This window comes from Ignavibacteria bacterium (assembly GCA_017303675.1).
Taxonomy (GTDB): domain Bacteria; phylum Bacteroidota; class Ignavibacteria; order Tepidaquicellales; family OLB5; genus OLB5.
Window position 1 is genome coordinate 1,038,089 of record JAFLBX010000001.1, and the last position, 57,671, is coordinate 1,095,759.

The following is a 57,671-nucleotide window of genomic DNA, read 5'->3' on the forward strand; positions in this document are numbered from 1 at the left end:
AGCATTGATACTTCCTTCCCGCTAATATCATAAATTATCAGTTTGGTGAATGATTGCTGCGGAATATCAAACTTTATTTTTGTTACAGGATTGAACGGGTTCGGATAATTATTATACAATTTGTAAACAGAAGGTATTTCATTTCCTGTTTGGTTAATTCCAACCAAACCTGTACGGAAATTCCATACAACTGACCAGGGACCTTGACCTCCTATGTTCAAAGCAGTAACTCTCCAGTAATAAAGTACATTATTGTTTAAAAATCCCGGAGGTACCTGCAGCTGAGTTACTGAAACCGTATCATAATCAAGTACTGTAGAATTAAAAACATCTATAGAAACCTGAACCCGGTAATTTACTGCATTTGGAACAGAATTCCATTGCAGTAAAGGAGTTATACTTTGACCCGTAGAGTTATTGGGAGGTGAAGTTAATGTAGGTGCCTGTGCAGGCGGAGTGACACCGCTTCCGTTTGTTGTTTTAAGTATATGTCCTGATGATCCGCAAATCCAGCCTGTATTATAATTTATAAAAGATACCTCATAAATTGAAACACCTGATATACCAATGTTTTGATTTACCCAAGTTGAGCATCCATCAGTAGTTTTTAATAATCCGTCTGATTTACCCAGCCAACCCCATTGCGGGTCGTGCATAAAAAGTGAATTTCTGCCTCCTGATTGATTATTTAATATAACCCAGTTTTCTCCCATATTGGTTGTTTTATAAGTTCTGTTTGAAACATGAAAACCGATATTCCCGAAAAACTTAAAATCTCCACCTCCTTCATAGCCATTTGTGTTGCTTGCCATATTTGTTGTCCAGGTAAAACCACGATCAGTTGTTCTCAATAGTCTGTGAAGATAAGTCCAGCTGGTTCCGCCGTTAACAAAACCAGTTTGTTGATTAACAAAATACATACTACCCAAAGAGTTTATCGTAAATCCGGATACACTTGATGAATACCAGTTTGAACCTGAATTTGTAGTATACAAAAAGCTCTGTGAATTATCTATGAAATATATATTATTAGTATCGTTTAAATACTGCATATCATTCGGTACGCCCGGTAATATATAAGGGGTCCAGTTAAACCCTCCGTCTGTGGTTTTAAATTTTTGATTCCAGTTAGTGAACCAAAGATTCCCGACATTAGGCTGATCCCATTGCCAATTCTTAAAAGTTCTGCTGGGCGGGGCTGTAAAAACAATATTCCAGTTTGTTCCGCCATTGGTAGTTTTTAGAACTTGAGTACCGGTTAACGCGTATACCAGGTTAGTATCAAAAGCCTGTATTGCAATAATATTTCCTGTACCCGGATTTGACTGCACCATCCAGGATTGAGAAAACAATCCAGAACTCATTAAAAGTAAAACAATAAAACATTTCAGAATTTTCATAATGTATTCCATTAATTTTTTGAATATTTAAATTGGTTAGTATTGTTTTTTTTCAGAAAATATGCGCATAGTGCCGTAAGAGTATCATCATAATCGGTTTTTAATATTTTTTGAACTTTAGTTATCATTTTATGGGTTTCAGGCCTTAGCCTGTATCCTTTTGAAATTTTTTTATCTTTTTTAAGTCTCATATCAATCTGTGCACTTGAGTGCATTAAAGTGCACTGTTTATATTTTGGTACAAAGTTATCCCCATATGTTTAAGCATTCAAAGAAAAGTTTCTTTTGTTGTTAAGGTAATTTTAGTATTAGTATTTCCTGTTAGAATATGTTTCAACTCTATAAAATAGTGATAATAATGAACTTAGAATTTGATTTGCAATTGAATATATGTTAAGGTATTTTCGGGAAAATTCAGAAGATATGAAAGAATTAAAGCTGATTTCTGTACTAAAAACGTTTACTAAAGAGGAAATTAAAGAGTTTGAGAAGTTTATAAACTCTCCCTTTCACAATAACGGCAGAAACTATAAATCACTTTACAGTTACCTGAAAAAACTTCACCCTGAATTTCCGCCGCAGAAAATTACCGAGGATAAGATCTTTAAAAAATTATATCCCCATAAAAAATACGATCCCAAAGCTTCATCACTTAGCATAAGGGTAATATTAAGCCAGTTAACTAAGCTGACTGAAGAATACCTTATGATCAGGTATTTCAGGACCAGTAATGAATTTAAATTTGTAAGCTTAATCAAAGAATATAGCGGCAGAAAACTATTTAAATTGTGTGATAGCTATATTAAAATGATCTCAAAGGATGAAGATAAAAATTCAGACGACAGCTCCTACTTTCTGCAGCAGCATATGATAAAACGAGCCTTGTTCAATTTGATATACGAAAAAAAATCGAACAATTTGAAAAAGTATAATGATGCAAGAATTGAGCTTACAGAATCCGCGTTATACCTTTTTTTATTCGAGCTTATTAATCATAAAGAAGATGTAGAGATGCTGTATTCTGAAGATTTCAGGGAATCAGATTTAATTATGGATGTAATGGGCAAGATAGATATAAATAACCTTCTTGGAAAAGCTATTGAAGGCAATAAAATGCCGGCTTTAAAGATCATGCTTTTATATTATTTTAACCGAATTGTAACCGATTTTACCGATGAAAAAGCATTTCTTTCCCTGAAAAAAATACTGCTGGATAATTTAGATGTATTATCATTTGATTCGAAAAAAAGTTATTTGGCCGGGTTATGTAATTTCTGCCTGTATGAAAAGCTTAATAAAAGAGTTCATTATCTAACAGAATTCAAAAAGCTTTATACTTTGCTGTTAAATGAATCAATAAAAGAAGGCAATTATGAACAGTTTGATGTAAGGCAGTACAGGAATATTATCAGAATGTATGCTCATGAAAGAAAATTCTTTGAGATCACCGAATACAATGAGAAATATTTAAAGTATCACAACGAAGTTCACCGAGAAGATTGTTTTAATTACAGCCGGGCAATAACAGCTTTTCAGCAAAACAGATTTGAAGAATGCCTGCGTATGATAAGTAAAAGCAGATTTTCTATACCAATGATGATAAGAGACCTTAAGTATATTAAGATACAATGTTTAATAGAGCTGGAACATTATGATTTGTTTTATTCAGAAATGGACAGTTTTCAACATTTCTTAAGAAATTCTTCGGAAATACCAAAAGAATTTATTGAAACAGATAAAGTTGTATTAAAACATTTTTTAAATTTCATGAGATATAAAGAAAAGAATTTAAGCACATCAAAAGATCATTTATACAATATTATAAGTTCTTTAAACTCTGAAAATATTTATTTAAAATGGCTTCTGGGTAAATTAATATAATTGTATTATGCCGGCAAGAGAGATAAAGCTGTTAACAATACTTAAAACATTTTCAAAAGAAGAATTGAAAGAATTTGAAAAATTCATCATATCTCCGTTCCACAATAAAGGAAGAAACTTTAAACCGTTGCTGGGTTTACTTAAAAAATTATACCCTGATTTTCCTGCAGATAAACTGACTTCTGAAAAGATCTATAAAAAACTGTATCCCGGAAAGATTTATGACAGGTCAAGGTCATCCTTAACCATTAGGGTTCTTTTTTCACAGTTAACGCAATTGGCTGAAGATTTTATGCTGATAAAGGAATTATATAATGATGAAAATACATTGGTCAGGAATAATCTGAAGTTTAAAGTGAACTTTACAAATAAATCTCTTAATATATTTGCAGAAAAACCCCTTATAGATAACCTGAAACTTCTGGAAGACTATATAGAAACATTTAAAGAAAGCAACCTGCATGTTTTAACAAATGAAAATTTGGTTCAGCTTAAGGTTATGAATGCCGACTATGAAACAGTACTTGATTTAAGAGAGCAGAATATACTGTATGCGCTTAATTCAGCATTTGATCAGATCTATTTTACAGTTGCCAGTAACCTTGTACTTATCCAGCGGATAAACAGGGGACTCAATGGAGTAAATTTTTATAAACATATTCTTAACAATATTGACCCCGAGTTACTTGAAAATTTTGTTTATAATGACAAAAAGGGGACCAAAAATATAATAATTTTTAATTATTACGTAAGCAGGTTCATTCTAAATAATGATTTTGAAGATTTAAAATTGATCGATAAGATAATTGATTTTTACAAAGAAATATTCCCTTCTCTTTCTTTCGAAAACAAACATTCATTATTTGTACGTTTAAGCAATATATTGATAATGGGCTCTCATATTGATACGGAATTATTCGGCTATAAAATACATATATTAAGCGAATATATACTTAAGTATAATTGCTACAGCGAAAAAGAAGATGAAATGATGAGCGGAATGAGCTATATGAATATTTTTGTGAATAAAGAGTATTTTTTGAATGCGGAAGAAATTAAACAGTTTATTTCAGACAATATAAAATATGTTCATAAAAGAGACAGGGAGTATACAGAGAAGATTTCAGAAATTTGTTATTGTATTAAATCAGGGAAATATGAAGATGGTTTAAAAATGCTTAGCAGAATAAATACCAATGAAACACTTTATAAAATCATAATATACCGTTATAAGCTTATGCTGCTGTATGAAATGAAAATGTTTGAAGAATTGATATCAAATATTGATTCATTTGAACATTTTCTGAGGAATAACAGGCTAATAAATAATTTTATGAGCAGCATGTATTTGACGTTATGTAAAGCTTTAAAACTTTTGATAAAAATTAATCTTAACCCGGAAAATATTATTACGAATGAGCTCGAAACATCAGTTGAAAACTGTAAAAACAAAGTGTTCTATAGGTGGGTTAAACAAAAGGCAGATGAAATAGTTAGAAAATAAATTGATTTAAAGGTAATTGAATGGAAATATGAAATCTAAATATAAAATATAAATTGGATATTTAAAACTCTTCCTCGTCAAAATCCTCATCAATTTCATCAATATCAGCAATAGGATCATCTTCCAGAGCTTTTTCCAGCTCCGCTATATCCACTTCTTCTTTATAAGCTTCGTCTTCGTGGTTTTCGGGTTTATCCAGCAGTTCAGGGCTGCATACGGGACACTCGCTGCAATCTACATATTCAGGTATGTTACCTTCAAAATACTTTGATGCTGCTCCTTCAAATTCATGTACTTCGCCGCATGCGCATTCAGTTTTTATTTTTGCCATTGGTAAAAATACAAATTTACATTAAAAAAATAAATGAATTCCGTTTTACTGTTTGTTATTTTTTTAATTTTAATTAATATTATCTTAATAAAAAAAGGGGATAGTACCCCTTTAATTTTTTTTATTTATGTTATAATTTTATTTCCAGTTCCTTATTTTTACATCACCATATGGATAGTCAACTTTAAAATCCAGGTAGCCCTGGTTAAGGCTCACATTTTCCATTGTAAGCCTGAAGTATTCATTTTGCTTGGGTCTGCGTATTTCAACTTTACGCGCGTAAGTGCTGGTACCTGAATATGAAAAATTAGAGAACTCAAACGAGATCAGGGTCTGACCCGTTTTGCTTATGTACATATATTTATATACAAAGTAATTATCTTTATCTACCCAGTATTTGCGTGTAATTGTTCCTCGCTTTAAAGAAAGTACGTATTGTCCGCCTTCTTCAGTCATAGCCAGCTCATCTTTTTTTCCTTTTGATATTCTGACGGTCCCTGAAAATGAATTCAGCATATCGTCAAATGTACATCTTATCTTTGTAAGTGTGCCTATGTTAAGTATTGTTGTTGAGCCTGTTGTCACAACATCGTTCAGGTCATCAAAAAAAGTAAACCTGTCCCGGTTAAAATGTGCAACTGCCGCGTCAATTCCAAGGGGACCTTCTATTTTGAACCATAGGTCATCTTTTTTCTTTACGTGAATTTCTATATCTCCCGTTTCATCAATTTTCGGGGTCTTGATTTTAATTTCACCCGTTGAAATGATATTATCTATTTCTTTTGAGCGGGAGTTAACTTCTTTGATTATCCGTGATATTTCAATTTTTACCGGATCTGTTTCAGTGACCTGAGTGGAGTCCTCCGTTAGAGGAACTGTTTCTTCAGGTGTTAGTGTAGAATCCTGGTTTTCCTGTGAGTTAACGCTATAAACCCAAAATATTAAAAGAATGAAAAAAACATGAGTTATTTTAAACATGTATTTATTACTTACAATTATTTTTCTATATAACTAATGATAATTAATTGTTAAATTAGCTAATATTTTGAAAGAATTCATCACTTTAATAGAGTAGATTTCCTCAAAAATTCAACAGAATTAACTACGAAACACTAATTTATTACTGAAAGGCAATAGTTTTTAAATGAAAACCGGCAAAACAAGGTCAAGAATTGAAAAAGATTCACTCGGAGAAATTGAAATTCCTTACGACGCATATTACGGAGTGCAGACTCAAAGAGCAGTACGTAATTTTCCTGTAAGCGGGTGGAAAGCTCACCCCGTTATGATAGACGCTTATGTTTACATTAAAAAAGCTGCCGCTATGACTAATGCAGAGCTTGGTCTTTTAAATAAAAAAGTAGCTGCTGCAATTATTAAAGCTGCCGATGAAGTTCTAAGCGGTAAACACCGCGAGCATTTTGTAGTTGATGTTTACCAGGCTGGTGCAGGTACATCTCATAATATGAATACAAACGAAGTGCTTGCTAACCGCGGTGTGGAATTGATGGGCGGAAAGCGCGGAGACTATAAGCTGATAAATCCGAATGACCATGTCAACATGGCGCAGTCAACCAATGATACTTTCCCTACAGCTATGAGGCTTGCATCACTCATAATGGCTCAAAGGCTTATGCCGGTAATAAAACATTTTCAGAAAACCCTTGAGAAAAAAGCCAAACAATTTTCAAAAGTCATAAAATCAGGCAGAACACACCTGCAGGATGCAGCGCCTATCACACTTGGGCAGGAATTTGAAGGCTATGCTGAAATTGTTTCAAGACATTATGACCTCATACTTTCTTCACAGAAACATCTCGCAGATCTTGGCATTGGCGGAACTGCAGTAGGTACCGGATTAAACACACATGCTAAATACCGCAGCCTGATGGCTAAGAATTTATCAAAAGTATCAGGTTTAAAGCTGCGGCCTACTAAAAATTATTTTGAATCCATGCAAAGCATGATGCCGTTTATGGAGCTTTCAAGCGCTATAAATAATTTCGCGATTGATATGACCAAGATCACAAACGATCTCCGTTTGCTGGCATCAGGTCCCACAACAGGATTTGCAGAAATTATTATGCCTGCAGTGCAGCCCGGTTCTTCAATAATGCCGGGTAAGGTAAATCCTTCAATGGCAGAAATGATGAACCAGGTTCTTTACCAGGTTATGGGCAATAACCATACTGTAATGATGTGCTCACAGGCGGGTCAATTGGAATTGAACGTAATGATGCCTGTTATGATATTTAATATAGTATGGATGATCGAGATACTTAAAAACGCTCTCAAGGCTTTTGATGATAAATGTGTTGCCGGTCTTATAGCAGATGAAAAGAAATGCCGTGACTATGCCGAAAAATCCATAAGCATAGTTACAGCCCTGAACCCGATTATCGGGTATGCCAGAGCCGCTGAAATTGCCAAAGAATCAGTTAAGACACACCGCTCTATAATGGATGTTATACGTTCAAAAAATATTATGCCTGAAAAAGAATTGAATAAGGTTTTAGACCTGATGAAATTAACCAAACCCGGACTGTAAAATATTGAATCCTACCCGGGCTGAAATAGATTTCTCAAAGCTTGCTTTTAATGTTGAGCAGATAAGGCGGCACATTCACGGTGAATATCCGAAACGGAAGATCAAAATTTGCGGTGTTGTTAAGGCTAATGCTTACGGGCATGGTATTGAAGAAATAAGCAAAAAGCTGGTTGATCTCGGAATTGACTTCCTTGGCGTGGCAAATTATGATGAAGCTATCAGGCTGAGAAAGCTTATACCTGATACTCCTATACTTGTTTTCGGTACGCTAATACATTCAAAGCTTGAACCGGCAAAGTATGTTTCTATATTGCATAAGCATGATCTTACAGCTACTGTTGCTTCTTATGATACGGCGAAATTTCTTAATGATTACAGCAGGAAATTTAAAAGTAAGTTCAAGATCCATATCGAAGTTGATACCGGGATGAGGCGTATAGGGCTTGATTATAAAAGCGCTTTAAAAACCATTCAGCAGATATCCGCCTTAAAGTATATTGAGCTTGAAGGGATATTTACACATTTTGCCTCATCTGAAGAGAAAAATAAATCATTTTCAAAGTTGCAGCTTAAAAGGTTCAACAGGCTGCTTGGTGAGCTTAAAAAGTCAGGTATAGAAATTCCGATAATTCATTCAGCTAACAGCGGTGCTGTTCTTGATCTGAAAGAATCATATTTTAATATGGTCAGGCCGGGATTACTGTTATACGGGTACTACCCGGGCAATGGAGTTAGGAATAAGATTAAGCTTAAGCCAATAATGAATTTAAAGTCAAAAGTAACTTTCATAAAAAAGATAAGCGAAGGCGAAAGTGTATCTTACGGAAGAAAATATTTTGCCAGGCAAAATGAGTTTATCGGATCTATACCGATTGGTTATGGTGACGGGTACCAGCGTCTGTTAACCAATAAAGCAAAGGTTCTTATCAACAAAAAGCTTTACAGGCAGGCCGGTGCAGTTACTATGGACTGGATTATGGTAGAGCTTGGCAAACGATATAATATCAAAATTGGTGACGATGTGCTTTTAATGGGTGAAGAAAACGGCATAAATATCGGAGCGGATAAACTGGCAAAGATATGCGGAAAAATTCCGTATGAAATGATTTGCGCTGTTGCAGACAGGGTCGAAAGAGTATATCTAAACGGATAATAAATGACATTTAAAAAAGATTATATAAATTACCTTCTTTATACTGTGGTTCATTCACCATCAGGTGAATTTAAAGAAAATTACAGGTTAAGTAAGCTGGTAGACAGCATTATTGCCGTTGATGATGTAATGAAGGTTACCTTTATTATCGGTAAAACTGCCGGGCTGGATATGCTTTTTAAATATTTGCTCTATATATCCGATAAAATAGATAAGTCTCAGGTTACAATTTTTAATCTTAAGGATAATTTTGAGTACGATAAACAGAATATAACGAAGATATGTTCAAAAATTGATCTTTATAAAAGTGAAAATGTTCAGGAAGCAATAAAAGAAATTACAAGCGATTCTTCTGAGGCGGCAAAAAATGAAGTTGAAGAAATCCAAACAGAAAATAAGGAAAAAATAGTATTTAATATTGATGAAGATAGTAATATTGCACAGATAGAAGAAACGGAAGAAATGGAAACCGTTGAAACTCAAAGCGATGAAGAGGATGGCTTAACTCTGATTGAAAATGCCGGTTCCAACAATACAGAAACCGAAGTATTTGAGCTTGAAAGTATCAGCGAATCGGTTGAAAATAGTGATAAGGAAAACGAAAGTAATATAAAAATATACGAAAGCTTAAATTCAGAAAATGAACCTGAACAGGAAGAATTGGACGAAGAAGAAGGTAATATTTCAACAGAAGAATTTGAGGAAACTGAAAGTATAATTGCTGAAATAGAATCTGAAAATGATGAAATTGATGAAATTGATGAAATTGATGAAGAAACTGTTAAAGAAGAAGATTTACCTGAAATTGAAATAGAAGTACACAAACCCAAAGGCGGCTCTCCTGAAGATGAGCATATTAAAGAAGAAGCTATAACTAATGAAGCCTATTATACATTTGAAAGCAGGTTCTTTGAAGAAGTAAAGATACTTGAAAAACTTTTGGCTTCAGTAGGCAGAGATTGTATAACAGATGATAACGGTAAACTAAGCGATAAATGCCTGCAGGCATTAACGGAAATATTGGGAATAACCAGCGAGCTATCAAATCTTTCAAGGCAGCTTTCCTTTGATCTTACTGCAGATATATTCCTAACAATGAATATTTATTTTACCAGATCCATTAGCCAGCCCGAACTGTTAACATTTGAAAGGATCAGCCTGCTGGATTCATCGCTGGCGCTTGTGAACAGCCTGATAAAAGGCGAAGATTATTTGAATTATGATTCCATTGTAGATAAAATAGAAAAGCTGAAATCAGATATTTCAGGCGATCAGCAAAAAGAGCTGAAACCCAAAGAAGAAATTACCGAAGATATTTCTGCGGCTGAAAGTATTGCTGAAGAAACAGGTGCGTCAAACCCTGAATATAAAGAGATTGACCCTGAGGATAAAATACAGGAAGAAATTATCAGACCGATACCGGTTATTGAAAAACCAGAGCTGAAAAAATCACAGCTTGAAACAGCTAATTTTAAGCTGAAATATCTTGTAAAAGAATTTGAAAAAAGTTTTACAGGTATCGGTAACTTAAAAGGAGAGTACAGCAAAATTGATGCCCTTGAAAAAATCAGTGAGCTAAATAATGCATTGAGGCTTATCGCAAAGATATCTGCTGCAATTAAGAACAGGGATGTTTTAAAGCTTGCTGAAGTTACCTATGTATTCTTAAAATATGTTAAAGATTACAGAATGGATATGCAGGAAGCAGAAGTTCAGCAGATAATAAAATATATAATTTTTACTTTTAAAATGCTTCTTACTGATAGAAAGCCGGAAGACTTTAATGTATTGGTACAGCATTTAAATAACCCGGTGAAGATCTTTGCCGATTCTTAAATATTAAAAGAACGAAATGAAATCATATGCTATAGTTATGGCCGGGGGGGTTGGAGCCAGGTTCTGGCCTTACGGAACATCAAAGCTGCCAAAACAGTTTTTGCCTATCGCTAATTCAAGCGATACTATGCTTCAGCTTACTATTAAAAGGCTGAAAGATATTGTGCCGATCGAACAGGTATTCATAATTACAAATAAACAATATATCGATCTTGTTAAAAAGCAGCTTCCCAGAATCCCGAAAGAAAACATTATTGGTGAGCCTGTCGGCAGAAACACAGCTCCTTGTATAGGGCTGGCTTCTACTATCTTAAAACAGTATGATGAAAAAGCCAAAATGTTCGTTGTTCCCGCCGATCATTTAATTGAAAACGTTGATGAATTCACGAAGGTTGTTAATACAGGACTAAAGTTTGTGGAACAGAACGATTCAATTGTAACCCTTGGCATTGTGCCTTCGCACCCTGAAACTGGTTATGGATATATCCAGTTCATTGAAGACGCATTTTATAAATCAGAAAAAAGTGATGTGAATATTTACAGGGTTAAAACATTTGCTGAAAAACCCTCGCTTGATGTTGCCAAAGTATTTCTTGAAAGCGGTGATTTTTTATGGAACAGCGGAATGTTCATTTTCAGGGCAGATACAATGCTTAAGCAAATGAGCGACCTGCTTCCTGACCTGCATCACCAGCTTTTGAAAATTGAAAAATCAATTCATACCCAGAAATATCAAAGCGTGCTCGAACAGGTCTTTGCCGAAATTAAAAGTATTTCCATTGATTACGGTATAATGGAAAAAGCTAAAAATGTATATGTGATTAAGGCAGATCTTAAATGGAGCGACCTCGGAAGCTGGGATGAAGTATCCAGGCTTAAAAATAAGGATAAAAATAATAATTCTGTTATCGGAGACAGCTTTATTAAAGATTCCCATAATAACCTTATAATGTCCCCTAAAGGTTTTGTGGGTGTTATCGGGGTTGATGACCTCATAATAATAGATACAAAAGACGGCCTGCTTGTCTGCAAAAAAGACAGGTCACAGGAAGTAAAAGAAATTGTTGATTATTTAAAAAGAAAGGGACTTAGCGATTATATATGATAAACAAGATCTCTCACCTGGGAATTGCTGTTAAAGACCTTAAAACTGCATCAGAAACTTACAAAAAGCTTCTGCAGTCTGAACCTTCTGAAATGGAATATGTAGCTGAACAGAAGGTAAATGTTGTTAAATTTACAATCGGAGAGTCAACCATAGAGCTGCTGGAAGGAACATCAGCGGATTCTCCAATTTCAAAATTCATAGAAAAACGCGGAGAAGGAATTCATCATATAGCATATGAATCTGATGATGTTAAAACAGATCTTAAAAGGCTTGATAGTGAAGGATTTGAGCTTATAAATAAAGAACCGCGAATTGGATCTGATAACATGCTGATCGCATTTGTAAATCCAAAATCAATCGGCGGTGTTTTAACAGAAGTCTGCCAGCATTAAAATTTATATTTTAATTATTGCAGGAGATCAAAAAAATACTGTTTCTGGCTGAAGGCCAGATGGGCGATTCTATTGTTTTAACTCCTGCTCTCAAAGCCGCAAAAGCTTCTTTGCCGGATGTTGAAATTACTATACTCCTTTTTCACAGGCGTAAGTATATTAATAACACCCGTGAAGGAAATCCTTACATCGAAAAAAGCAATTTTGAAGGTACCGCTGAAGTATTCAGGAATAATCCGTTTGTTGATAATGTTCTTGAGCTTGACCGAAGGGCAATGCGCGCCTTAAAAGGATTTGCAAGGCTTAAAGCCGAGTGGCAATGTGTAAAATATCTGCGCGCGTTAAAATTTGATGCAGCTGTCTCAACCTTTCCGCAGAACAGATTTGTACTTTGGTCTTTTTTTGCAGGTATAAAACGCAGGGTAGGTGAAAAAAACCAGCCTTTTGATTATCTGCTCACCGATAAACCTCCCGTAAAAAGAAGTGATTCAGGTGTTCTTAATTATTTTTGCTCTTTGCTGGAACCGCTTGGCATTACTACCGAAGATAAAAGTACATTTTTCCAGGTGCCTGCAGAATGTATTCAGGCTGCCGCGAAATTTTTTTCAGAACATGATAAAGGTAAAAAAATAATTGTAGTACATCCCGGAGCAAGCGATAAGGACAGGCAGCTGCCGCCGGAAAAGCTTAAAGAAGTGCTGATAAAAGCTGAAAAAAGCAATAAGTATAATATTGTTTTAGCTTATAGTGAATATGACGAAGAATATGTAAATGCGCTCAAAAAGATCTATACCGGCAGTATCAGTTTCGTAAAAACAAAAACTATTGGTGAGCTTGCAGGAATATTAAAGTATGCAGATGCTGCTTTAGTTCATAATTCCGGCCCCAGGCATCTTGCAGCTGCTGTTGGCGTTAAAACCATAGGCCTGCTTGAAAAATACGATGATATAATGTGGAAGATCTACGAAAACGATAATTTTCATGCAATAGTTCAAGCACGGTTCGCATGTAATTTATGCAGTGAAGGCAAATGCCGCGGGATAATTCCTGAAAATGAAGTGTTCGGAGCGAAATGTATGCATGATATAAGTACTGAAGAAATTTTTTCCTCAATAGAAACAATCATTAATAATCCGTAATTTTGCTGATAAACAGATATATGAAATACATTATATTAATAATTATTTTTAATTTACAGCTAATGGCACAGGAAAAAACTGATATGCAAAAGCTTTTGTGGATAGCGGATAGCTGGGTATCTGCTTCTGGTGAAACCACCAGTTATGAAGAATGGAAAGTTATAAATGATGATCTGTTTGAAGGCGGCTCAAAAACTATTAAAGAAGGAAAAGTTATTTTCAGTGAATCCCTGAAAATTGAAAAAACTGCCGATGGAATATATTATGTGGCTGATGTAGCCCATAACCCAGCCCCGGTAAAATTTAAATTAACTAATGTAACTGATACCAGCGCTGTGTTTGAAAACCCTGATCACGACTTTCCGAAAAAAATAACATACCTGCTTGAAGAGGGAAATCTTCATGCATTTATAGAAGGACCCGGTAAAGACGGAAATACAAAAAAAGTAGATTTTTATATGCAGAAAATGAGATAAGTATTATGCTGGATAAACAAACTATTGAAATACTTACTAAAGAAGTTATAGAATACCTCCCCAAGCTTGCTCTTGCTTTAGTGACACTTGTTATCGGGCTTTATTTGATAAAGCTGCTTATCAAATTCCTTAACAGGGTCATGCAATCCCGGAAGATAGATGAATCCCTGAGGCCTTTCTTCAGAACGCTGGTTTCTATAGTACTTAAAATTCTGCTCATTATCAGTGTGATGGGTATGATAGGTATCGAAATGACCTCCTTCATTGCGCTGCTTGGCGCGGTTGGACTTTCAATCGGTATGGCGCTTTCAGGCTCACTGCAGCATTTCGCCGGCGGCGTACTGCTGCTTATTTATAAACCGTTCAGCAAAGGTGATTTCATCGAAGCGCAGGGGCACAAAGGAACGGTCATGGAATTAAGGATTTTTAATACCGTAATAAATACACTTGATAACAAAGTGGTTTTTATTCCAAACGGGCCGCTTTCAACCGGACCCATAGTGAATTATACTCTTGAAAACACCCGAAGGATCGACTCCGTTTTTTCGATCAGCTACGCTGATGATATAGCAAAAGCTAAATCGATAATTATGAATGTGATCAATTCAAACGAAAAGATACTTAAAGATCCGGAAGTTATAATAGGCGTTAAGGAGCTTGGTGCAAGCTCAGTTAATATTGAATCCCGGGTATGGGTTAAAACAGATGACCTTGTTGAGCTGACATTTTTTATGAATGAAGCCGTAAAGAATGAGTTTGATAAAAACGGTATTTCAATACCCTTCCCGCAAATGGACGTTAACCTGAAGAAACAATAATGGAAGCCCGTCCTGCAAACCTAAGTTATATTCCTTTTTACTTTTTTATGCTTGTTGTTGTATCTGTGCCTTTGGCAATAACTATGTTTTTTGAAAACCCGGTTGATCTGGTTAAAATGAGCGCTTTTATTATTACCGGTTCATTTTTTGTTATGTTCAGCACCGCGCATTTTGCTGAAAATACTTTAAGAAGTGGGCAAAACACCCCTTTTAGTTTCAATAGTTCGCTGGATGTTCCAGTACTAATATTTATTTGCGCCGCAGTCCTTTCAACAATATTCTCACTTAATCCAAAGATCAGCGTATTTGGCCAATATCAAAGGCAAATCAGTTTAATTACATTTCTGTATCTGGCTGTTATTTATTTTTTATCCGGCGGCCTGTTAAGTGATAAAAAACGTTTTACCGGGTTATTTCTTACTGTTGAAATATTAGCTGTATTGGTTTCGGTGTATTCTTTTATACAGTTAGCCGGTTTTGATGCTTTTGGTATTCAGCAGCCGGGTTTAGATAGGCCTGTTTCTACTTTTGGGAATGCTGTTTTCTTCGGCGGATTTTTAACCCTCATCTTCCCATTTTCAATTCTGAATATTTCCTCTAAAAAAAACAATATCCTGAAAATTATTTTTCCGGCAATTATTGTCACGGGGATAGTTTTCTCAGGTACAAGATCAGCATACATTGCGTTAGCTGCAGAAACAGCATTGCTGATTGGATTGTATCTTTTTATCAAAAAGAAAAACGGTGCAGCAGGTGCAGAAAAAATAAATGAAGGCAGGTATATTAAGAATATACTTTATCTGACCGGTGGTGTAGTGCTGGTTTTTCTGTTGTATATCCTGATTGCACCCGAAAGCTTTTTGTCACGCCGCATATTAAGTTTTTTCAGTTCATCAGATAACCCCAGGCTGGTATTATGGCAGGATTCGTTTAATTTGTTTTTAAAATATCCTGTGTTCGGAACTGGTATTGCGATGTTTTCATCTGCATTTGAAGAATTTTATTCTAACAGGCTCCGCTTCCTTGAAAGAACCGGTTACTTTGATAATCCGCATAACAACTTTTTGTACATGCTGTATTCGATGGGTTTGATCGGCATGCTGGCATATATCAGCATACTAGTTCAGGCATTAAGACGTTGCCTGGAAAATATCTTCAAAGGAACAGATTCTGATAAAAAAATAATTTTTATGGCTTTTGGGGCGTTCATCGCCGGGTACAGTGTGTATGGTTTAACTAATTTTGATGATATTTCCATTCTGCTGTATTTTTTTGTTTTTCTGGGAGCATTAAAAGCTGCAGATAGTGAAAAATCAAAAGAACTGATTTTTAACCGGAAATTAATTATAATGATTGCTATTCCCGTAATATTGGTTTGTTCATACAATATATACAGCAGCATTAATGATATGAAGGCAGACAGGTTCTTTAAGCTTGGCAATCAACTGATAAAACAGGGTAAGTTTGCCGAAGCTGTGTATAACATGAATACAGCCATTGCCATGAATGACTATTACACAGATTATAAATATGCGCTTGCAAATACAGTTTACCGGCAGGTTTTTTCCAGTGAAACAATGCCCAAAGAAACTAAAATGAATCTTCTCAATCAGTCAGCAAGACAGGTTGAAGGGCTTAGAAATTCACATTACTTTATAAATGAATCGAACGCACTACTTTCTTTGATATATTACGAAATGGAAAGAGACCGGGAAGCATTGTTACTTGAAAAAGAAGTACTTGCAAAGGATTCAGTTAATATTTCTTACAGGATAAATCTGGCAAGGTACTACATTAAAAAAGGAAATCTTACTAAAGCCGATGAGCTGATGAATGTAGTAATGCAGCTGCGGCCAAAATCTCTTGATGCATATTTAACCGCGGCCTACCTGAATTTTAAGAAAGGAAATACGGAAGCTGCCCGGATGTACTGCGAACAAATACTAGCGTCAGAACCCGGAAACCAGTTTGCGCTTAAGCTGCTGAATGATATAAAATCAGATAAAAAGCCTTAGTGTTAAAACATTAAACTAATTTCAGAATCTATTTTACAAGGATCATTTTTTTTGTATCTGTAAAATTATCAGTGATGATCCGGTAGAAATATATCCCGCTTGAAATATCTAACGCAGTAAATGATGTTTCATACTTGCCGGCCCCCAGTTCACTATCCACCAAAACATTTATTTCCTTACCCGCAGAATTATAGATAATAATTTTCACGTTTGTTCGTTCGGTTATATCAAACCGTATTTTGGTCGTTGGATTGAACGGGTTTGGGTAGTTGTTATGTAGTTTGAAATCTACAGGAACTTCTGTTGAATATTGAGGAATTCCTGATAAGAATGATGGCTTTACCAGCACTTCATCAACATAAAGATTATTACCGTTCCCACCGGCTGCCTGAAAACATATTCTGTTTGTATTTAGCGGCAGATAAATGCTTTTGTTCTGCCATTGATTGCAGGTAGGTGTAAAATATGTAGATGTTGCAGGCGCAGTCATTAACGTGCCGCTGTTAAATGAACTGAACAATTGCCATGTGGTGCCTGAATTCGTTGAAATAAATATCTCAAGTGACTCAGTTACTCCCGGTTTCTGGCAATATGCCTCTGAAAATATCAGTGAATCTCTGCTTGTGGATGTTGGAATGAACACAGGCGAAATAAGTCTTGCAACCTGTCCGCTGGGTGAAATATTAAAGGGAATGAAAGCTGAACGGTATGTATTACAATAAGCCCCGCTGGAAGCTTGTGCCCAATTATATGTTCCTGTAATAATTTGTGTCGACCAGCCAAAAGGCGGAAATGCCGGCGTATTAAAACCTTCACTCAAAATTTCCAATGGATAGTCTTTATCAGAAAAATTTTCGTCTTCCAAAAAAATTTGTGAAGAAATATTACAGGTGATAAGAAGCAGGGTAAATATTATTATTTTAGACTTTTTCATAGGTATAAAGTCCTTTCGGCTTGTTATACAAAAATAGATAACAAAGGCAGAATTTGCAAGTAAATAATAAAACGGAAAGCTCATAAGCCGGATCCTGTTCCCGCCCCTTGCGGGGCATGGGCAGCCATTTATCTTGTGCAGCCTACCCTGTATCACACTGCCTTGGCAGATTCAGACGGGCAGCCCGAAAGTGATACTTTACGCGGCCTTGCACTCATGCAGGGTTTATCTTGCAGCATTCATTACTGAATGCACGGTGGTCTCTTACACCGCCTTTTCACCTTTTCCAATCGGGTTGCCCCGAATGGTAGTTTGTTTTCTGTGATACTGATCCGTTACAGCGGGTTTGCCCCGCTGCACCCGCGCTTTCACACGGTGCATTGCCCTTGAGTGTCCGGACTTTCCTCTCCCAACTGTTACATTGAAAGCGGCTGCTTGAGCTTTCCTTTTATTAGAAATATCTTAAAGCAAAAATAATGATTTTAAGTTCCATTTGAGAGGGAATATTGCTGCAGCGCTGAGATATTCTGGATATTAAAGGCTGTTTTTATTATCTATACCCATATTAGCAAGCTTATCTGCTTCTTTATTCAGTTTTCTTTCAACATGATTTATCTTGTAGGGTATCTTCAGTTCGTTTATCAATGTGTTGAATTTTTTAAAAAGCGGCTTTAAACCTTCATCCTTAACTTTGTATTCCAGCCTTAGCTGTTTAACCATCAGCTCACTATCTGCAAAGAACTCTATAAATTCTATCTGAATTGTTTCTTTTAATTCCCTTATCAGATCCAAACTTTTTATAAGCGCAAGGTATTCAGCCTGGTTGTTAGTGGTTTTGCCAATGTATTCATTCCACTTCTTAATAATGTTATCACTCTCATCATAAACTATGATCCCTATCCCGGCTTCGCCCGGGTTGCCGCGCGAAGCGCCATCTGTAAAAACTTTAAGTTTGCCCAATAAGCTACGCGGTAATAATTTCTTCGGCAATCAGTATTCTGCCGCAGGATTCACATGCGTAGAATTTATCGGCAGTACGTATTTCAATTGCTTTTTGCGGAGGTATTGAGCTGTAACATCCCAGGCATGACCCTTTTCTAACAACTGCAACAGCTTCACCATACTTAACGCTGCTTATCCTGTCGTAATATGCCAGGTCTTCGGGCTCTATACTTTTTATTATCTCTTCTCTTTGTGAATTCAGCTCGGTTTCTTCTTCACCGGTTTGTTTGGTCAGTTCTTCAAGCTCTTTTAAGTTCTGGTCCAGCTCAACGTTTACATCTTCAAGCTGACCGGCTATGAGCACAAGTTCGTTTTCAATTGCTGATTTGCGGGCTGAATTATCATCCTTTGCAGCCTTTTCGTTTTCTTTTATCTTTGTTGTAGCTTCATCAATTTCTTTGGCAAGCGCATCATATTCTTTGTTTGATTTTACCGCACCTGAACGCAGTAACTCATCGTTTTTTTCTATTTTTTCCAGCAGGTGAGTGTTTTCGTTCTGAACGTTGTTTTCAGCTTCTACAATAGTATCAAGTTCCCTGCGTAGCTCATTGGCCCGCTCATCAAGCTCTCTTTTTTCAGAGCTCAGGTCCTCTATTTTTGCCGGTATATCACCCCGTAGACTGATAAGCTCATGCAGTTCTCTGTCTATTCTGTTAAGTTTGTAAAGCTGCAGAATTCTTTCTTTCATACTCATATTACTTCAAAATTAATTATATTATTATTTTTTCTTATTACAAGTGTTTTTGTTTTTAAAGGTTTTATTTCATATTCTGTTTTACCTGTCAGGTCAATAAATGCTCTGTGAACTTTAGTGTTTAACAGTTTTACCGGCAAAGGTTCAGCCTTAAGCCTTGGACCTGCTTTTTTTATAAAATCCCCAAGCGTTACCGGCTTTTTAAAATGTAATAATGCTGTTTTTTTATTTACCTTATTATCTTTTACTATAACCGGGTAGATCTCACATGCCGGCTCTTCATACGGATGAGCTGAATAAACAGTATTTATTACATTATCCAGGTCTTTTTGTTCACATATCATTTCAAGCCTCATCTCTTCAACCATCTCAAACTTACCTTTTTTGCCTGTAAACGGTTTGGATGAAGATGATCCTTTGAAAGTGCCTATTCCTGCAGTTCTGAAAGAACACATTGAATATTTTCCTATATTACCTGCACCGGCAGAAGCCATTTTGAAAGTCAACTCATCTGCATTTTTTAACGGTACAAATACAGCTATTTTATATTTTCTTGCAAACACCGGTGAAACATATTCCAGTTTTTTTATATTTGCTGCAGGAAAGAACTTTTTCGCTGTATTTGAAGCATCAATCATAAATAAATATCTTTAAATTACGTATAAAAAAAATGTCCCGCTTTTATATAGTCGGGACATCAGATTCTGTGTTCAAATAAAATGGTTTTAAGCCTGAATAATATAAGAAATTTTGTTGAATTACTTATCATATTAATACTAAAATAGTTTTACTTACTTTTAAATTCAATGCAAAAGGGTAAGTGCGTTCAGAATGCAGGACTGTAAAATCAGAACAAAATCAGCTATAAATTTGTTTTTATAATATAATAAAATAAATAGTATGAAATTAATTGATGAAATGCTTCAAAATACCAAAACTATAGCTGTAATTGGGGCTAAAAAAGATGAGTGGGAATATGCCTATAAAGTACCTCTATATATGTTACAGCATGATTATATGGTATTTCCTGTAAACCCTAAGCTTGAAGGGACTGAACTTTTTGGGCAGCCTGTTATTGATAAAGTTAACCGCTTAATTGACCCGATTGATATGGTACTTATTTTCCGCAGGCCTGAATTTTTATATGACCATGCACTGGAAATACTGCAGATGGCACCAAAGCCAAAATATGTATGGTTTCAGCTGGGGATATATAACGACAGCGCAGCGAAGCTGCTTGAAGAAAACGGGTTTAAAGTTATACAGAACAGGTGCATTATGGTTGAGCATGCTAACCTGCAATAATTATATTTAAGAAACCCGGTTTATTTTAAATATATACTATTGCTCACCTGCAGAGCTTTTTGGCTTTACGCGTGAGATGACATCTGTTAAACTAAGCGATGTTTCTTTGAATGAAAAATAATATTCATTTGATCTGAAATCCACATATTTTTGCAGAAGAAAGTTTTTCACCTGGCCTTCTTTTTCAAGCTGTACAAGCCATGTGCTTGGTGTTACTTCAATAACCGATGCCCCGTTATAGTTTGCTCCCAGTTTAAATATCTCTGTTTCCAGAAATGAAGCAAGATCCTCGTCCTCACTATCACCAAGGAAATCAATTAATATTGAAGCTGAGAATTTTTCTTCAGGCGATAAGTTTGTATCAGCGGGTGAATCATTATCTTCCTGTGGAGTCTTTTGCTGCTGTGTATCAGGTTTATCTTCTTTTGAACATGCAATCAGCGAAACGAAAGTTAAAAGTAATATTATATATTTCATTAATTTTCTTATTTTTTAATTCTGATTTTTTAGTTTAATTTGTTTTATTAAAAAACCCACGGCATATGGCCGTGGGTAATATTTATAGAATTAATTCTATCTCAATAACAGAGCTTTATTTTATCAGTTCCAGCTCTTTCCCGATATCATTAAAAAGCTCAAGTATCCTGTCAAGATGTTCCTTTTCATGCGAAGCCATATATGATGTGCGCAGCATTGAAAGATGCGGCGGCACTCCCGGCGGTACAAAAGCATTTGTGAATACTCCTGCATCAAACAGCTTGCGCCAGAATACCAGCGTTTTATCAAACACACCAAGAATTACCGGAACGATCCCGGTCACACCTTCAATAATAGTATATCCCTGTGCTTTTAAGCCTGCGCGCATATAATCTGCATTTGCAATTAGGCGGTCAATTCTTTCAGGCTCTGCTTCAAGAATTTCCAGGGCTGCCATTGCTGCGGCAACGCTTGCCGGTGTTGGTGAAGCACTGAAAATCAGCGCAGGTGCATGATGTTTAATGTAGTTTATAACTCTTTCGCTGCCGGCAACAAAACCGCCAAGTGAGGCGAATGTTTTTGAAAATGTACCCATAGTCATATCTACCTTATCCATTAAACCGTAGTGTGACCCGGTTCCTCTTCCGCCTACACCTATAACGCCAACTGAATGCGCGTCATCAATAAGTATCCTTGCTCCGAATTTTTCAGCAAGCTCAACCATTCTTGGTAAATGAACAATTTCTCCTGTGGTTGAAAACACTCCGTCTGAAACGATAAGTATGCCCCTGTCTTTCGGGACTTTGTTCAGAACTGCCTCAAGGTCATCCATATCGTTATGCTTGTAGCGTTTGAATTCTGCAAAAGCGCCCTTTGCCATCAGGTCTGCAGCTACAATACATGCATGGTTATCTTTATCAGAAATTACATATTCACCTTTTTGAACCAGTGTTGGAATAATAGCCTGTGCTGTCTGGTAACCGGTTGAAAGCAACAGAACAGCTTCAGTACCAAAGAATTTAGCCATTCTTTTTTCAAGCTCTATATGCAGGTCCAATGTACCTGTTAAATATCTCGAACCGCTGCATCCTGTGCCGTATTTTTCAATGGCTTTAATTGCTGCTTCTTTTACTTTTGGGTGTGCTGTTAAGCCAAGGTAATTGTTGGAACCCGCCATGATCATTTTTTTACCTTCAATCTGAACCACGGGACCTTCATTTTCCTCAATTGGCCTGAAATAGGGGTAAAGCCCTGATTTTTTAACTTCATCAGCCCTTGTAAAATCAAAACACTTCTGAAATAGATCTGCCACTTAAAACGCTCCCCGGCAAAAATTATGCCTGTAAATTGAATTAACGTAATAAATTGAATTTACGTAATAAATTGAATATGTTTGAAAACAAATTTACTTCATTTCTGAAATTATAACAAGGAAAATCACGATTTATAAAAATGAACGGGGTGTACTATAAAAGAAACTTACCCCACTATCAGCCCGGAAATACAGATTATTTTGTTACATTCAGGCTGGCAAATTCATTGCCAAAAAAGGTAATTGATAACCTGTAAAATGAATATAGCATTTTGATCAATGAAACTGGAAAAATCAACGATTTATCAAAAAGAAAAAGAGCAATACTGCGAAATGGAAAACAATATTTCAGAAAATTTGACAACCTGCTTGATGGTTCGCAAACCGGTCCATTGTGGCTAAAAGAAGAGCCTATTGCAAACATTATCTGTGAAAGTATAATTTACAGAGATAAAAAACAGTATGATCTGCACTGTTTTACTATAATGCCTAATCATGTACATGTAGTATTTAGTATCGAAGATGTTAATGTAGGTCGAATCGCTGATTCGACTGCCCGAAACAGCGTTTCGGGCTACAGAGTTACAAAAATTTTACAGGACTTGAAAAAATTCACAGCTATTGAATCTAATAAAATATTAAAAAGAAGCGGACAATTTTGGCAGAATGAAAGTTATGACCATGTTATCCGGAATTCAACTGAGTACAGAAATGTAATAAATTATGTGATCAACAACCCGGTAAAAGCGGGACTTGTTGACAATGCAGAAAATTGGAAATGGACATATATTGCAGATCCAGTAAAAGAATTTTTAGCGAAATAAAGATGTAGGTCGAATCGCCGATTCAACTGCCCGAAACAGCGTTTCGGGCTACAGTTTTTAATAGAGAATTAATTATAAAATGAAGTTAAATAATACATTATAATGGCTAAAGTATTTGTAACAGGCGGCACCGGGTTCATCGGGTCACACCTTATAGATGAATTACTTAAAAAGAATTATGAAGTTAAGGCATTGATCAGGAAATCTAGCAGCACCAAATGGCTGAAAGATAAACCAATTGAATTCATCGAAGGCGATCTTTTTACCGATGATGTACTTAAAAAAGCTTTAAGTGATGTTGACTACGTTTATCACGTTGGCGGCGTTACTTTTGCTAAGAAAAAAGAGGAGTTTTACCGCGGTAATGTTGATGCGACCAAAAGCCTGCTTGAGGCCACTTTAAAATATAACCCCGGAATAAAAAAATTCGTGCATGTAAGCTCACAGGCTGCTGTGGGACCCTCGTTTGACGGCAAGCCTATTGATGAGATGCGCGATTACTTTCCACTAACAACCTACGGCAGGTCAAAGGTTGAAGCTGAAAAAGTTGTAATGAGCTTTTTTGATAAATTTAACTGTACAATTGTAAGGCCTCCGGCCGTTTACGGCCCGCGAGACTACGCGATATATGAATATTTTAAATCAATGAGCCGCGGCCTGCAGCCTATGATAGGTTTTGATAACAAGCTTGTAAGCCTTATACACGGCGTTGATCTTGTTAAGGGCTTCATTTTAGCAGGCGAAAAAGAGATATCTTCATCAAGCATTTATTTTATATCCAGTGAAGAATATTACAACTGGCGTGATGTCGGAGAAATAACAAAAAAACTGCTGGGAAGAAGAACTGTAAGGCTTACTATTCCGCATTTTGCCGTCAGAACCACAGCTTTCTTTTCCCAGGTATTTGGTTTCTTTTCACCTAAACCTGTAGTGCTGAATATCGAAAAATCCAGGGAGTTGACCCAGCGTTACTGGATCTGCTCAATAGAAAAAGCCAAGCGCGAGCTTGGCTTTAAAGAATCATTTACGCTCGAAGCCGGATTTAAAGATACTATTGACTGGTACAGAAAAGAAGGATGGATAAAGTAGAAGATTCTTAAAAGTGTGCAGTATATTGTTATAGATGAAAACACTATCTATGTTAGGAAAACAGAAATATTGTCGTGGCTAACGGTTGTTAGGGCTTGTTAGGCATTTATCGTTAAATATGTAATAATTTTTGATTTAAATTGAAAGATTATTTATTGATTTTACCCTGCTATACTGCCTTTTCAATTGACTAAAAAGCAATTTTTAGCTATTTTTGTGGTTTGTAACAATTCCGCTAAACAATTTAATAAAAAGGTTATATAATGGCTACAGTGAATTTATCTGCTCAGAAAAGAGAAGACCTGGGCAACTCAACTACTAAGAATGCAAGGAAAAAGGGTTTTATTCCCGGTGTATTTTATTTTAAGAATTCACCCGCAGTTGCAATCAGCGTAAAAGATACTGCTTTAAATCCTTTCGTTTATACATCGGAAGTTAGAATTATAAATCTTCAGATAGAAGGTTCTGAAAAAGCGCAGAACTGTATTTTAAAAGATATCCAGTTCGATCCGGTAAGCGATAAGCCGATCCATTTTGATCTCCTTGGAATTTCTGAAAATGAAACTATCAAAGTTGAAGTTCCAATAAAGCTTGTTGGCGCGCCTATTGGCGTAAGAGACGGCGGAATTATTCAGCATGTGCTGCATTCACTTGAAGTAGAATGTTTGCCCGCAAACATTCCCGCTCACATTGATGTTGAGATCGGTGCATTGGCTATAGGCGACGCAATACATATCGGTGATCTGAAAATTGAAAGCGTTGAAATTCACGGTAACCCCACTTCAACAATTGTTGCGGTTGTTCCGCCTGCAGTTGAAAAAGTTGAAGGCGCTGCTGCAGAAGGTGAAACTGCTGCTGCTGAACCGGAAGTTATTGCTAAAGGCAAGAAAGACGAAGAAGAAGGCGACAAGAAGTAATTCTTCAATGTACAATGAGCAATTAACAATGAACAATTGTTGTATTTTAGAAACGGTTTTCACTTTTGTTAATTGAAAATTGATAATTGGAAATTGAAATTTGTATTTAATAGCAGGATTAGGAAACCCGGGAGCCAGGTATCATAACACAAGGCACAATGCCGGGTTTTTTGTTATAGATAAATTAGCGGAGTTCTTTAAAATAGAATCTTTTGAGTTTGAAGACAATTACCTTTATGCAGTAACTGATCATAAAGATGCAAACGGTGAGGCCAAACAGGTTGTTTTAATGAAACCTCTTACATATATGAACCTGAGCGGACAGGCTGTAAAGAATTTTTACCAAAAGTACGAAATTTCGAAAGAAAACATCCTTATTATTTATGATGATGTTAATATTGATCTGGGTGTGTTAAGGATGCGGCCGTCAGGTTCTGACGGCGGACAAAACGGGATAAAATCCGTTATGTATGAAATGGAAACAGATGAAATACCCCGGCTAAGGTTCGGTATCAGGTCGGGAGCTGAATTTGAATCCAGGCGCTTAGAAGAAGGATTTTCGCTGGCCGATTATGTTCTTTCAGGTTTTGAGGAAAATGAGCTCGAATTGCTTGATATTTCTGTTAATGCGGCAAAAGATGCTGCTTTAAGCTTTGTTGAATCAGGTATTAAAGAAACCATGAACCGCTTCAACCGAAGCGTTACTGAGCAGAAAGGCTTACCTAACGGGAATCCCGGTAAAAACGGAACTGAAACAAAAGGAGAAAATAATACAAACTAAATAACTATATGAAGAAAAACATAATACTAAGTACTTTGTTATTTCTGTTAAGCTCGGTCACAGCCTTCGCAAGCGAAGCCGATCTTAAGATCCCCGAATTAAGTGCATCACAGAATAACCTGCTTCTTATCGGTATCGCAGTCTGCGGTATCGGTCTTCTTTTCGGAATTATGCAGTTCCTGAAAGTAAAAAAGTTAAGAGCTCATCAAAGCATGCTTGATGTTGCCCAGATCATTTACGAAACATGTAAAACATATTTAAGCCAGCAGGGTAAGTTCCTCGCTATTTTATTCGCATTTATAGCAGCATGTATAGCGTTTTATTTTGGTGTGCTTAACCATACCGGCGCCCTTGGCGTTGCTCTGATCTTAATGTGGACAGTTATCGGAATTCTTGGTTCTTACGGTGTTGCCAAGTTCGGAATCAGAATGAACACTCTTGCAAACAGCCGTATGGCGTTTGCATCACTTGAAAGAAAACCTATAAAGCTTCTTAATATTCCACTAGATGCGGGTATGAGCATTGGTGTTATGCTTATCTGCGTTGAGCTTATTATGATGCTTATCATACTTCTGTTTGTACCCCGTGAATATGCCGGCGCAAGCTTTATCGGATTTGCTATCGGTGAATCACTCGGCGCATCTGCACTCAGAATCGCCGGCGGTATCTTTACTAAGATAGCTGATATCGGTTCTGACTTAATGAAAATTGTTTTCAAGATCAAAGAAGATGATCCGCGCAACCCCGGTGTTATTGCGGATTGTACCGGTGATAATGCAGGCGATTCAGTTGGACCCACGGCAGATGGTTTTGAAACATATGGTGTAACAGGCGTTGCACTTATCAGCTTTATAGTGCTTGCTATCCCCGATGTAATGTTCCAGACAGAATTATTAACATGGATCTTTGTGATGAGAATTCTTATGATCATCACTTCTATAGGCTCATTTTATATTAACGGTATCTGGGCTAAAGCCAAATACGGCAAAGATGAAGATATAGATTTTGAAAAACCCTTAACATCACTTGTATGGATCACTTCAATTTTTTCAATCATAGTTACATTCGTTATCAGCAAAATAATGATCGGTCATTTGCCCGATAATTTATGGATGACCCTTTCAATTATTATCAGCTGCGGAACACTTGGAGCTGCGCTTATTCCTGAATTTACAAAGATATTCACATCTCCAAAAAGCAAACATGTAAACGAAGTCGTTACCGCGTCCCGCGAAGGCGGCTCATCACTCACAATATTATCCGGTTTGGTTGCGGGTAATTTTTCGGCATTCTGGACAGGAATGGTATTTTTTATACTGATGCTTATAGCATACTTTGCTTCGCTTTCAATTCCGGGGGCTATGATCCCGGCTTATGCATCAATTTTCGCGTTTGGCCTTGTAGCGTTTGGAATGCTTGGTATGGGTCCCGTTACAATTGCAGTAGATAGTTACGGTCCTGTAACGGATAATGCACAGTCAATTTATGAGCTTTCACTTATTGAATCTAAACCCGGAATTTCAGAAGAAATTCAGAGAGATTTCGGATTTAAACCGGATTTTGAGAAAGCTAAACATTACCTAGAAGCAAATGATGGCGCAGGCAATACATTTAAAGCTACAGCTAAGCCTGTGCTTATAGGTACTGCAGTAGTTGGCGCTACAACAATGATATTTTCACTTATTCTTGTGATCAAAAATACTCTTGGCATTCAGCCGGAGGCAATATTAAGTATTCTTAATCCGTATTCCATTCTTGGATTTATCTGCGGAGGCGCAATTATATACTGGTTCACCGGTGCTTCAACACAGGCAGTTACAACAGGTGCATACAGGGCTGTTGAATACATCAAAAAGAACATCAATCTTGATGAAAATGCAAGCATGAGCGCATCCACTGAAAAATCAAAAGAAGTAGTTAAAATATGTACTCAATATGCCCAGACAGGTATGTTCAATATATTTATCGCAATATTCTCATTTGCGCTTGCCTTCGCGTTCTTTTCAGCGCCGGGCAAAACAAATGAGCCGGTTTCCTTCTTCATCAGCTTCCTGATCTCAATCGCTGTATTCGGCCTGTTCCAGGCAATGTTCATGGCTAATGCCGGCGGCGCTTGGGATAATGCGAAGAAAGTTGTTGAAGTTGACCTGAAAGAAAAGAACACTCCGCTTCACGATGCTACAGTAGTAGGTGATACAGTGGGTGATCCGTTCAAAGATACATCATCAGTTGCCTTGAACCCGATCATTAAATTTACAACACTGTTCGGTCTCCTGGCTATGGAAATGGCTATTACTGAATCATTCAGAGCTACAGCTCCTTACGTTGGCGGATTATTCTTCCTCATCGCTATATACTTCGTATGGCGTTCATTCTACAAGATGAGAATCACCGCAAAGGCATAAATTTCTGCAAATAAAAATTAAAAAGGCACTCGTTTGAGTGCCTTTTTTCGTTGTAAGCTTAATTCAGATTCCTTTAACTTGCTTTCATTCCGCGTCTCATCTTTAACATAGTTAGCAGGAAATGTTTCAGCTAACCGATTATCATCTCTACATGGTGGCCTTCATCAGATTTAAAATCAAGTATCTTGCCGTCGTTTCCTGTTTCTATTGCATTTTTAAGTACCTTCAGGTCTATTTCTTTAACACCGTGAACTTTTACAGGAAGCTTTCCTGTTGCTCTCATTATTGCTTTTGCAAATTTGAGCGGGATCGAAAGATTAACTTTATTCTTTCCTTCTTTAAGAACATTTATTCTCAGGTTCTTATCTTTTGTTTCTGTTCTAACAGGTGTTCTTTCTTCCTTAACGGCATCAATCAGCGCAGATGCCTGATCAGAATTGATTTTACCATCCTCAAGCAGTTTCAGTATGCGTTTAATATCGTCACTCATATTTTTTTTGTTTATTTATTTTCATTAATTTTTTTCAAAGCCTCTTCCGGGGTAATTTCTCCGCGCTCAAGCAGGTCTATTACAGAAGGGGATTTTTCCGGCTTTTCAGCTTCAATATTATAGCCAAACGCTTTTATCAGGTCATTCAGTTTACCCTTTACTGTTGGATAAGATATCCCCATCTCTTTTTCCACATCTTTGATGCTCCCGCTGTTTTTAATAAAGATCTCTGCAAAAGCCAGTTGATCTTCACTTAGCCGGTCAAACTTAGAAAGGGAAAAATCATTTTCTATTACTGTTCCGCATGTATTGCAGCTTAACCGGGTTGCCTTCATTGCTGATGAACATACCGGGCAGCTATTTATTAACTTATATGACATTAACTATTTTTTTCAAAAATAAAACAAAGCTTCATAATAATCAAGTATATTATTAAGAATATTAATATTATTGCAATTATATGTTATAAATATTAATTATATCATTAAGAATATTTAGTTATTTTGGATATTTTAATAAAATTCTATAATAATTCCGCTTGACAAATCAATTTGTACGAAGTATATTTGTAAAGTACTTTAAAAAATAAAGTAGATATTTATTAAATTTTATTAAATATTGTAAGAATGGATACTAAACAGGCAGAACTTGAACTTACTGAGATAAAACGTATCATGGCTGATAGCCGGCGCATTATGGTTGATGATGGTATAGGTTTTATTCTATGGGGGACTTTGGTGGCTGCCGGTTTGATAGCAACATATTTATCAGTACTCGGATATATTCCCTGGAATATTACCAGTATTGCATGGTTTGCGCTTATTGGTACAGGATGGATAATTACCATATTACAGTATAGAAATGAAGATAAAAAACGTAAAGCGGTTACCTTTGCCGGTAAAGTTGCAGGTGCTATTTGGGGTTCGGCAGGGTTTACAATGACTATTATTGGATTTATAGGTTCTGCAACAGGGCTGGTTAAAGGAATGGGAATTTCACCACTAATGGCTTGTGTACTTGCTGCAGCTTTTTTTGTTAGCGGTGTAATTTATAATGATAAAACCTTCCGCTACCTTAGCTTTGGCTGGTGGGCTGGAGCCATTTTAATGTTTTTCTGGCACTCGCCGCATACTTTGCTGCTGTTTGCCCTCATGATAATATTTATGCAGGTACTACCCGGATTTATTATGTACAAAAAATGGAAGAAGGAAATAAATGCAGCCTAGTATAAATAAACAGCAGGCAGAGCTCGAGCTTTCCCTGATAAGAAAAGTAATGGAAGACAGCCGTAAGGCTGTATATGATACAAGTAAACAGGGCACCTACTGGACTTTAATAATGGCTCCGGCTATTTTGATAAACTACCTGATGATAATAACCGGGATAGCAAATGAATATACCGGTTTATTATGGCTTGCTGCGGTAATTGCCGGCACTATAGGCTCAATAGTAATTGCACGAAAAGAAAAAAAGACTGTTCGTGTAAAAACATTCGCCGGAAAGATCTTAACATCGATCGGAATAGCTGCCGGAGGCGCAAATTTGATTTTGGGGATCTCATCTGGATTCTTTAATGCTTTTGACCCTGTATATATTGTACCCGCAGATTCAGTAATTTTAGGAATGGCTTTTTATTTGGTGGCAGTAATTCAGCAGATCAAAATCCTGAAATTCTTCGCATTCATTTGGTGGGCAGGCGCTGTTTTCTTTTTCTTTTTTCCGGGTATGCACTGCCTTCTTTTCCTTGCTGTGATGCTTATACTTATGGTTTTGCTGCCGAAAATAGAAGGGAGCAAGAATGCTTAGCAAAAATTTAACCGGTGAGAGCAGTATGAACAGCAATATGGAAGCTGAAAACGAGCTGCTGGTAATAAAAAAGATCGTTCAGGATAGCCGAAATGCCGTTGCGGATAATGGCTGGCATTATATTTACTGGGGGGTAATTGTAACAATAGCCCTCATTATAAACTATTGGATGATATTGAATAATTCATCTATGAACTCCCAGGGAATGCTGTGGTTTGTTTCAATGATTTCAGCCTCTGTAATTGAAATGATCATAACTAAAAAAATAGACAAAAATGATAAAGAAAAAAATTTTTCCGGCAGATTGTTAAGTTCTTTATGGGGTGTATCAGGTGCATGCATGTTTATTTTCGGATTTATCGGAACACTTTCCGGGGCATACAACCCCATTTTTATTTTTCCTGTAATATGCACAGTTTTAGGCGCAGCGTACTTTATCAGCGGAACCATACAGCAGGTAAATTGGCTTAAATACATTACGATCGGTTGGTGGACAGGTTCATTATTAATGTTCATATATCCCGGTATTCATTCAATACTTATCTTCGCTGCAATGCTTATATTGTTCCAGATAATTCCCGGTATAATTCTGTATAAAAAATGGAAAGCATCTTATACAATAGTTAATGACTGATTTTAATTACCATGAAATAGACGATGTTATACATTCACGTATAAGAACCGCTATTATGGCGGTGCTAATCAGCGTTGATGAAGCTGAATTTACGTTCATTCGTGAAAAAATTAACGCAACAGACGGCAATCTAAGCGTACATTTAAAAAAGCTTGAAGACAATAATTATATTTCCGTAAAGAAAGAGTTTATTGACCGCAAGCCCGTTACAAGGTATAAGATAACAGAAACAGGAAGAAAAGCATTTGAAGATTATATCAAAAAACTTGAAAGTATAATAAAAAGATAGCAGCAAATATCAAATACTAAATAACAATTTAATTTATAACATTATGGATACTCAAAATAATTTTAACAGCAGCTCCCAGCCCAGGGATGAAAGATTATGGAGGCTTGCAAAAAAAAGAGCTGAATTTAAAAAACATTTATTAACATATCTTGTTATTAATATATTTTTCTGGGCATTTTGGGCGTTTAATTCGTTCAGACATAACGATTTTGATTTCCCCTGGCCGGTATTTGTAACGTTTGGCTGGGGTATCGGGCTTGGCATCAATTACATTTCCGCTTATTCTTCTTCATTTGAATCATTGCGTGAAAAAGAATACAATAAACTGATAAATAAAAACTAATAATCACATAATACTGCAGGTACAGCAATGAAATATTTAATTACTTTATTATTACTTTTATCTTCCGGCATATACAGCCAGGATGTAAAAATATCCGGGAAAATTACCGGTGAACAGAACTTGCCCCTTTTTGGAGCTAACGTGGTGATAGAAGGAACAATTGACGGCGCTACCACGGATTCAACCGGCTACTATGAGTTTGAAACATCAAAAACCGGTGTGCAAAACATTCTGTTTACATATATTGATTACAGCGATAAACGCCAGACTGTAAACATCGAAGCCGGTAAGCCAATGGAGCTGAATGTACAGCTGCAAAAAGCTGTTGTAGAAACCGAAGAGATAATTGTAACAGCAAGCTCATATACTTCAGGGCAGAATTCTCAGGTAACAATTACACCTTTGGAAATCGTCAGAATTCCGGGCTCCGATGGAGACCTTTTCCGCGCCATTACAACATTCCCGGGCTCAAACCAGGTTGATGAAGGCAGCAGAATTACAGTCCGCGGCGGAGACGCTAACGAAGTGCTTACTATATTAGACCAGGCTTCACTTTATAACCCGTTTATCTTTGATGATGATTTCAATACTTCATCATATACTACTATCAACCCTTGGGGCCTGCGTGGTATCAATTTTTCAAGCGGGGGATTTTCTGCCAAGTTTGGTAATGTACTTTCGGCTGTGCTTGATCTTAAAACATATGAAATGCCGCAGGGTACAGGCGGATTCCTCTGGCTCGGGCTGGCAAATGTTGGTATGAGCGGTGTTTACCTTAATCAAAAGAAAGATTTCGGCGCTACAATTGATATTGGTCAAACAATACTCGAGCCTTATTTTAAGCTCAACGGGTATCTTACCGATAGGTACGACCCAATTCCGCTTGCAAGAGGTATTGGCGGTTCTTTAGCATGGAAACCTTCCAAAAGCAGCAACCTGAAAGCTGTATTTGATTACAGCAAAGATAAAATTGGAATCAGGAACTCAAGCCCTTCATACGATGGATTTTTTAATTCAGGCTCTGAAACAGTTTTCGGCAATTTAAAATACTCTGCAGGTCTTGGAGCCAAGACATATTACAGCATGGGGCTTTCATACAGCAATCACATTGATGATGTTTTGTATGGAGTGCTTAATACTGTTGCAAAACAGCGTTATGCCAAATACAGGCTTGATGTTACTCACCAGCTTTCAAAAAAAGTTGATATTAATACCGGCGCTGAGTATGAATACAATGAAGACCGCTTCTCCGGAAGGGTTCCGCAGTACAGCTATGCAATTGGCAATAATGCCCCCTTCTTTGATGTTAACTCACTTAACCATACCGGCAGAATAGGAGCTTACATTGAAACACAGATAAAGCCCGCAAAAAGATTTTTTATAATACCCGGAATCAGAGTTGATAACCATACTCTTTCCAAAAAAACCGTTGTTGACCCCAGGCTTTCAATGGGATGGAAGTTCGCAAAAGATATGGTTCTGCGCGGAGCCGTTGGACTGTATCACCAGTTCCCAAGGCTTGAGTACTATGCGCAGTCAGATAACAACAATTTAAAACCTGAACAGGCAGCTCATTACATACTTGGTTATGAGCTTAACAAAATGGAAGGCCTATTCCTCTTCAGGGTGGAAGGTTATTATAAGCAGTATAAAGATCTTGTGCTGCGTGATAAGAACAGTTTCCTGTATAACTCCAACGGCAAAGGATATGCAAGGGGAGTGGATGTATTCCTGAAATCAGGTATCACAAATAAATATTCCACCTGGATATCGTACGCGTACACTGATTCCAAACGCAGCCAGTATGAAGCACAGAACGAAGCACCCGCTAATTATGATATTACACATAACTTAACATTTGTAGCCAGCTATAATATTAGTGATGTGATAACAACCGGGTTAACATACAGAATTTCTACCGGCAAACCTTACACTCCCGTTACAGGCGGCGTGTACGATCCGCAGAATAATGTTTACCAGCCCATATATGCTGAAACCAACAGCGGAAGATTCCCCACTTACCAAAGAATGGATGTTAATTTCCAGTACATATTTTCACTCTTTGGCAGGTTTGCAATAGCGGTATTCCAGATAAACAATCTGCTTAACCAGAAGAATCTGTATGATTATACATATAATTTTGATTATACCAAACGCGAAGAGATTGTCACAACCAACAAAAGGCAGTTTTATTTGGGACTGGGATTACAGTTCTAAGTAAGGCAAAAACAAAACAAAAGTCAGACTCAAAGACACTAAGAAAAGATTTTTAACCGCAAAGGACGCCAAGACGCGAAGAAAAGATTTTTTGAGTAGCCACGGGTTTTAACCCGTGGAAAAAGAAGCCAAATATTATACGGCTTTAGCCGCGATTTAAAGTATCTGAATGCATTATTTGCAAAACTAACAAACTTAATATATAAATCAAAATAAAAAGGAAATGTTGGTTGTCATTCGTTTCACGTTTGACATTTCACGTTTCACAAAAGGAAGATTAAAATGAAAACTGTGATTCTTGCATTACTGTTAGCTGTGTTAACAACACTAAACACCGCCCACCTAAAAGCTGATGATTACACCGATGCTATGCTTAAAGCCATCAAAAAAATGGGTGATGCTGCTGATAAGAACGATAAAGCCGCTATGCTGAAAGTGCGCGGTGATTTTGAGCGTATCCTGCAGCTTAAAAAAAATGAGTGGATGGTAAATTATTACCTCGGGTCCTTAGATTACATGCTCTCACGCACAGCCGCAGAAGAAAAGAATAATGATGATGTGAAGAAGTATACTGAATCTGCGATCAGCCTTTTTGATAAATGCACCGATATGAATGACCAGTTTGCCGATGCGTATATTATGAAAATGGCTGCCCAGGGAAACCGCTGGCAGTATGAGCCGAACAAAATGAATGATATCATTGCCAAAACCCAGGAAGCCAAGGATATCGCAATGAAGCTTGAGCCTGAAAATCCGAGGTTTTATTTAATAGATGGTTATATGACATTCTACACACCTGAGAGCTTTGGCGGCGGTGTTGATAAGGCGCAGCCGATGTTTGAAAAAGCATGGGAATACTCAAAAACATACAAACCCAAAGACGAAACATACCCCAACTGGGGCAACGACCAGGCTGCGGGTATGGTCGCAATGTGTTATATTAAAAATGGCAAAATGGATGAAGCCAAAAAATGGATTGATATGGCGCTGGAAGTGAAGCCTGAATCAAACTTTATCAAAGGCTTTGTGATGACAGAATATGATAGGGCGAAAAAGTAGTTCTTGGTATCAGGAATTAGTTTGTTGTGACAGGTATTAATTAGCGGTAACAGGTATTAAGTCGTGGTGTCAGGTATCTACCTGACACCATTTTTTTTGCGGAATTGAAACATGATGCAAATCATTTTATAGCCTAATTCAAAACATTATCTTTGAAAAAGGGAACTTTACTGAAATTAGAAATTGCCCTTTAATAGGTGGTTATCATGTTAAGAAATATTTCAATCTTTACAATTTTACTTTTGATATTCATAAGCACTTCGAATGCTCAATTAATAAACAAAAAGGAATCCCGTTTAAAGGAATTAAAACCAACCGTAACTGATCTTTCTTTAAACAATAATCTTTATTCACAAAATTCAATCACACCCAAAAAAAGTTTATTGCTTGCGGGCGGACTCTCTTTTATAATTCCCGGCGCAGCATTGGGTCAGTTTTACAAGGAAGAATTTATTAATGGCGGAATAAGGTTAGGTATTTCGGGGTTATGTGTTTTGTGGTTTTTTCTTGCCCCTCCGTATAGTATCACAGGTGATGGTCCTTCAAGTAATCAAAAATTTCATGCGGCATTATTATTTACTGCTAATTGGATTGCATCAGTTATTGATGCGTTCTTACCTTCAAAAAAAACTGTCAACAAAACCAAAAAACAGTATCATTCGTTTTAATTTATTTTTTAAAACTATTTGTAACACGAGTATTTTTTGTATCTTTGTAATATGAAAGATACACTTCTCACCAAAAAACAAAAAGCAGTAATTGAAGCAGCTTTAAGTAAGCAGGATTACAAAAAAATTATTGCTGAGCTTGATAAAATTTCCACAAAGCACTCCGGTACTGCCAAGATGAAAGATAAGCGGTATGTCATAGCGGAAATTGTAAGACATGTAACAGAAGCTAACCATAAAAATCCCGAACGTGAATTTTATATAGCAGGTTTAAATATACTCAAGTTAAATTCCGATAACGCCAAAGAAATCGGCATTCATATTTTATGGCGCGGATATAAATACAGTAAAGCTGCTGTAACAAAATGGCTATACAAAATCACAAATTATAGTAATTGGGAAGTGCGTGAATACGCAGCAGGAGCTTTAGGCAGTACGCTGAAAGCGAACCCGGAATTTTATTCCACCCTAAAAAAATGGGTGAGGGATAGCTCCGAAAACATTCGCCGCGGTGTTGTGCTTGCTGCAGCCTCGCTGCGAGATAAGAACGATCCCGTTAAAATTAAAAAAGCCTTCAGCCTGTTTGAACCTTTGATGTATGACAGCTCAAGATATGTAAAAGTAAACCTGGGACCCTTTATACTGGGTTCATACTATGGCAACAATATGCCTGATGCTGTCTTTGGTTTCCTGAATAAAATGGTTAAAGTTAATGATCCGCACGTAAGATGGAATGTTGCAATGGCTTTTAATAACAGCTTTGGTAACAACTATCCCAATGTAGCGGTTAAATTTCTTCGAAAGCTCTCAGGCGATAGTTCACCTGTTGTTCAAAGAGCTCTCAGGTCCACTCTTAATCATTTAAGGAAGAGAAGCAGAGGGTTAAAACTATAAATTATCATTCGGTATTGCTTCATAGGCTGAATTCTTAAAACCCTCATTACAAGACAATTATATGATAAAAATCATAAAATAATCGCTAAAAACGGCAAATCGGGATAAATTCACGATTTTATATTAAATGGAAAATTACTAACTTTGTAACTGAAAGTAAGAATTATATTTATTCAGTAAAGAGTTTATGAAAATATCTGATATACTAAGCACTGATGTAATAGCAGTGAATCTGGAAACTGCGGATAAAGAAGATGCGATAAGGAAAGTTATTGATCTTGCGGCTAAATCCGGTAAAATCCTTGACAAAGATAAAGTATCCAAAACAATATTTGAAAGAGAAAAGCTGGTTTCCACCGGGGTTGGCAAAGGATTTGCCATTCCTCACGGAAAAACCGATGCTATTGAAGATGTAGTTGCAGCTTTTGCAATTACTAAAGAACCGATCGATTTTGATTCAATAGATGGCGAGCCTGTCAGATTTATTTTTCTGCTCATTGGCAAAGAAAATCTTTTGAATACTCATATTAAGCTTTTAAGCCGTATTTCCAGGTTAATGAATAAAGACGATTTCAGGGAACGTTTACTGGAAGCAGCTGCACCTGATGAAGTACTTGCTATCTTCAAAGAAGAGGAGAAAAATTACTTCGATATTTAATACAGTAATTGCCATGAATACTTGTTCTCATATCCGGAGATAAAACAAACGTGTTCATTTTTAGCTGATTAATCAATGTTCCGGTTTCTGCCGCTTTCATCCAGCAAGAAAACAATTTGTTATTTTAAAACAAACAAAAGATATAATGCCTAAAAAATTAGTTTATTATTTTGGGGGTAAAAAGGCAGATGGCGATGCTGCGATGAAACCCTTGCTTGGAGGCAAGGGAGCAAATCTGGCTGAGATGGTCAATCTGAAACTGCCTGTTCCGCCAGGTTTTACTATCACCACAGAAGTCTGCACCCATTACTACAAAAACAACAGAAAATATCCCAAAGAATTAAAAGCCCAGGTAAGAGCCGCTCTTGCAAGAATGGAAAAAGAGATCGGCAAGAAGTTCGGTGATAAAAATGACCCGCTGCTCGTATCTGTACGTTCAGGTGCCCGCGCTTCAATGCCCGGGATGATGGATACTATTTTAAATCTTGGTTTAAATGATGATACTGTTCACGGCCTGATAGAAATGACAGGCAATGAACGTTTTGCATATGATTCATACCGCCGATTTGTACAGATGTACGGCGATGTGGTTATGGAATTAAGGCCTCACAGCAAAGATGAACGTGACCCGTTTGAGCTTATCATTGAAGCGATGAAAAAAACCAAAGGCGTAACTCAGGATACTGATCTTACTGCCGAAGATCTTAAAGAGCTGGTTTACCGCTTTAAGATGGAAATTAAAAACAGGCTTGGCAGAGAGTTTCCTGAAGATCCTGTTGAACAGCTGAACGGGGCTGTGGATGCTGTGTTTAATTCATGGATGAACGAGCGCGCAATTGTTTACCGCAAGCTGAACAATATCCCTGAATCATGGGGTACTGCTGTTAATGTGCAGTCAATGGTTTTCGGGAATATGGGTGAAACCTCGGGTACCGGTGTTGCATTTACCCGTGACCCCGCAAGCGGCGAAAATGTATTTTACGGTGAATATTTAATGAATGCACAGGGTGAAGATGTTGTTGCAGGTATCAGGACACCGCTTCCGATTGCTACATTGAACGTACAGGATCCTGCTATGTATGCTCAGCTTGAGAAGGTAAGAAGATCGCTTGAGAAACATTACAAGGATATGATGGATATTGAGTTTACTATCCAGGATGGTAAACTATATATACTGCAATGCAGGGTCGGTAAAAGAACCGGAAATGCTGCAGTAAGGATTGCAGTAGAAATGGTGAAAGAAAGGCTTATCAACGAAAAAGAAGCACTGCTTAGGATTGAACCTGACCAGCTTAACCAGTTGTTAAGGCCTATTTTTGATAATACAGAAAAAGATGCTGCTATTAAACAGGGCAGGCTTATTGCAAAAGGACTCAATGCCGGGCCCGGTGCCGCAACAGGAAGAATTTATTTCAATGCCTCTGATGCTGAAGAAGCTGCTGCAAGAAGAGAAAAAGTTATCCTTGTCAGAATTGAAACATCACCTGAAGATATTAAAGGAATGAACGCTTCTGAAGGTATTTTAACCGCAAGGGGTGGAATGACCTCTCATGCTGCTTTGGTTGCAAGGCAAATGGGCAAGGTATGCGTTGCCGGCTGCGGCTCGCTGGATATTGATTACAGCATCCGCGAGCTTAAAGTTGAGCTTGGCGATAAATTGGTTTCACTCAAAGAAGGGGACTGGATATCTATTGATGGTACAACAGGCGAGGTATTTGAAGGAAAAATAAACACTAAAGAATCAGAAATACTTCAGGTACTGCTTGAAAAATCTTTGAAGCCTGAATACAGTGAAACATACCAGATCTACGAAAAAGTTATGCACTGGGCTGATAAGAACAGAACACTTAAGGTTCGCACAAACGCTGACCAGCCTGACCAGTGCAGCAATGCCTTGGCTTTTGGCGCGCAGGGTATTGGCTTATGCAGAACCGAACATATGTTCTTTGGCGGCGATAGAATTGACGCTGTCAGAGAAATGATACTTTCTGATACTCTTGAAGAAAGGGAAAAAGCGCTGGCTAAGCTTTTCCCGTTCCAGAAAGATGACTTCTACGGTATATTCAAAGTAATGGAAGACAGGCCTGTTACTATAAGGACACTTGATCCGCCGCTTCATGAATTTTTACCGCATTCTGAAAATGAACAGAAGGAGCTTGCGTTAAAAACCGGAAAAACATTTGATGAAATAAAAGCCAAGGTGGAAAATCTTCATGAATTCAACCCCATGATGGGACACCGCGGATGCAGGCTTGGAATTGTTTACCCTGAAATTACTGCAATGCAGGCAAGGGCAATTTTTACCGCTGCTGCAGAAGTAAAAAAAGAAGGAATTGATGTTAAGCCCGAAGTGATGATACCGCTGGTTGGTTATGCCAGTGAGCTGGATAACCAGGCTAAGGTTGTGAGAAAAATTGCCAATGAAGTGATGGAAGAGTATGGTGTAAAATTTGAATACCATGTCGGTACTATGATCGAAGTTCCCAGGGCAGCTATTACTGCCGATGAAGTAGCGCATGCGGCTGAATTTTTCTCGTTCGGTACCAATGATCTTACTCAGCTTACAATGGGACTTTCCAGGGATGATTCTGGTAATTTCCTTCCATTTTATGAAGATAAAGAAATTATCCCGGGTGATCCTTTCGTATCTATTGATTCAGGCGTTGCCGAGCTGGTTAGTATGGCAGTTCAAAAAGGAAGAAGCGTAAAACCAAAATTGAAGGTTGGAATTTGCGGAGAACACGGCGGAGACCCGAGAACAATTCATTTCTGCCATAAAGCAGGCTTAAACTATGTAAGCTGTTCGCCGTTCAGGCTGCCTATTGCAAGACTTTCTGCAGCACAGGCGCATTTGATGTATGATGACTTAGCTTCAGGCAGAAAAAAACCGGCACAAAAGAAAAAGCCCGCTGTTAAAAAACCTGCAGTTAAAAAGCTCACAAGACCAGTGAAAAAAGCTGCCGTTAAAAAAGCTGTAAAAACAAAAAGAAAATAAACGCATTTGGAGCGGATTTTAATATACTGAATATTAAAATTGAATTCATAAATTAATTTATATATCTTTATTAACCCATAGTGTTATGACTATGGGTTTTTAATTTATAAAATTAACCCGTTAAATTACATCATGAAAGAAAAAATTCTTACTTTATTCATTTTAACAATTGCTGTCACTGTTTTGTCTTCCTGCGGAAAAGAAAAAAAGCCCGAATTTACAGATGAAAATACCGGTCAGAATATTCCCAGGGAAATGAGAAATGATGAACCCAAAAAAGACTCCGTATCCAAATCTGATACCATTAGCCGCGAAACCCGTACAGAAAATTATAAGAACAGAAGCTTTGAAATAGGTAAACCGGAAGCTGTGATTTCTCCTCTTGAAGCAGGTAATTACAACGGAAGAACAGTTACGGTTAAAGGATTTGTGGCTGATGTTTACCAGTCAGAAAAAGTAGCATATTTGAATTTTGTCGAAAAATTCCCGAAGAATCCTTTTACAGCAGTAATTTTTGCAAGTAAATTCAGCGATTTCCCTGATATAATAAATTACAAAAATAAAGATGTTGAAGTTACCGGAAGAGTTTCTATGTACAGAGAAAAAGCGCAGATAATACTGAATAGCCCTAAACAGATTGTTGTAAAGTAAAAAATCAGTTCTCACCCTGAGTTTGTCGAAGGGTGAAAAATAAATTTAGAGTACATCTCACCTTGAGCCTGTCGAAGGGTGAAGGATAAATGAATATGATAAACATCCATTACTTATATACTATATCTCCTTAAACTTCTCGGCAGCGTCAATCAATACGCCCTGCTTTAATGCGCCTATAACATCATCTACGTATTTATTTTGACGCATACCTGTAAGCGTGCAGCTTACTTCTTTCAGGGAATTTATAAATAAAATTGCTTTCTGAGAAAGTGAAAGCTCTTTAAAGCTGTCCGCTTCTGAGCCTTCCACTGCTGTATTCAGCTTAACATGGAGGTCTTTTAGATTTACGTTTGCCATTAAACCGTATATGCTATCCATTATGCTCATTAATTTATTTGTCTGCCGGGCAATTTTATCAAGCCTTTCTTTCATTTCGTCAGTTAAATTTGGTGATGTTACCAGTGTTGTTAAAGCAAAGTTCACCCTGGGTATTAAAAATTGTTTTTTTACATCATTAAAGCTTTCAATTGAGCCAAAGCTTTTCCAGTTCTCCTTCAGCAGCTGACCGGCTTTCAGGAAATAATTTACCGCCTTTTTGTTTTCATCGGAGAGGTTTAGTATATCAATGTAATCCCTCAGAAAATCATCTTCCATCAGCTCCAGCAGATTGATCTCAGCAATTATCTGGTTCTCGTCAAGTTTTGAAAGTTCTTCATTGACCGGGAAATCTGCAAGTCTAGTTAACCCGTTTTCTCCAAGTGCATTAAGAGGTCTGTTTACCAAAACACCAAGCTCTGATTCATAAGCGTATTCAAGAACATTGAACGAATCACCAACCTGGTTTTTGTTTAAAATTGCCCCTTTTTCAAACAGGTTCAAAGGAAGCTCTATAACATAAAAATTGTTATCTTCAGTGATCTCATTTGCTGCATCAACACAGCTTTTCAGCGATGTAAACACCGGATCATCAGACGATTTCACAAATGAATTCGATGAAATTCCGTAATAGCTTATTCTGCCTGCCTTAACCTCTTCTTCAAGATATGCAAATGCTTTTTTTATCCGCTTATAATACTCGTGCCGCAGTTCTTCCAGCTCAAGGTCTTTGGCCAGGGGTGAATCCAGGAAATATTCAGGATTGTGAAGCAGGTACACATCTATAGTTTCGAGCTTTAATCTTTCCAATGAAAGTGTTATCTGGTCTTTAAGGAAATCAGGATGAATACAGTGCCAGATCTTTTCGGCATATTCAGTTACCTCTTTATATCCGACTCCGTCTTCCTTCATTTTTTTTGCAGCTTCAAGATTTTTACCCTGAATGTAACCGCCTTTTGAAACGATAACAATTTCTTCACGGAGTATTTTTCCCTGGTTGATCAAGTCACCGATTACATTGCCTATAAGAATTTCACTTCCTCCATCGGAATAGTTCGCTGAAGTATCTATTATGTTTATTCCGTTCAGTATTGCATATTCAAGTGAATCAAAATGTTCTTTCACCCTGTAATCAACTCTGTATGCTCCAAAACCGCAAGCAGATATTGTAAAGCCGGTTTTACCAAGCGGTTTATACAGCAATTCCGGAAATTTTTCAGAGAAATCCTTTGTGTTTTCTGCAAGTGCGCGTGATTTGATCATGGTTTAATTCAATTTCTAAATATTAATTTCTTGAAATGATCTGGATCGTGGAACTGTTTTAATAAATCAATCTTCAGCAATAACTATCAGCTTATCTTTATCGGTAAAAGTAACCATGTCTGATTTTTTCGGATTTACTACAACTCCGTAAGCTTTATTTACGTTATGTGAATATTCATTTATCCTGTAGCCAATTGCAGTTTCACCTTTTCGTGCTGCTGATTCACACAAAGTGTAAAAATTTACCGGTGTACCCTCGTTAACATAATCAGTAACCGGTTTTACATATATTTCAGAGCCATCTGCATCAAAAAGGTCATCAAATACTGCTTTAAGATCTTTGTTTTCGCTTAACTGAGATAGCATTAAGCTGATAAGCTTATTGCTGATGATAAAATCATCTGCCTCGGTTACTTCGGCAAGCTCTTTATTTCGTATGTCCATCATTTCACTTACTATAGTGAAATCATGTCCGGTTTTTTCTTCGATGTTGCGTAAATGGAGCAGTGTGATAAGTGATTTTGAGTCAGCCTCCTGTTCAGGCATTGTATCTGAATAACTAAGTAAAATGATATGGTTAAATCTTTCAAGCTTTAAGGAATCAAGCAGTGATCTCTCGCTGATATTGCCTGATAAATGTTCGACCTTTTGGTTTTTCAGTTCTTTTTTAAGAGTGTCAAGTTTTTCATTGATATCATCACCTTCTGCAACAATTGTTAAAGTGGAGCCCGTTGGAAGGTAGTTATCCAGCTCTTTAGCAATGCTGCACCCTTTGGAGTTCCATCCTAATATAATAGTATGCTCAATATCAGCTTCTTTTGGCGCTCCCCGGGAAATAGCTGCGGAATTTATCTCTGGTTCTGATCTGCCGTTTAGATTAATGGTATCATCATCTTTTGAAATTGCTATTACTTTATCTCCGGATTCAAAAACTGTTCCCATTGGAGGGTTTATAACAGCAGCACCGCTGCTTTTCTTAATTCCGATAATTGTTGAATCTTCATAACTCATTACGGCATCTTTAAATGTCTTACCCTTAAGCGCAGGCTCTTCCTGGAAATAAATTTCATCGCCGTCAAAATCCAGCAGTTCTGTGTAAACCACACTTAAGCCCGATTGTCTGCATGACTGCGCGATAACCCTTGAAATAAGATCTTCAGTATGAACAAGTGTTACTTCCCCTGAAGCTATCATTTCTGCTACTTCTTTGTTATTGTTATCGCTTATTTCAGCAACTATATGATACGGTTCTTTTCTGCGGTTTGGATTGTTGGTTAATGCAAGAATTGTTTTTATTACGCTTATATCCGGTTCACTGCCATCGGGAGAAAGTATTATTATTGAACGTGAATCGTGAGGATTAACAATTTCCAGGTCATTCATATCTATTGTGCTTCCGCTCCTGCAAATTATTCGGGTATTTTTTTTATCAGGAATTCGAAGATTTATCTCATCCTCCATTTCAACTTTGTCTTTGTGTCCAAGTATCACTATCACCGGGTCTTTTTGATTTTCATTTGCTATCAGCAGCTCAGAAATTATCGGGAAAATTTTTTCAGACCAGCCAAGTATTAATGAATGTTCTTTTTCCACAACAAATGAATGACCTTTGCGAAGCTCATCAAGCTTATTGGATATACCCGTTGCAAGAACACCGATAAGCGTTGATACTATGAAAATACCGCCCAGAGTCACACCAAGCATAACTACCCTGAATCCCCAGCCGGTATCACCGCCCATAGTTCCGGGATCAAGTGTTCTCATTAAGCTTTTCCAGGCTGCTTCCACAAAATTCATCGATTCTCCGTCATCCTGTGTCAGTCCTGCAATAGTTAAAATTAATGCTGCAGTTATTACCAGCAACAGTGATAATATTCCAAGCCACCCTATCAGCGCAATTGGTCCTTTAGCCATCAGGTTATCAAAACGGTACCGCATTTTCTGGCCGAAGGATATATTATTTTCTTTCATTTGTTTAGGTATAAATTATTTTCTGTAATTGTATTATTTAATTTTAATATCCGCACCTTGAGGGAGGTTATTGAATTGTTTTATTTTAGGTTCTTTTAAAAGATTTTTAGGATCCGCATCCCCATAAAAGAAATGTTCTCCTTTTGTAGCCGTCCATGTAATTGAAACTGAAAAACTGTCACCTGAATGAACTTCATTCCTTACACCGTGACAAAGTATTTTTTTGTTTTTAACTATCTGCCAGGGTATATGTTTCAACAATTTATCAGATACGTTTTTTATAGACATTGTGATCCTTAGCTTATCTCCTTTTTTAGGTTTAAGAGGACTTACAATAAACTTTGTAACACTTACTTTATCATCTTTTTTACTGTGGGTTGTTTTTACTTTTTTTAAACTTAATTTTTTCTTCATTTTTTTATCAGATTTTAGCTTTTTTATTATAAATTCCACAATTTTATAAGGATATTTATGCAAAATCAACCCTTTTATTCAAATTAGCTAATTCAGGTGATTTTTTGATAAAACTACGCACTTGATATAATATTTAAGTATGTTTATTTTTAATGAATTATACAGAAATTTCTCAATAAATTTATATAACATAAAAATGAAAAAGTTATTTACTTTTTTCCTGTTTCTGGCTATAACTGCTAATATAGCAGCCGGTGACAGGATGGTTTTAATTGAAAGATTCACAAGCTGGACATGCGGTCCGTGCGCATCCAACAACCCAACAATGGAAGCTTTTATCAACGGACTTGATGCAGATAAAATAGTAGGTATTGCATATCATATGAACTGGCCAGCTCCGGGTAATGATGGATATTATTTATACAATCCCGGTGATAACAACGCCAGAAGGACAATGTACGGAATTAACGCTATTCCGCAGGCACAAATGGATGGATTAATAAATATTCAATCTCCATATACCAACGGAACATTAACATCATTGTTCAACAGCAGAACCAATTTGTTAAGTCCAATTACAGTAATACTTACAGACAGCACTTTTGGTGACAGCATTAGACTTACTGCAAGAATTTACACAGAAATAAGTCTTGAAAACCCGGTTGCAAATGTACATTTCTCTTTGCAGGAAAGACATAATCACTTTACTTCTCCTCCCGGCACAAACGGTGAAACAGATTTTTATGATGTTATGAGAAGAATGAATAACGGAGGTTTAGGTGCAAGTGTTGCGTTATATCCGGGGCAGACTGTAACAGTATCAAGAACTTTTTATAAAGACCCTGTATGGAATCAGTCCCAGGTAATGCCGATAGTTTTTGTTCAGCGCGGTCAGGAAATTCTTAATGCGGCTAAGAAAACAAACAATTTTACATTGATCCCGAACAGCCCCTATAGATCTGTACTGCAGGGGCAGTCTCAGAGCGCAACGTACCAGATGCAGATTCCGGTAACATCTGCAGGCTACAACTCTCCTGTAACTTTAACAGCAGAAGTTGATCCGCCAAATGCAGGAGTTACTGTTTCGTTCCCTGGCGGAAATACTGTAAGTACTTTCCCTGCTAGCTTTAACGTTCAGGTTAATTCTAGTTCGTCTGTACCAACAGGTTCTTACAGAATAATTGTTACCGGTACAAATTCCAACAACAAAGTTCATAAAACGTCTGTTTCATATCTTGTAGGCAAAAATATTATAGTAGTAAATGCAAACAGACCAACATTGCAGTTTGCGGTCGATAATACCGTGTTTACAAATGTTGCGGCTTTTAACTGGGATATAAGCTCAGTACACCAGGTTGCAGTTATATCTCCCCAGACATTCGGTTCAACCAGGTATGTTTTCAATTACTGGAGCGATAACGGAGATTCAAGCCATTCAATAACAACCGGAACTGTTGTTTCAGCCTATACAGCTAATTACAAAACACAGTTCAAATTAATAACAAATGCTTCACCATCCGGTATTCCGGTTACAGTTTCCGGCGGTAATGTTTTTTATGATTCTTCAGCTACAGTTAATTTTTCTGTTTCGCCTACTGCACTTGTTTACAACGGAAAAGAATATTATTTCCAGAGGTGGAACGGAACAGGTATCGGTTCATATAATGGAACTAATCCGAACGGAACCATTACCAATATGAATAATATCATTGTCCAGGGAGCCGTTTTTGATACAATACCTCCTATCGGAATTCAGAACCTGAATAACGGTGTACCGCAGGTATTCCAGCTGCACCAAAATTATCCTAATCCGTTCAACCCTGTAACAAAAATAAAATTTGATATACCCAAATTTTCAAATGTTAAGATCAGGGTTTATGATGTGATCGGAAACGAAGTAGCGCAGCTGTTTAATGGTGAGCTTAATGCAGGTTATTACGAAGCTGATTTCAACGCTTCAAGTTATGCTTCTGGCGTTTATTTCTATAAAATAGAAGCCGGCGACTATAACAGCGTTAAACGTATGATATTGGTTAAATAAACCGGTAAGTATAGTTTCAAAACTAAAGGCGTTCAGTTTTCTGAACGCCTTTTTAATTGCCTATAAGTAATATGTACAGATGTGCCGCAGGCACGTCTCCCATTATTTACAATATCTCTACTTTATCAATACCATTTTTTTAGATTCAACAAAATCACCTGCCTTATATACATAAAAATAAACTCCGGATGGCAGGTTAGTTCCGTCAAAATTAAAGCTGTACTTTCCGGCAGCGCGGAATTCATTATTTACCGCTGTGAATATTTCCTGGCCGGTTATATTATAAATTTTTACCGTTACAAATGCATCTGAAGGCAGTGAATAATTGATCTTAGTTGCGGGATTGAATGGGTTTGGATAGTTGAATACTTCAAACTTCAACGGCAGCTGGTTATGCGTAATGCCTGTTAATATGGAATCATCACATCTGTCAGAATACCCGTTGATTATGGCTCTGTCAGAGCTTAATGATTCAAGTTCAGTAAGGTCCACTGCTGAGATCACATAATTCAAGCTTCTGAAAAAATTAGTGCAATTTACCAAACCGCCGCCTTCTGGATATAATGCAAATGAGCTGTCAATAAAAGTATTTGAATCAGCAGGTACGCTGCTTATCAGTTCGTAAACAGGGGTTGAGTCCGGGCTGCATGAGTTAAATACACCGCGGTAAATATTATACCTTCCCTGTAATTTTGGAGTACCTGTCAGATCAGGCTCACGGTTCTTATCCCAGCTCAGTTTAGGGTAAAACCTTCCTGTACCGGGTTCAAAAATTTCTTTTTTAACCTTCAGGTTTTTGGGTTTGGCCGGAGGCAGTTCGCTTAAAGCAGAATTATCATCATAATACACTTTAATAGTTATTGCCCCGGTCACAGAATCGCGGTTCAATAACTTTATTGTTACCCCTGAAGCAATCCCGCTGCAGGTATTGCTTGGCGGATTGCTGTAAGGACTTAAAATTTCATCATATCCTATATTATATGCATCCTTGCCGTCGCCAAGCCAGTCATATGTTACAAAATAATCATTAGAATGATCTGAACATGGATCGTCATTTACTTCCTGCATATTTGTGAATACACTATCTAACCTCTGGTGAAACTCAGACCTGCCGTTTATATTGCCTTCTGATCTTTCATAGAGCGGAATATCAAAATTAAATCCCGGAATGAAATAAGGTACCATTCTGTCTATGTACCAGTTATATCTGCCATCGGCCTGTACAAGATTTACATCTTTCAGATCATTGCACCGTGATGGTGTCATCTGGTGATAAATATATAATCCTTTGCCATCGGGACAGTAAGGATCCTGTTGTGCGCTGTTTATATTCCAGCAATTATTTCCGCCGCGCGATATTCCGTCATACAATGATTTTTTCTGGTGGTTCGCTATATAATACATCTCGCCTGTTTCAGGTAATTCAATTGCAAGCAGGTCACCGGTAAATACATAATCTCTCAAAATGTAAGTTTCGCTTCCCTGAGGATAAGGAAATCTGACTAAAGGCGGGTCAACATAATTAACTAATGTTCTTTCAAATGGAGAAAAATTAAAGCTGCTGTGCTCTACCCCCGTCATTAAGCCAATTTCAAAATGATTAAAGAAATACCTGTGGCACATTTCATGCAGCATTATCTGTGTCATTTTTGAATAATTCTGCATCAGGCTCAGGCATGTTACGCCGCTTCCGCTGGTAACTTTTGTGCTGTCTAATAAAAAATTATTTATCAGCCCAAGATCAGATATTCCCGATACCGGTATTGATGCGTTTATGAACCAGTTAACTTCGGGATATCCCGGAGCCCTGCGGTAAACCATTACTATCATATCAGCCTGCTTATCACCGCCGCCCGGTGTCCATGTCCATCCTTCTTCAGTAAGGCTCCAGTTATTGTACCGTTTGAAATCAAGCTGGTATTCCTGCTCAGCCTGTTTAATTGCTATTTCATTTATTTCACTCGAGCTGAAGCCCATATTTCTGTATTCCACCGAGGATAACGGCAGCAAAACGGAATATTCATCGCCAATCACATCGAACTGTCCCAGAGACATTTCCGAAAAATAATCTGATATAGTATACGGGCGGTATCTTTCTGTGAAATCAACCGAAGGCGAGCCTTCAGCAGTATCTATAAATTTAAAGTCATTGGTATAATGATTTACAGGCGCAAGCTGGTTTGGATTTGGCCAAACTGCGAATCCGTTCATAGTATTGCCAACAAGTACATCATCAGGGAACTTTACATATAATATCAGTATCCTTAAAAACTGGCCTTCAGCCGGTGTACTATGTACCATGCTGCCGAGAAATTGGCTGACTGCGCTGTTGTTAGGTGAATTTATTTTACCGTGCTTTTGTACCGGACTGCTTTCCGGAAAGCAGCCGTTATACCTGATGCGGTTATTATTTATGGGTTGAGAGCTTAATTGAGATACACCCCAAAGAATAAAGATAAGGTAAATGAATAATTTTTTCATTTGGTCTCCTCTGATTAAAAATAAAGATACTTATAGTAATCCAAAAATAACATAGTAAAAATCAATATTTTTAATTAGTAGTCTGCCGGCTAAAAATTGATTGATTATCATTTAATTATGTTGTTAAAATAGCTAAATTCAACTGATAATGAAGAAAATTACACTGGTATCGGCAATTTTACTTTCCGTATTTTCGCAATCTGCGCTTTCGCAGGTGGTAACTGAATGGGTTAACCGTTTTAATGGTTCAGCCAACAGGTTTGATATAGTTACCACTATGAAAATGGATAACAGCGGTAATGTTATAGTTTACGGAAATGCTAACAGGCAAGGCTCTTTTACTGATATTATGGCAATTAAGTATTCTTCAGGCGGTGCGGTGATGTGGCAGACATATTTTAACGGCTTTGGAAATATTATAGATGAATGCAAAGATGCTTACCTTGATAATGCAGGTAATTCATACATTACCGGGTTTACGGGCGATACTAACGATGTGCTGAAGATCATCACACTAAAAATTGATAACAGCGGGAATCTCCTGTGGCAAAAAGTATTTTTGCCGCCTGCTAATAACCAGGGATTTGGATTAAGCATAACCGGTGATAACACCGGCAATATTTACACATGCGGCTCTGTAAGAAGAACGAACGGCACGAACACTATAGCAATTATAAAATATTCGCCAAATGGAGTGCAGCTTGTAACAGCATTTTTTAATAAAACACCATCAAGCAGCGAAACACCGGTTTCGGTTTGCACTGATAACAGCGGAAACGTTTATGTTCTTGCTTCCTCAAACGCCGTTGGCGGTGTTAATGATATTCTGATGATTAAATACAGCTCATCACTTGGTTTGATATGGCAGAATACCTTCAGCGGCTCCGCCTTCGGTAATGATATTCCCGTTAAAATGATACGCTCCCCTGATAATAAGCTTGTGGTTGCTGCGGGAGTATATAACTCACCCGGCTCCATTGATTACGCGGCTTACCGCTTTGATACAAGCTCTGAGCTGATAATGCAGTATTTTTACAATGGTATTGGCAATAACCAGGACCTGCCTTATGATATCACCTGTGACAGCGCAAATAATATCTTTATTACAGGTTCATCTCGCAGCTTCGATACACTTGGCAGCGAAGATATCTTTACGATGAAAATTGATCCTACATCTGTGCTGCTGTGGCAGAAAAGGTACGACGGCACAGGGCGCGGACTTGATTACGGTACCAGTGTAACAGTTGATAACCGTGGAAATGTTTTTGTGGGCGGTACCACTGATAAACATGATTTCCACCAGCAATACGCCCTGCTTAAATATAACAACCTTGGCGATCTTGAATGGCTCACTGAATACAGCCGCATTGAAAATTCAGAAGATTTTATTTACACAGCTATTGCTGATAACAGGGGAAGTATTTTTGTGACCGGTATCAGCTTTGATAGCACAAGTGATTATGATATTGCTACTATTAAGTACAGCGAGCCTATCGGCATCGAACCCGTTTCAAATGAAGTGCCGGAAGATTTTAAGCTGTATCAAAACTATCCCAACCCGTTTAACCCTGTTACAAAAATTACTTTTCAAATTCCCCTCTCAAGAAGCTTGTCCCGCCAGGGCGGGAGGGTGTCCGGCTCTGCCGGACGGGGTGTGTTCATAAATATTTATGATGTTAACGGAAAACTCATCAGGAAAGTATTTGAAGGAGATTTACAACCCGGAAGATATGAAATAGATTTCAACGGCTCAAACCTTCCAAGCGGGCTTTATTTCTGCAGGCTGGAATATGATGCCGGGTATAAATCAATAAAAATTATGTTGATAAAGTAACAAAGTTACTTTTGAAATCTGGATTAAGACAGATTATTGAAGTAATTATTTCGTTTTTAATTTTTTTGGTTAAATAAATATAGTTATCTTTATATATGATTAGTAAAATCAAGTTCATATTTATAATTTTTATTTTGTTTTTTGCCAATACCATTTTTTCCCAATGGTATGCCCAAAATTCAGGAACTAATTACGCCCTTAAATCAGTATATTTTACCAATGAAAATACAGGATATACCTGCGGTTACAACACAGTCCTGAAAACTACCAATGCAGGTTTGAACTGGATTAATTCTTTTCTGCAGGGTAACCACCAGTCGTTAACTTTTACAGATGCTAATACAGGCTTTATCTGCGGCGATAGCGGCAAAATTTTTATTACGGTGAACGGGGGAGCAAACTGGGTAAGTCAAAGTTCCGGAACATTTAAAAATCTGACTTCAGTTAATTTTTACAATTCATCAACAGGAATTATAACCGGTTACGGCAAAACTATTTTAAAAACCACAAACTCAGGTGTAAATTGGTTTTCAATTGCTAATATTATCTGGGAAATAGATTTTCTTTCTTCAAAAGTTGTGAATGCTGAAAATTATTATGTTTCCGGAACCGACAGTTATATTATAAGGACTACAAACGGCGGAGCTAACTGGATACCATATACACACGGCGAAGTAAACCCATTGTTCACAATAGAATTTATCAATGAAACCACCGGGTTTGCTTCAGGTTGCTGTGGAATGTTTATGTCAACAACCAATGCCGGCGCAGACTGGATAAATAATTTTTATCTTTCCCTTGGATTTACTTTTTATTCGTTGGAATTTATAAACTCTATAACCGGTTACATTGTTGGCAGCAACGGCATGATCTATAGATCAACTAGCAGTGGCATTTATTGGGATTCCACTGTAACAACTACTGATGAGATGCTTCATTCTGTATCAATGATTAATCAAAATACCGGGTGGACAGTCGGGGGTTACGGCACAATTTTAAAAACAACTAACGGAGGCGGTCCCGGATTTCCGATCGGCATAAATCAAATAAGCAGTAATGTACCTGATAATTTTTCGCTCGGTCAAAACTATCCGAACCCGTTTAACCCAACAACAAAAATTACTTTCGAAGTAAAGGCAAAAGGCAGAAGTGAAAAGGCAAAAATAAATTTATCTGTGTTTGATGTAACCGGAAAATTTATTAGTGAGCTGATAAATTCATCACTTGAGCCCGGAAGTTATGAAATAGATTTTGACGGCTCCAACCTGCCGAGCGGGGTTTATTACTATACATTCAGCTCAAACGGATACCGTGAAACACGTAAAATGGTTCTCCTGAAATAAATCCTTAATTTCACGCCAAAAATCACACTTTATTTCTGATATTAATAGCATGTTAAGTATAAATTAGACTTGAAAATTAAAGGAAAATAAGGTAGTTTTTCAGTTACATATTAACTAAAATTTAATTAATTCAAAATATTTTCAAGAGAGAGGATATTAAACATGAAAAAGCATTTACTTATTGTATTTGCCCTCATCGCTCTGGTTGGTTTTAAACCCAACACTTCAGCTCAAACAGGTTTTAATACAGCAGTAGAGTATTTTACAGGTACATGGTGTCAATGGTGCCCCTGCAGCCACGCTATTGTTGAAAACATTTTAACCAATTTTCCCAATACAGTAATATTGGCTTATCATGGACCAAGTAATAGTAGTGATCCATGGTTTTCTACCGGTGCACCAATGATTCAGTATTTCGGAGGAACCTCTTATCCAACAGGTGTTGTAGGCAGAAGAACAGGTATCATTGGAAATACCAGTTGGAATAACAGGGTTGTAGTTCAATCAAATACTGTTCAGCCTGGTGTTAGTATCCAAATCAATAATAAAGCTTATAATACTGGAACAAGAACAATTACTGGTGATATTGTAATTACTGCATTAACAAGTTTAGCCGGCAGTTATTATATGAACATTATAATTACCGAAGATAATTTAGTATATCCACAAACTGGTAATGGTTCATGCCCGGGATCATCAAATTATGTTCATCATAATGTTTCAAGAGGTCTCGTAACACCGGCAGCAGGCCAATTACTTAATACAACTGATGACTGGACACAGGGTAATTCAGTCACAGTTCCACTAAATTATGTATTACCAGCAGGTATAATTGAAGGAAATAGCAAAATTAATATTATAGTATTCAAAGGTGGTGGTAGTCCGTCAGTTGATCAGAACATACAACAGTCGTTTAAAACATCCGTTTCAAATACAGTAGGTATACAGAATCAGAACTTAATCGCTGAAGAATACAGCTTAAGCCAGAACTATCCTAACCCGTTTAACCCGACAACAAACCTGAACTTTTCAATTCCAAAAGATCAGAATGTCAGCTTAAAGTTCTACAACTCAATGGGTCAGGAAGTTGCAACATATGTTGATGGCTTTTTAAAAGCCGGTGTTTATAACGTTGATTTCGACGGTTCAAGTCTTTCTAGCGGAATCTACTTCTATACATTAAAAACAAACGATTTTGCTGAAACCAAAAAAATGATGCTCGTTAAATAATCATCATTTTTACATAATACCCCGTGTAAACGGGTCGTTGTAAGTTTTTTTCTAACTAAAGCGGGGCATGTTGTCCCGCTTTAGTTTTTACAGCTTACTAAACTATTCAGGAGAATTAACATGAAAACAAAAATATTTTTACCGTTATTATTAATGGTAACAATGCTTGTTTCAAATCAATTGAATTCTGAACCCAAAAGAATGGTTCTTGAATTCTGTACAGGTACATGGTGCGGATGGTGTCCCTGCGGTCACCAGGCAGCAGACCAGATACTTTTAACATACCCTAATACTATAGTTATTGCATATCACGGCGCAAGCAGTGATCCGTGGCAGAACTTCCCCGGGAATACAATCCGTTCATTACTCGGATTTTCAGCCTACCCAACTGGTGTGTTCGATAGAACAAATCATCCCGGCAATAACGGCGCGCCATACCCGTATGTAACTTATACAATGTGGGCATCTTATGCGCAAAACAGGTATACTGCAGCCCCTAACAGCAGCATTGATGTTCTGGTTACTGCCACAAATTATAATCCCGGTACCAGGCAGTATACAGCTACATTCAATTCCACTGCTGTTACAAATCTCACAGGCCAGTATAAAGTGATGTATGTAATTACTGAAGATAACGTTGTTTATCCTCAGAATTTTTATGCATCCTGCGGTGCAGCCGGATATCATAATGACTATGTTCATGAAGATATTGCAAGGATTGTACCTGTTCCCGCAGGCGAAAACCTGAATACGGGCACATGGAACCAGAACCAGACTATTACAAAAAATGTTAATATTACACTTGATACTGCATGGGTAGCATCAAATTGCAGGCTCAACATCATAGTTTACAAAGATTCTTCAAATCTGTTTCATGCTGCTGTTGAACAGGGTACAAAACAATCTGTAACCGGTATGGTAGGCATAGTAAATACAAATGAAATTCCTCTTGAATATTCATTATCACAAAACTATCCTAACCCGTTTAACCCTGTTACCAACATTCAGTTTTCAATTCCTAAAGATGGCTTTGTAAGCCTGAAAATATTTAACTCCCGCGGTCAGCTGGTTGATACATATACCGAAGGTTTTATGAGCTCCGGTAAATATAACGCTGATTTTGACGGCACAAAGCTTGCAAGCGGAGTTTATTTCTATACGCTTACTGCTGGTGATTTTGTTCAGACAAAAAAGATGATACTTATAAAATAATTAAACGTAATTTATTAAAATGAAAAAACTTTTTATTATCTCCTCGGTTTTAGTTTTGCTTTTTTCGGCGGTTTCTGCCAACGCGCAATTCGTAAGGAAAGTATTATTTGAAGAAGCAACAAATGCATCTTGTGTGCCATGTGCGCAGAATAATCCATTTCTGAAAGCATATCTTGATGAAAAAGGTGATTCAATTATTGCCATAAAATATCATGCAAGCTTTCCGGGGGTTGACCCGATGTATTCTCATAACCCTACCCAAAACGCTGAGCGTTACAGCGCTTATTATAATATGAATGCTATGCCATGGCTTAATTCAGATGGTATTATCAACGATATATGGCCATTCACAATTGCAAACCTGAATAACGGATTTTACGGAAGGCTTGCCATACCTGCTCCGCTGACTGTTACTGTAACCGATCAGCGTATTGCGGGTGATTCAATAAGAGCAACAGTGAATATTAACCTTCCTTCCAATCTGCCTTCAGGAAATTATAAGCTGCGTGTAATGGCAATAGAAAAATGGGTGATCTATCAAACTCCTCCGGGCTCAAACGGTGAAACAGTATTTGAGCATGTTTTCAGAAGGGCTTTCCCCAATACTGCAGGCACAACATTTAACGGCACTGCAGGCAACCAGCAGTTTATTTTTACTTACAAAATAGATCCTGTTTGGAAAGATACTTCACTTATCACCATTGCATTTATACAAAATGATAATAATAAAGAAGTATTAAACAGCGGAAAAGGTTCTTTCAGTACAGTAGGTATAAATAACAATAATACCGGAATACCGGCTGCGTATTCACTTTCACAAAATTACCCGAATCCGTTTAACCCCGTTACAAATATTAATTTCAGCCTGCCAAACAGCAGTGATGTAAAGCTTGCGGTTTATGATATGCTTGGGCAGCAGGTTGCCCTGCTTGCAAACGGTAAATTCGATGCGGGAAGCTACACCATTGATTTTGATGCATCTCAATTGACCAGCGGAATATATTTCTATACACTGAGCGCAGGCTCATTTAAGGAAACAAAAAAGATGGTAATTGTTAAGTAAACACTTGAATTTAATTAAAAAAAAATATCCTTTCTAAATAAAACAATCTTTCACACATTCTCCCCCCTCTCCTTTTAGGAGAGGGGCTGGTCTATGACTCTTCGAGTTGCAGACTCGTAGAGGGGTGAGGTCACCACTTTCCCTCCAAAAGAGTCCTTCGGACATATTCCGGTTCTTTCGTTCCCAAACTCCGGTTTGGGAACGTTAAAACCCGGCAGGTCTTTAACACCTGCCAGGTTTTTTTTGAACACAGATTACACTGATTAAGCTGATTTACACGGATAGAAATCGGTGAGAATCAGCTTAATCCGTGTGTTCCGTGTTCCTCACTTCTTATGTCCAGGCTTTTTTATCAATTCTTTTTGGACTTTTGAAGTTAGCGGCTGTTACCAATACAATATTTATTCAAATCCCCTTTGAAAAGGGGGAGTAGATCTAACACTCTGAATCTCACTTCAATATTTCAATAATTTATAAAAACCATATAACTGCGATGGGGGATTTTGGGAAAGTAAATTCTTCATTTTCTCATTTATTCTCGTTCCCAAACTCTAGTTTGGGAACGTTACATAATATAACTTAGCCCTGGCTTGATTATGTTAAATGCATATATTATATTACAGGTAGTATGCTATATGCATATACATTTTCCTTTAAAATTTGATACCTGTAGAATTTAGAATTTTTTCATAAACCCGAAAGATTAGAAAATGCGAATTCTGTATAATTTTAAACTTTTCCAGCTTTCTAAGCTGTCAGTCAAAACATACCCAAAGGCTGGAATTCCTGCAATTATATTACGGATTCGCCATTCTAATCGGTCAACCTTTAAAAAATTATCAATGATTAGAATTTCACAGTTTCATTTTTTATGGGAGCAATCTTAAAATTTCGGGTTATAGCCTATTATGTTTGGGTTATCATACATATGAGGTCGGACACTGTTGAAATTGCTTGTTGTTCTTCAGGAATGCATAGAAGTTTCCCGCTTTTCTCCCCTCTCCTATTATAGGAGAGGGGTTGGTCTACGACTCTTCGAGTTGCAGACTCGTAGAGGGGTGAGGTATACAATGGGCTAATATATTCTTAAAACCTTTCATAATTTTTTTCTATATTTATGACTAATCAACTCAAAATTTGTCAAATTACTTAAAATACATATTTCCTGTACTGTTCCTTTTTTTGTGGATTTTTACAGGTTTTGCGCAAAACGACTCGATAAAGCAGCTTACCGATAGCGTAAAAGTTACCGGCGATACTGTTGATGCGCGCGATAACGGCGATATTGAAAACCTGCTGGAAAGCCAGACAGAAGACGCCGAAGATTCAAAGCTGCTTGAGCAGCTTCTGCAGCTCGAGGCTAACCCGGTAGATCTGAATTCAGCTAATACCAACG

General features: G+C 37.2%; 52 protein-coding genes and 1 other RNA gene (2 of these 53 running past the window's edge). 36 read left to right on the forward strand and 17 right to left on the reverse strand.

Translation table 11 applies throughout. The features are described 5' to 3' along the window. A protein-coding gene (locus J0M37_04800; GenBank protein ID MBN8584393.1) for a T9SS type A sorting domain-containing protein crosses the window boundary here: on the reverse strand, window positions 1–1,400 show its 5' portion. The gene continues 133 nt to the left of window position 1, outside the view; only the first 1,400 of its 1,533 coding nucleotides appear in the window; it begins with the start codon at window positions 1,398–1,400; the stop codon falls past the left edge of the window. 11 nt (window positions 1,401–1,411) lie between these two features. Next, the gene (locus tag J0M37_04805) at window positions 1,412–1,591 is read right to left on the reverse strand and encodes a hypothetical protein (protein ID MBN8584394.1); all 180 of its coding nucleotides are present in this window, start codon (window positions 1,589–1,591) and stop codon (window positions 1,412–1,414) included. 232 nt (window positions 1,592–1,823) lie between these two features. On the opposite strand from J0M37_04805, the gene J0M37_04810 reads away from it, so the two are divergent. Continuing rightward, window positions 1,824–3,281 (forward strand): hypothetical protein, encoded by a 1,458-nt coding sequence (locus J0M37_04810; protein MBN8584395.1) that lies wholly within the window; start codon window positions 1,824–1,826, stop codon window positions 3,279–3,281. A 7-nt stretch (window positions 3,282–3,288) separates the two neighbouring features. Then, a complete protein-coding gene (locus J0M37_04815; protein ID MBN8584396.1) occupies window positions 3,289–4,785 on the forward strand; it encodes a hypothetical protein in 1,497 nt (498 codons plus the stop codon). A gap of 61 nt (window positions 4,786–4,846) precedes the next feature. Here J0M37_04815 and J0M37_04820 read toward each other — a convergent pair whose 3' ends face one another. Together J0M37_04820 and J0M37_04825 are read right to left on the reverse strand one after the other, a co-directional pair. Beyond that, complete coding sequence (locus J0M37_04820; protein MBN8584397.1) at window positions 4,847–5,116, reverse strand: hypothetical protein; 270 nt, start codon at window positions 5,114–5,116, stop codon at window positions 4,847–4,849. A gap of 138 nt (window positions 5,117–5,254) precedes the next feature. Then, window positions 5,255–6,094 carry a DUF4292 domain-containing protein gene (locus tag J0M37_04825; GenBank protein ID MBN8584398.1) on the reverse strand — a complete coding sequence of 280 codons (840 nt, stop codon included), beginning with the start codon at window positions 6,092–6,094 and terminating at the stop codon, window positions 5,255–5,257. 166 nt (window positions 6,095–6,260) lie between these two features. Between J0M37_04825 and J0M37_04830 the strand changes: the two genes are divergently transcribed. The 9 genes from J0M37_04830 (at window position 6,261) to J0M37_04870 (ending at window position 16,601) form a co-directional block, all read left to right on the forward strand. Then, window positions 6,261–7,664, forward strand: coding sequence for an aspartate ammonia-lyase (locus J0M37_04830; GenBank protein ID MBN8584399.1), 1,404 nt, complete (start codon window positions 6,261–6,263; stop codon window positions 7,662–7,664). Between the two features lie 4 nt (window positions 7,665–7,668). Further along, window positions 7,669–8,817 (forward strand): alanine racemase, encoded by a 1,149-nt coding sequence (alr, locus tag J0M37_04835; GenBank protein ID MBN8584400.1) that lies wholly within the window; start codon window positions 7,669–7,671, stop codon window positions 8,815–8,817. Between the two features lie 3 nt (window positions 8,818–8,820). Next, on the forward strand, window positions 8,821–10,653 hold the full coding sequence (locus J0M37_04840) for a hypothetical protein (protein ID MBN8584401.1): 1,833 nt from the start codon (window positions 8,821–8,823) through the stop codon (window positions 10,651–10,653). A gap of 16 nt (window positions 10,654–10,669) precedes the next feature. After that, window positions 10,670–11,758, forward strand: a complete 1,089-nt coding sequence (locus J0M37_04845; protein ID MBN8584402.1) for a mannose-1-phosphate guanylyltransferase — start codon at window positions 10,670–10,672, stop codon at window positions 11,756–11,758. Then, a complete protein-coding gene (mce, locus tag J0M37_04850) occupies window positions 11,755–12,153 on the forward strand; it encodes a methylmalonyl-CoA epimerase (GenBank protein ID MBN8584403.1) in 399 nt (132 codons plus the stop codon). Before J0M37_04845 ends, mce begins: the two co-directional genes overlap by 4 nt. A gap of 17 nt (window positions 12,154–12,170) precedes the next feature. Further along, complete coding sequence (locus tag J0M37_04855; GenBank protein MBN8584404.1) at window positions 12,171–13,292, forward strand: glycosyltransferase family 9 protein; 1,122 nt, start codon at window positions 12,171–12,173, stop codon at window positions 13,290–13,292. A gap of 62 nt (window positions 13,293–13,354) precedes the next feature. Continuing rightward, window positions 13,355–13,768, forward strand: coding sequence for a hypothetical protein (locus J0M37_04860; GenBank protein MBN8584405.1), 414 nt, complete (start codon window positions 13,355–13,357; stop codon window positions 13,766–13,768). A gap of 5 nt (window positions 13,769–13,773) precedes the next feature. Beyond that, a complete protein-coding gene (locus J0M37_04865) occupies window positions 13,774–14,586 on the forward strand; it encodes a mechanosensitive ion channel (protein MBN8584406.1) in 813 nt (270 codons plus the stop codon). Further along, window positions 14,586–16,601 carry an O-antigen ligase family protein gene (locus J0M37_04870; GenBank protein MBN8584407.1) on the forward strand — a complete coding sequence of 672 codons (2,016 nt, stop codon included), beginning with the start codon at window positions 14,586–14,588 and terminating at the stop codon, window positions 16,599–16,601. The genes J0M37_04865 and J0M37_04870 overlap by 1 nt, the downstream gene beginning before the upstream one ends. A gap of 28 nt (window positions 16,602–16,629) precedes the next feature. Here the strand turns inward: J0M37_04870 and J0M37_04875 are convergent, their stop codons facing one another. The 5 genes from J0M37_04875 to J0M37_04895 all read right to left on the reverse strand — a co-directional run bounded on the left by J0M37_04875 (window position 16,630) and on the right by J0M37_04895 (window position 19,869). Next, window positions 16,630–17,535 carry a T9SS type A sorting domain-containing protein gene (locus tag J0M37_04875; protein ID MBN8584408.1) on the reverse strand — a complete coding sequence of 302 codons (906 nt, stop codon included), beginning with the start codon at window positions 17,533–17,535 and terminating at the stop codon, window positions 16,630–16,632. Between the two features lie 68 nt (window positions 17,536–17,603). Beyond that, window positions 17,604–17,982, reverse strand: an RNA gene (gene rnpB, locus J0M37_04880) — RNase P RNA component class A. A gap of 87 nt (window positions 17,983–18,069) precedes the next feature. Then, on the reverse strand, window positions 18,070–18,495 hold the full coding sequence (locus J0M37_04885; protein MBN8584409.1) for a ribonuclease HI family protein: 426 nt from the start codon (window positions 18,493–18,495) through the stop codon (window positions 18,070–18,072). Window positions 18,496–18,499: 4 nt separating this feature from the next. After that, entirely contained in the window at window positions 18,500–19,225 is a 726-nt protein-coding gene (locus J0M37_04890) for a hypothetical protein (protein ID MBN8584410.1), read from the reverse strand. 2 nt (window positions 19,226–19,227) lie between these two features. Continuing rightward, window positions 19,228–19,869, reverse strand: a complete 642-nt coding sequence (locus tag J0M37_04895) for a hypothetical protein (GenBank protein MBN8584411.1) — start codon at window positions 19,867–19,869, stop codon at window positions 19,228–19,230. 262 nt (window positions 19,870–20,131) lie between these two features. On the opposite strand from J0M37_04895, the gene J0M37_04900 reads away from it, so the two are divergent. Continuing rightward, on the forward strand, window positions 20,132–20,536 hold the full coding sequence (locus tag J0M37_04900; protein MBN8584412.1) for a CoA-binding protein: 405 nt from the start codon (window positions 20,132–20,134) through the stop codon (window positions 20,534–20,536). Window positions 20,537–20,572: 36 nt separating this feature from the next. Here J0M37_04900 and J0M37_04905 read toward each other — a convergent pair whose 3' ends face one another. Then, the gene (locus J0M37_04905) at window positions 20,573–21,013 is read right to left on the reverse strand and encodes a hypothetical protein (protein ID MBN8584413.1); all 441 of its coding nucleotides are present in this window, start codon (window positions 21,011–21,013) and stop codon (window positions 20,573–20,575) included. Window positions 21,014–21,128: 115 nt separating this feature from the next. Beyond that, on the reverse strand, window positions 21,129–22,325 hold the full coding sequence (locus tag J0M37_04910; protein ID MBN8584414.1) for a pyridoxal phosphate-dependent aminotransferase family protein: 1,197 nt from the start codon (window positions 22,323–22,325) through the stop codon (window positions 21,129–21,131). Window positions 22,326–22,597: 272 nt separating this feature from the next. Here J0M37_04910 and J0M37_04915 point away from each other — a divergent pair, with 272 nt between their 5' ends. From J0M37_04915 to J0M37_04935, 5 genes are all read left to right on the forward strand, one after another. Beyond that, window positions 22,598–23,149, forward strand: a complete 552-nt coding sequence (locus tag J0M37_04915; protein MBN8584415.1) for a hypothetical protein — start codon at window positions 22,598–22,600, stop codon at window positions 23,147–23,149. A gap of 102 nt (window positions 23,150–23,251) precedes the next feature. After that, entirely contained in the window at window positions 23,252–24,238 is a 987-nt protein-coding gene (locus tag J0M37_04920; protein MBN8584416.1) for an NAD-dependent epimerase/dehydratase family protein, read from the forward strand. A gap of 263 nt (window positions 24,239–24,501) precedes the next feature. Then, entirely contained in the window at window positions 24,502–25,155 is a 654-nt protein-coding gene (locus J0M37_04925; protein ID MBN8584417.1) for a 50S ribosomal protein L25, read from the forward strand. 100 nt (window positions 25,156–25,255) lie between these two features. Further along, entirely contained in the window at window positions 25,256–25,936 is a 681-nt protein-coding gene (locus J0M37_04930; protein ID MBN8584418.1) for an aminoacyl-tRNA hydrolase, read from the forward strand. An 8-nt stretch (window positions 25,937–25,944) separates the two neighbouring features. Beyond that, window positions 25,945–28,341, forward strand: coding sequence for a sodium-translocating pyrophosphatase (locus tag J0M37_04935; GenBank protein ID MBN8584419.1), 2,397 nt, complete (start codon window positions 25,945–25,947; stop codon window positions 28,339–28,341). Between the two features lie 130 nt (window positions 28,342–28,471). Here the strand turns inward: J0M37_04935 and J0M37_04940 are convergent, their stop codons facing one another. Then, on the reverse strand, window positions 28,472–28,831 hold the full coding sequence (locus J0M37_04940) for a hypothetical protein (GenBank protein MBN8584420.1): 360 nt from the start codon (window positions 28,829–28,831) through the stop codon (window positions 28,472–28,474). 11 nt (window positions 28,832–28,842) lie between these two features. Beyond that, entirely contained in the window at window positions 28,843–29,211 is a 369-nt protein-coding gene (locus J0M37_04945; GenBank protein ID MBN8584421.1) for a DUF2089 domain-containing protein, read from the reverse strand. A 246-nt stretch (window positions 29,212–29,457) separates the two neighbouring features. On the opposite strand from J0M37_04945, the gene J0M37_04950 reads away from it, so the two are divergent. The 12 genes from J0M37_04950 (at window position 29,458) to J0M37_05005 (ending at window position 41,045) form a co-directional block, all read left to right on the forward strand. After that, entirely contained in the window at window positions 29,458–30,057 is a 600-nt protein-coding gene (locus tag J0M37_04950; GenBank protein ID MBN8584422.1) for a hypothetical protein, read from the forward strand. Beyond that, the gene (locus J0M37_04955; GenBank protein ID MBN8584423.1) at window positions 30,047–30,637 is read left to right on the forward strand and encodes a hypothetical protein; all 591 of its coding nucleotides are present in this window, start codon (window positions 30,047–30,049) and stop codon (window positions 30,635–30,637) included. Before J0M37_04950 ends, J0M37_04955 begins: the two co-directional genes overlap by 11 nt. Further along, window positions 30,630–31,271 carry a hypothetical protein gene (locus J0M37_04960; protein ID MBN8584424.1) on the forward strand — a complete coding sequence of 214 codons (642 nt, stop codon included), beginning with the start codon at window positions 30,630–30,632 and terminating at the stop codon, window positions 31,269–31,271. The genes J0M37_04955 and J0M37_04960 overlap by 8 nt, the downstream gene beginning before the upstream one ends. Further along, window positions 31,264–31,560, forward strand: coding sequence for a transcriptional regulator (locus tag J0M37_04965; GenBank protein MBN8584425.1), 297 nt, complete (start codon window positions 31,264–31,266; stop codon window positions 31,558–31,560). Before J0M37_04960 ends, J0M37_04965 begins: the two co-directional genes overlap by 8 nt. A gap of 43 nt (window positions 31,561–31,603) precedes the next feature. Continuing rightward, window positions 31,604–31,903 (forward strand): 2TM domain-containing protein, encoded by a 300-nt coding sequence (locus J0M37_04970; protein MBN8584426.1) that lies wholly within the window; start codon window positions 31,604–31,606, stop codon window positions 31,901–31,903. 27 nt (window positions 31,904–31,930) lie between these two features. Next, window positions 31,931–34,120 (forward strand): TonB-dependent receptor, encoded by a 2,190-nt coding sequence (locus tag J0M37_04975; protein ID MBN8584427.1) that lies wholly within the window; start codon window positions 31,931–31,933, stop codon window positions 34,118–34,120. 282 nt (window positions 34,121–34,402) lie between these two features. After that, window positions 34,403–35,179, forward strand: coding sequence for a tetratricopeptide repeat protein (locus tag J0M37_04980; protein ID MBN8584428.1), 777 nt, complete (start codon window positions 34,403–34,405; stop codon window positions 35,177–35,179). Window positions 35,180–35,421: 242 nt separating this feature from the next. Beyond that, entirely contained in the window at window positions 35,422–35,847 is a 426-nt protein-coding gene (locus J0M37_04985) for a hypothetical protein (GenBank protein ID MBN8584429.1), read from the forward strand. Window positions 35,848–35,898: 51 nt separating this feature from the next. Beyond that, window positions 35,899–36,741: a HEAT repeat domain-containing protein gene (locus J0M37_04990; GenBank protein ID MBN8584430.1), complete on the forward strand. Its 843-nt coding sequence runs from the start codon at window positions 35,899–35,901 to the stop codon at window positions 36,739–36,741. Between the two features lie 187 nt (window positions 36,742–36,928). Beyond that, window positions 36,929–37,399 carry a PTS sugar transporter subunit IIA gene (locus tag J0M37_04995; GenBank protein MBN8584431.1) on the forward strand — a complete coding sequence of 157 codons (471 nt, stop codon included), beginning with the start codon at window positions 36,929–36,931 and terminating at the stop codon, window positions 37,397–37,399. A gap of 145 nt (window positions 37,400–37,544) precedes the next feature. After that, on the forward strand, window positions 37,545–40,394 hold the full coding sequence (locus J0M37_05000; protein MBN8584432.1) for a pyruvate, phosphate dikinase: 2,850 nt from the start codon (window positions 37,545–37,547) through the stop codon (window positions 40,392–40,394). Between the two features lie 132 nt (window positions 40,395–40,526). Further along, on the forward strand, window positions 40,527–41,045 hold the full coding sequence (locus tag J0M37_05005) for a hypothetical protein (protein MBN8584433.1): 519 nt from the start codon (window positions 40,527–40,529) through the stop codon (window positions 41,043–41,045). Window positions 41,046–41,165: 120 nt separating this feature from the next. Here the strand turns inward: J0M37_05005 and J0M37_05010 are convergent, their stop codons facing one another. The 3 genes from J0M37_05010 to J0M37_05020 form a co-directional block, all read right to left on the reverse strand. Then, on the reverse strand, window positions 41,166–42,686 hold the full coding sequence (locus J0M37_05010) for an aldo/keto reductase (GenBank protein ID MBN8584434.1): 1,521 nt from the start codon (window positions 42,684–42,686) through the stop codon (window positions 41,166–41,168). A gap of 66 nt (window positions 42,687–42,752) precedes the next feature. Beyond that, window positions 42,753–44,657 (reverse strand): NAD-binding protein, encoded by a 1,905-nt coding sequence (locus tag J0M37_05015; GenBank protein ID MBN8584435.1) that lies wholly within the window; start codon window positions 44,655–44,657, stop codon window positions 42,753–42,755. A gap of 33 nt (window positions 44,658–44,690) precedes the next feature. Continuing rightward, window positions 44,691–45,071 carry a hypothetical protein gene (locus J0M37_05020; protein ID MBN8584436.1) on the reverse strand — a complete coding sequence of 127 codons (381 nt, stop codon included), beginning with the start codon at window positions 45,069–45,071 and terminating at the stop codon, window positions 44,691–44,693. A gap of 196 nt (window positions 45,072–45,267) precedes the next feature. Here J0M37_05020 and J0M37_05025 point away from each other — a divergent pair, with 196 nt between their 5' ends. Next, the gene (locus J0M37_05025) at window positions 45,268–47,112 is read left to right on the forward strand and encodes a T9SS type A sorting domain-containing protein (protein ID MBN8584437.1); all 1,845 of its coding nucleotides are present in this window, start codon (window positions 45,268–45,270) and stop codon (window positions 47,110–47,112) included. 117 nt (window positions 47,113–47,229) lie between these two features. On the opposite strand, the gene J0M37_05030 is transcribed toward J0M37_05025, so the two are convergent. Continuing rightward, window positions 47,230–49,593 (reverse strand): T9SS type A sorting domain-containing protein, encoded by a 2,364-nt coding sequence (locus J0M37_05030; GenBank protein ID MBN8584438.1) that lies wholly within the window; start codon window positions 49,591–49,593, stop codon window positions 47,230–47,232. A gap of 148 nt (window positions 49,594–49,741) precedes the next feature. On the opposite strand from J0M37_05030, the gene J0M37_05035 reads away from it, so the two are divergent. The 6 genes from J0M37_05035 to J0M37_05060 all read left to right on the forward strand — a co-directional run. Then, the gene (locus J0M37_05035) at window positions 49,742–51,427 is read left to right on the forward strand and encodes an SBBP repeat-containing protein (protein ID MBN8584439.1); all 1,686 of its coding nucleotides are present in this window, start codon (window positions 49,742–49,744) and stop codon (window positions 51,425–51,427) included. Window positions 51,428–51,522: 95 nt separating this feature from the next. Then, window positions 51,523–52,770: a T9SS type A sorting domain-containing protein gene (locus J0M37_05040; GenBank protein MBN8584440.1), complete on the forward strand. Its 1,248-nt coding sequence runs from the start codon at window positions 51,523–51,525 to the stop codon at window positions 52,768–52,770. 162 nt (window positions 52,771–52,932) lie between these two features. After that, complete coding sequence (locus J0M37_05045; protein ID MBN8584441.1) at window positions 52,933–54,000, forward strand: Omp28-related outer membrane protein; 1,068 nt, start codon at window positions 52,933–52,935, stop codon at window positions 53,998–54,000. Window positions 54,001–54,120: 120 nt separating this feature from the next. Continuing rightward, window positions 54,121–55,212, forward strand: a complete 1,092-nt coding sequence (locus J0M37_05050; GenBank protein MBN8584442.1) for an Omp28-related outer membrane protein — start codon at window positions 54,121–54,123, stop codon at window positions 55,210–55,212. Window positions 55,213–55,231: 19 nt separating this feature from the next. Then, complete coding sequence (locus J0M37_05055) at window positions 55,232–56,275, forward strand: T9SS type A sorting domain-containing protein (protein ID MBN8584443.1); 1,044 nt, start codon at window positions 55,232–55,234, stop codon at window positions 56,273–56,275. Window positions 56,276–57,412: 1,137 nt separating this feature from the next. Further along, a protein-coding gene (locus J0M37_05060) for a helix-hairpin-helix domain-containing protein (protein MBN8584444.1) crosses the window boundary here: on the forward strand, window positions 57,413–57,671 show its 5' end (the start). It continues 1,868 nt past the right edge of the window; the window shows 259 of its 2,127 coding nt (coding positions 1–259); its start codon is at window positions 57,413–57,415; its stop codon lies off the right edge, out of view.

Bases quoted from the DNA above. Each gene is read 5' to 3' on its own strand.
- J0M37_04975 (MBN8584427.1), top strand. From the start codon at position 31,931: ATGAAATATTTAATTACTTTATTATTACTTTTATCTTCCGGCATATAC.
- J0M37_04955 (MBN8584423.1), top strand. From the start codon at position 30,047: ATGCAGCCTAGTATAAATAAACAGCAGGCAGAGCTCGAGCTTTCCCTG.
- J0M37_05030 (MBN8584438.1), bottom strand. From the start codon at position 49,593: ATGAAAAAATTATTCATTTACCTTATCTTTATTCTTTGGGGTGTATCT.
- J0M37_04865 (MBN8584406.1), top strand. From the start codon at position 13,774: ATGCTGGATAAACAAACTATTGAAATACTTACTAAAGAAGTTATAGAA.
- J0M37_04900 (MBN8584412.1), top strand. From the start codon at position 20,132: ATGAAATTAATTGATGAAATGCTTCAAAATACCAAAACTATAGCTGTA.
- J0M37_04970 (MBN8584426.1), top strand. From the start codon at position 31,604: ATGGATACTCAAAATAATTTTAACAGCAGCTCCCAGCCCAGGGATGAA.
- J0M37_04895 (MBN8584411.1), bottom strand. From the start codon at position 19,869: ATGATTGATGCTTCAAATACAGCGAAAAAGTTCTTTCCTGCAGCAAAT.
- J0M37_04875 (MBN8584408.1), bottom strand. From the start codon at position 17,535: ATGAAAAAGTCTAAAATAATAATATTTACCCTGCTTCTTATCACCTGT.
- J0M37_04965 (MBN8584425.1), top strand. From the start codon at position 31,264: ATGACTGATTTTAATTACCATGAAATAGACGATGTTATACATTCACGT.
- J0M37_04940 (MBN8584420.1), bottom strand. From the start codon at position 28,831: ATGAGTGACGATATTAAACGCATACTGAAACTGCTTGAGGATGGTAAA.
- J0M37_04805 (MBN8584394.1), bottom strand. From the start codon at position 1,591: ATGAGACTTAAAAAAGATAAAAAAATTTCAAAAGGATACAGGCTAAGG.
- J0M37_05025 (MBN8584437.1), top strand. From the start codon at position 45,268: ATGAAAAAGTTATTTACTTTTTTCCTGTTTCTGGCTATAACTGCTAAT.
- J0M37_05035 (MBN8584439.1), top strand. From the start codon at position 49,742: ATGAAGAAAATTACACTGGTATCGGCAATTTTACTTTCCGTATTTTCG.
- J0M37_05055 (MBN8584443.1), top strand. From the start codon at position 55,232: ATGAAAAAACTTTTTATTATCTCCTCGGTTTTAGTTTTGCTTTTTTCG.
- J0M37_04950 (MBN8584422.1), top strand. From the start codon at position 29,458: ATGGATACTAAACAGGCAGAACTTGAACTTACTGAGATAAAACGTATC.
- mce (MBN8584403.1), top strand. From the start codon at position 11,755: ATGATAAACAAGATCTCTCACCTGGGAATTGCTGTTAAAGACCTTAAA.
- J0M37_04860 (MBN8584405.1), top strand. From the start codon at position 13,355: ATGGCACAGGAAAAAACTGATATGCAAAAGCTTTTGTGGATAGCGGAT.
- J0M37_04870 (MBN8584407.1), top strand. From the start codon at position 14,586: ATGGAAGCCCGTCCTGCAAACCTAAGTTATATTCCTTTTTACTTTTTT.
- J0M37_05045 (MBN8584441.1), top strand. From the start codon at position 52,933: ATGAAAAAGCATTTACTTATTGTATTTGCCCTCATCGCTCTGGTTGGT.
- J0M37_04980 (MBN8584428.1), top strand. From the start codon at position 34,403: ATGAAAACTGTGATTCTTGCATTACTGTTAGCTGTGTTAACAACACTA.
- J0M37_05010 (MBN8584434.1), bottom strand. From the start codon at position 42,686: ATGATCAAATCACGCGCACTTGCAGAAAACACAAAGGATTTCTCTGAA.
- J0M37_04810 (MBN8584395.1), top strand. From the start codon at position 1,824: ATGAAAGAATTAAAGCTGATTTCTGTACTAAAAACGTTTACTAAAGAG.
- J0M37_05005 (MBN8584433.1), top strand. From the start codon at position 40,527: ATGAAAGAAAAAATTCTTACTTTATTCATTTTAACAATTGCTGTCACT.
- J0M37_05000 (MBN8584432.1), top strand. From the start codon at position 37,545: ATGCCTAAAAAATTAGTTTATTATTTTGGGGGTAAAAAGGCAGATGGC.
- J0M37_04830 (MBN8584399.1), top strand. From the start codon at position 6,261: ATGAAAACCGGCAAAACAAGGTCAAGAATTGAAAAAGATTCACTCGGA.
- J0M37_05050 (MBN8584442.1), top strand. From the start codon at position 54,121: ATGAAAACAAAAATATTTTTACCGTTATTATTAATGGTAACAATGCTT.
- J0M37_04920 (MBN8584416.1), top strand. From the start codon at position 23,252: ATGGCTAAAGTATTTGTAACAGGCGGCACCGGGTTCATCGGGTCACAC.
- J0M37_04845 (MBN8584402.1), top strand. From the start codon at position 10,670: ATGAAATCATATGCTATAGTTATGGCCGGGGGGGTTGGAGCCAGGTTC.
- J0M37_04990 (MBN8584430.1), top strand. From the start codon at position 35,899: ATGAAAGATACACTTCTCACCAAAAAACAAAAAGCAGTAATTGAAGCA.
- J0M37_04820 (MBN8584397.1), bottom strand. From the start codon at position 5,116: ATGGCAAAAATAAAAACTGAATGCGCATGCGGCGAAGTACATGAATTT.
- J0M37_04905 (MBN8584413.1), bottom strand. From the start codon at position 21,013: ATGAAATATATAATATTACTTTTAACTTTCGTTTCGCTGATTGCATGT.
- J0M37_05015 (MBN8584435.1), bottom strand. From the start codon at position 44,657: ATGAAAGAAAATAATATATCCTTCGGCCAGAAAATGCGGTACCGTTTT.
- J0M37_04995 (MBN8584431.1), top strand. From the start codon at position 36,929: ATGAAAATATCTGATATACTAAGCACTGATGTAATAGCAGTGAATCTG.
- J0M37_04945 (MBN8584421.1), bottom strand. From the start codon at position 29,211: ATGTCATATAAGTTAATAAATAGCTGCCCGGTATGTTCATCAGCAATG.
- J0M37_04925 (MBN8584417.1), top strand. From the start codon at position 24,502: ATGGCTACAGTGAATTTATCTGCTCAGAAAAGAGAAGACCTGGGCAAC.
- J0M37_04890 (MBN8584410.1), bottom strand. From the start codon at position 19,225: ATGAAAGAAAGAATTCTGCAGCTTTACAAACTTAACAGAATAGACAGA.
- J0M37_04935 (MBN8584419.1), top strand. From the start codon at position 25,945: ATGAAGAAAAACATAATACTAAGTACTTTGTTATTTCTGTTAAGCTCG.
- J0M37_05020 (MBN8584436.1), bottom strand. From the start codon at position 45,071: ATGAAGAAAAAATTAAGTTTAAAAAAAGTAAAAACAACCCACAGTAAA.
- J0M37_04960 (MBN8584424.1), top strand. From the start codon at position 30,630: ATGCTTAGCAAAAATTTAACCGGTGAGAGCAGTATGAACAGCAATATG.
- J0M37_05040 (MBN8584440.1), top strand. From the start codon at position 51,523: ATGATTAGTAAAATCAAGTTCATATTTATAATTTTTATTTTGTTTTTT.
- J0M37_04840 (MBN8584401.1), top strand. From the start codon at position 8,821: ATGACATTTAAAAAAGATTATATAAATTACCTTCTTTATACTGTGGTT.
- J0M37_04815 (MBN8584396.1), top strand. From the start codon at position 3,289: ATGCCGGCAAGAGAGATAAAGCTGTTAACAATACTTAAAACATTTTCA.
- J0M37_04825 (MBN8584398.1), bottom strand. From the start codon at position 6,094: ATGTTTAAAATAACTCATGTTTTTTTCATTCTTTTAATATTTTGGGTT.